The organism is Kitasatospora sp. SC0581, from assembly GCF_048159585.1.
Taxonomy (GTDB): Bacteria; Actinomycetota; Actinomycetes; order Streptomycetales; family Streptomycetaceae; genus Kitasatospora.
This window is the reverse complement of sequence record NZ_JBLRWA010000014.1, coordinates 1-57,671: the sequence shown is the minus strand read 5'-3', so window position 1 is coordinate 57,671 and position 57,671 is coordinate 1. Positions and strand designations below refer to the sequence as shown.

Annotated in this window: 29 protein-coding genes and 1 pseudogene (1 of these 30 running past the window's edge); 14 read left to right on the top strand and 16 right to left on the bottom strand. The window is 73.3% G+C overall.

Annotated features, from left to right (window positions below; genetic code table 11):
* The 3 genes in view from car to ACLWS4_RS21715 are tightly spaced (at most 29 nt apart) and all read right to left on the bottom strand, a layout consistent with a single transcriptional unit that may run on beyond the window.
* On the bottom strand, positions 1 to 2,418 hold the 5' portion of the coding sequence (gene car, locus ACLWS4_RS21725; RefSeq protein WP_416874950.1) for a carboxylic acid reductase. It extends 1,068 nt beyond the left edge of the window; only the first 2,418 of its 3,486 coding nucleotides appear in the window; its start codon is at positions 2,416 to 2,418; its stop codon lies off the left edge, out of view.
* Positions 2,415 to 3,611, bottom strand: coding sequence for a cytochrome P450 (locus ACLWS4_RS21720; RefSeq protein WP_049658615.1), 1,197 nt, complete (start codon positions 3,609 to 3,611; stop codon positions 2,415 to 2,417). The genes car and ACLWS4_RS21720 overlap by 4 nt, the downstream gene beginning before the upstream one ends.
* A gap of 29 nt (positions 3,612 to 3,640) precedes the next feature.
* Entirely contained in the window at positions 3,641 to 4,393 is a 753-nt protein-coding gene (locus ACLWS4_RS21715) for an oxidoreductase (RefSeq protein WP_074002290.1), read from the bottom strand.
* A gap of 382 nt (positions 4,394 to 4,775) precedes the next feature.
* Between ACLWS4_RS21715 and ACLWS4_RS21710 the strand changes: the two genes are divergently transcribed.
* Complete coding sequence (locus ACLWS4_RS21710; RefSeq protein ID WP_074002291.1) at positions 4,776 to 5,864, top strand: NADH:flavin oxidoreductase; 1,089 nt, start codon at positions 4,776 to 4,778, stop codon at positions 5,862 to 5,864.
* Between the two features lie 106 nt (positions 5,865 to 5,970).
* Here ACLWS4_RS21710 and ACLWS4_RS21705 read toward each other — a convergent pair whose 3' ends face one another.
* The 7 genes from ACLWS4_RS21705 to ACLWS4_RS21675 form a co-directional block, all read right to left on the bottom strand.
* A complete protein-coding gene (locus tag ACLWS4_RS21705; protein ID WP_416874949.1) occupies positions 5,971 to 25,386 on the bottom strand; it encodes an SDR family NAD(P)-dependent oxidoreductase in 19,416 nt (6,471 codons plus the stop codon).
* Positions 25,383 to 27,377 carry an asparagine synthase (glutamine-hydrolyzing) gene (gene asnB, locus ACLWS4_RS21700; RefSeq protein WP_416874948.1) on the bottom strand — a complete coding sequence of 665 codons (1,995 nt, stop codon included), beginning with the start codon at positions 27,375 to 27,377 and terminating at the stop codon, positions 25,383 to 25,385. The genes ACLWS4_RS21705 and asnB overlap by 4 nt, the downstream gene beginning before the upstream one ends.
* A 10-nt stretch (positions 27,378 to 27,387) precedes the next feature.
* A complete protein-coding gene (locus ACLWS4_RS21695) occupies positions 27,388 to 27,639 on the bottom strand; it encodes an acyl carrier protein (protein WP_049651481.1) in 252 nt (83 codons plus the stop codon).
* Positions 27,640 to 27,642: 3 nt separating this feature from the next.
* A complete protein-coding gene (locus ACLWS4_RS21690; protein ID WP_416875018.1) occupies positions 27,643 to 28,479 on the bottom strand; it encodes an ACP S-malonyltransferase in 837 nt (278 codons plus the stop codon).
* A gap of 74 nt (positions 28,480 to 28,553) precedes the next feature.
* Positions 28,554 to 29,468: a LysR family transcriptional regulator gene (locus ACLWS4_RS21685; RefSeq protein WP_416874947.1), complete on the bottom strand. Its 915-nt coding sequence runs from the start codon at positions 29,466 to 29,468 to the stop codon at positions 28,554 to 28,556.
* A gap of 599 nt (positions 29,469 to 30,067) precedes the next feature.
* Positions 30,068 to 31,600 (bottom strand): MFS transporter, encoded by a 1,533-nt coding sequence (locus tag ACLWS4_RS21680; RefSeq protein ID WP_049651484.1) that lies wholly within the window; start codon positions 31,598 to 31,600, stop codon positions 30,068 to 30,070.
* 182 nt (positions 31,601 to 31,782) lie between these two features.
* Positions 31,783 to 32,460, bottom strand: coding sequence for a TetR/AcrR family transcriptional regulator (locus ACLWS4_RS21675; RefSeq protein WP_049651485.1), 678 nt, complete (start codon positions 32,458 to 32,460; stop codon positions 31,783 to 31,785).
* Between the two features lie 165 nt (positions 32,461 to 32,625).
* Here ACLWS4_RS21675 and ACLWS4_RS21670 point away from each other — a divergent pair, with 165 nt between their 5' ends.
* A complete protein-coding gene (locus ACLWS4_RS21670; protein WP_416874946.1) occupies positions 32,626 to 33,216 on the top strand; it encodes a Uma2 family endonuclease in 591 nt (196 codons plus the stop codon).
* A 122-nt stretch (positions 33,217 to 33,338) separates the two neighbouring features.
* Positions 33,339 to 34,127 (top strand): VOC family protein, encoded by a 789-nt coding sequence (locus tag ACLWS4_RS21665; protein ID WP_049651487.1) that lies wholly within the window; start codon positions 33,339 to 33,341, stop codon positions 34,125 to 34,127.
* A gap of 35 nt (positions 34,128 to 34,162) precedes the next feature.
* On the opposite strand, the gene ACLWS4_RS21660 is transcribed toward ACLWS4_RS21665, so the two are convergent.
* Both ACLWS4_RS21660 and ACLWS4_RS21655 read right to left on the bottom strand, forming a co-directional pair.
* Positions 34,163 to 34,621 carry a hemerythrin domain-containing protein gene (locus tag ACLWS4_RS21660; RefSeq protein ID WP_074002297.1) on the bottom strand — a complete coding sequence of 153 codons (459 nt, stop codon included), beginning with the start codon at positions 34,619 to 34,621 and terminating at the stop codon, positions 34,163 to 34,165.
* Positions 34,622 to 34,766: 145 nt separating this feature from the next.
* Positions 34,767 to 35,363 (bottom strand): TIGR03086 family metal-binding protein, encoded by a 597-nt coding sequence (locus ACLWS4_RS21655; RefSeq protein WP_387966354.1) that lies wholly within the window; start codon positions 35,361 to 35,363, stop codon positions 34,767 to 34,769.
* Between the two features lie 211 nt (positions 35,364 to 35,574).
* On the opposite strand from ACLWS4_RS21655, the gene ACLWS4_RS21650 reads away from it, so the two are divergent.
* The 3 genes from ACLWS4_RS21650 (at position 35,575) to ACLWS4_RS21640 (ending at position 41,357) form a co-directional block, all read left to right on the top strand.
* A complete protein-coding gene (locus ACLWS4_RS21650) occupies positions 35,575 to 36,144 on the top strand; it encodes a DoxX family protein (protein WP_049651490.1) in 570 nt (189 codons plus the stop codon).
* A 296-nt stretch (positions 36,145 to 36,440) separates the two neighbouring features.
* The gene (locus tag ACLWS4_RS21645) at positions 36,441 to 38,759 is read left to right on the top strand and encodes a M9 family metallopeptidase (RefSeq protein ID WP_416874945.1); all 2,319 of its coding nucleotides are present in this window, start codon (positions 36,441 to 36,443) and stop codon (positions 38,757 to 38,759) included.
* Between the two features lie 291 nt (positions 38,760 to 39,050).
* Positions 39,051 to 41,357: a M9 family metallopeptidase gene (locus ACLWS4_RS21640; RefSeq protein WP_241852860.1), complete on the top strand. Its 2,307-nt coding sequence runs from the start codon at positions 39,051 to 39,053 to the stop codon at positions 41,355 to 41,357.
* Positions 41,358 to 41,443: 86 nt separating this feature from the next.
* Here ACLWS4_RS21640 and ACLWS4_RS21635 read toward each other — a convergent pair whose 3' ends face one another.
* Positions 41,444 to 42,205, bottom strand: a complete 762-nt coding sequence (locus ACLWS4_RS21635; RefSeq protein ID WP_416874944.1) for a PP2C family protein-serine/threonine phosphatase — start codon at positions 42,203 to 42,205, stop codon at positions 41,444 to 41,446.
* 160 nt (positions 42,206 to 42,365) lie between these two features.
* Here ACLWS4_RS21635 and ACLWS4_RS21630 point away from each other — a divergent pair, with 160 nt between their 5' ends.
* From ACLWS4_RS21630 to ACLWS4_RS21605, 6 genes are all read left to right on the top strand, one after another.
* Positions 42,366 to 43,472 (top strand): LLM class flavin-dependent oxidoreductase, encoded by a 1,107-nt coding sequence (locus ACLWS4_RS21630; RefSeq protein WP_049651495.1) that lies wholly within the window; start codon positions 42,366 to 42,368, stop codon positions 43,470 to 43,472.
* Positions 43,469 to 44,092 carry an FMN reductase gene (locus ACLWS4_RS21625; protein ID WP_074002300.1) on the top strand — a complete coding sequence of 208 codons (624 nt, stop codon included), beginning with the start codon at positions 43,469 to 43,471 and terminating at the stop codon, positions 44,090 to 44,092. The genes ACLWS4_RS21630 and ACLWS4_RS21625 overlap by 4 nt, the downstream gene beginning before the upstream one ends.
* 240 nt (positions 44,093 to 44,332) lie before the next feature.
* Positions 44,333 to 46,006, top strand: a complete 1,674-nt coding sequence (gene aspT, locus ACLWS4_RS21620; RefSeq protein ID WP_387966352.1) for an aspartate-alanine antiporter — start codon at positions 44,333 to 44,335, stop codon at positions 46,004 to 46,006.
* A gap of 132 nt (positions 46,007 to 46,138) precedes the next feature.
* Positions 46,139 to 47,794: a bifunctional aspartate transaminase/aspartate 4-decarboxylase gene (locus ACLWS4_RS21615; RefSeq protein ID WP_416874943.1), complete on the top strand. Its 1,656-nt coding sequence runs from the start codon at positions 46,139 to 46,141 to the stop codon at positions 47,792 to 47,794.
* A gap of 32 nt (positions 47,795 to 47,826) precedes the next feature.
* Positions 47,827 to 48,843 carry a Dyp-type peroxidase gene (locus ACLWS4_RS21610; RefSeq protein ID WP_416874942.1) on the top strand — a complete coding sequence of 339 codons (1,017 nt, stop codon included), beginning with the start codon at positions 47,827 to 47,829 and terminating at the stop codon, positions 48,841 to 48,843.
* A 26-nt stretch (positions 48,844 to 48,869) separates the two neighbouring features.
* On the top strand, positions 48,870 to 49,667 hold the full coding sequence (locus ACLWS4_RS21605) for a family 1 encapsulin nanocompartment shell protein (protein ID WP_416874941.1): 798 nt from the start codon (positions 48,870 to 48,872) through the stop codon (positions 49,665 to 49,667).
* Positions 49,668 to 49,863: 196 nt separating this feature from the next.
* Here the strand turns inward: ACLWS4_RS21605 and ACLWS4_RS21600 are convergent, their stop codons facing one another.
* Positions 49,864 to 52,881, bottom strand: a complete 3,018-nt coding sequence (locus tag ACLWS4_RS21600) for a tetratricopeptide repeat protein (RefSeq protein ID WP_416874940.1) — start codon at positions 52,879 to 52,881, stop codon at positions 49,864 to 49,866.
* 258 nt (positions 52,882 to 53,139) lie between these two features.
* On the opposite strand from ACLWS4_RS21600, the gene ACLWS4_RS21595 reads away from it, so the two are divergent.
* Complete coding sequence (locus ACLWS4_RS21595; protein WP_416874939.1) at positions 53,140 to 55,320, top strand: ATP-binding protein; 2,181 nt, start codon at positions 53,140 to 53,142, stop codon at positions 55,318 to 55,320.
* Here ACLWS4_RS21595 and ACLWS4_RS21590 read toward each other — a convergent pair.
* Together ACLWS4_RS21590 and ACLWS4_RS21585 are read right to left on the bottom strand one after the other, a co-directional pair.
* A complete protein-coding gene (locus tag ACLWS4_RS21590; RefSeq protein WP_416874938.1) occupies positions 55,286 to 55,810 on the bottom strand; it encodes a hypothetical protein in 525 nt (174 codons plus the stop codon). The two genes, ACLWS4_RS21595 and ACLWS4_RS21590, sit on opposite strands and share 35 nt — an antisense overlap.
* A gap of 110 nt (positions 55,811 to 55,920) precedes the next feature.
* On the bottom strand, positions 55,921 to 57,189 hold the full coding sequence (locus tag ACLWS4_RS21585; RefSeq protein ID WP_416874937.1) for a hypothetical protein: 1,269 nt from the start codon (positions 57,187 to 57,189) through the stop codon (positions 55,921 to 55,923).
* Between the two features lie 369 nt (positions 57,190 to 57,558).
* On the opposite strand from ACLWS4_RS21585, the pseudogene ACLWS4_RS21580 reads away from it, so the two are divergent.
* Positions 57,559 to 57,671: pseudogene (locus ACLWS4_RS21580) on the top strand (electron transfer flavoprotein subunit beta); the annotation flags it as partial.

Here is a 57,671-nt window from a genome sequence, read left to right as displayed (position 1 = left end):
GTCGGCGGGCGTGCGGCCGCGGACGAGGCAGACCAGCCGGCCGCCGGACGGGGCCAGCCGGCGGAGCCACTCCAGGCAGAGGAAGCGGCCGAGGAACCCGTTGGCGCCGGTCAGCAGGACGGTCCGGGGGGACTCCGCGGGGCCGGGCAGGCCCGGCGCGGCGGCCAGGGTCGGGGCGTCGATGAACCGGTCCGGGGTGAGGTCGCGGGCCCGGACCTCGGTCGCGCCGCCGCCGTGCACGGAGGCGGCCGTGGGCCTGCTCCCCGGGGCGGTGCGCCGGGCCTCGACGTACGCCGCCACCCCGGCCAGGTCGGTGGCCGGGCCGAGGACGACGCCGACCGGCACCTCGACGTCCAGGACCTCCTTCAGGAGGGTGGTGAAGGACAGCGCGGAGAGCGAGTCGCCGCCGAGCTCGGTGAACCGCGCGCCGGTGTCCGCGCCGGCGTCGGCCCGGCCCAGGACGGCGCGCACGGCCCGGTTCACGGTCTCCTGGACCGGCCGGTCGGCACCGGTCCGGCGCAGTTCCCGCAACTGCCGGCCCTGTTCGTCGGCGAGTTCGGCGTAGCGGCGCTCCAGGGCCGCGCCGTAGCGTTCATGGAGCCGGGGGCGCAGCAGCTTGTGGCTGTCGGAGAGCAGGCCGTTGGCCGGGCTGAAGGGCTCGGTCTCGACCAGGAAGTCCCGGGGCACCTCGTACGGGTTGAGTCCGTTCTCCCGGGCGGTGCGCCGCAGTTCCCGGTCGATCAGCAGCTTGAGCGCGGCCGGGTCGCCGTCGGTGCGGGCGATCGCCTTCGGGGTGGGCACCACCACGGCGAGCAGGTGGGAGCGTTCGCTGTTGCCGTACACGAAGACCTGCCGGACCAGCGGGCTGCCGAGGAAGACGCCCTCCAGCCGGGAGACGGTGACGAACTCGCCCTGGGACAGCTTGAGCACGTCCTTGGTGCGGCCGACGTAGACCAGCCGGTCCGGCCCGACCTCGGCCATGATGTCGCCGGTGCGGTAGTAGCCGTCCTCGTCGAAGACGGCGGCGGTGAGCTCGGGCCGGCGGTAGTACCCGGGGATGGCGGCGCTCGTCCTGAGCAGCAGCTCGCCGCGCGGGTGCGGCCGGTCGGTGCGGAAGCAGCCCAGCTCCGGGACGTCGACCAGCTTGTAGTCGAGGACGGGCGGGCGCTGCACCACGGTGTCCAGCAGCACCCCGCCGGCCTCGGTCGAGCCGTAGCCGGTGTACAGGTGCAGTCCCAGGCAGGACTCGACGAACTCCGCGACCTCGGCGGACAGCGGCGCCGTCCCGCAGAAGGCCTTCGCCACCCGCCCGCCCAGGACGGTCTCCCGCAGGTGGGCCTTGACGGCCGCGTCGACGTCGCCGGGCTCGCCGGCCCGCCGGTCGAGTTCGCCGCGGTACCGCTGGAAGAGCATGTCGCAGATCCGGGGGACCATGGTCAGCTCGGTGGGCCGGACCAGCGCGATGTCCTCGAACAGGGAGGATAGGTCGCTCCTGGCGGTGAAGCAGCCCAGGCCGCCCCGGGCGAGCGTGCCCAGCACCGACATCCGGCCCGCCTGGTGGCTCTGCGGCATGTAGTGGACGACGACGGACGGCACGTCGGCGGGCCCGTAGACGAATCCCCACCACGCGTTGCGGGCGAGGCGCTGCGGGTACATCGCCCCCTTCGGGGCGCCGGTGCTGCCGGAAGTGTAGAGGAGCAGGGCCAGCGGGTCCTCGCCCGGGGCGGGGACGTGCAGCGGGGGGTCGGGCAGCAGGGCGCCGCGCCCGACCGCGGCGGTGAGCGTGTCGAGCACGGCGGTGCCGCCGGCCTCGGCCAGCCGCCGGGCGGCGGCCTCGACGGCGGCGCGCTCGGCGGGGACCCCGGGGTGGTGGTCGAACACCAGGAGGCGGCGGACCGACGGCTGCCCGAGCACCGCGGCGACGGCGGTGTCCAGCCGTTCGACGCTGGTGGCGAGGAGCCGCGGCCCGGTCTCCGCGACGATCGGCGCCAGCTGGGAGAGCGGCGCGCTGGCGTGCAGCGGCACGGAGACCAGGCCCAGGTGGACGCCGGCCAGGTCGACGGTGGCGTGGTCGGTGCTGCTGAAGCCGAGGACGCAGATCCGGTCGCCCAGGGCCAGCCGGTACCCGGGCTCGTGCGCCCAGGCCCCGGCGAGCGCCCGGACGCGCGCCCACAGCTCCCCGTAGCTGACGGTGTCGTACCTCGGGAGCAGCCGCCCCGTCGCCTGGTCGCGGGCGCGTTCGCCGAGGGCGGGCCGGTCCCGGTAGGCCGCCATGACGGTCGCCATGATCTCGGCCGGGCTGGTGGCCGGATCGGCGAGCGCCGCCCGTACGGCCTCCGACTGCCCCGTCGGGCTCGGCCCTTCCGACTGCCCCGTCGCGCCCGGACGGTGGCCGGCCCCGGCCGTGGCGGAGCTCACCAGGCGACCGGCAGGGCGTCGGCCCCGCGGATGAGGCGTTCGGTGCGCCAGCTGATCCGCTCGGGCGGGACGGCGAGGTGCAGCCCCGGCAGACGGCGGACCAGGGAGCCGAGCACGGTGCGCAGTTCCATCCGGGCGAGCTGCGCGCCGAGGCAGTGGTGCACGCCGTGCCCGAAGGTGACGTGCGGGGACGCGCTGCGGTGGAAGTCGATGCGGTCGGGCTGCTCGAAGACCTCCGGGTCCCGGTTGGCCAGCCCGAGTTCGGCGACCACGGCGTCGCCGGCGCGGATCTTCTGCCCGCTGAGCTCCAGGTCCTCGACGGCGATCCGGGTGAACCCGGCGGTGGCGCTGATCGGGACGACCCGGGAGAGCTCCTCCACCGCGCCGGGGATCAGGCCGGGATCGGCGACCAGCTCCCGCCACAGCTCGGGGCGGGTCAGCAGGGTGTAGACGAAGTTGCCGATCTGGTTGGCGGTGGCCTCCTGGCCGGCGGAGAGCAGGCTGACCCCGAGGCCGACCAGTTCCTCCTCGGTGAGCGCGTTCTCCTCGCCCTCGACGGAGGCCAGTTCGCCGAGCAGGTCGGCGGTGGGGTGGACCCGGCGTTCGGCGACCAGGCCCGCCAGGTAGTCGTTCAGGTGCCCGCGGTCGCGGGCGGACAGCTCGGGGTCGGAGAGCGTCAGCAGGCCGTCGACCCAGGAGTTGAACCGGTCGCGGTCGGCGAGCGGCACCCCGAGCAGTTCGCAGATCATGGTGACCGGCAGCGGCCAGGTCAGGGCCTTGGTCAGGTCGGCCGGCGAGCCCGACGCGATCATCGCGTCCAGCAGCTCGTCCACGATCTCCTGGGCGCGCGGCCGCAGTGCCTCGACCCGGCGGAGGGTGAACGGGTTGGCCACCCGGCGCCGGAGCCGGGTGTGCTCGGGCGGGTCCATGCTCAGCATCGAGGTGCGGGGGAGGCCGGCCGAGACCGTGCGGGGCACGTGGTCGCCGACCGCCTCGGCGCGGCTGAACCGGGGGTCGGCCAGCACGGCGCGGACGTCGGCGTAGCGGCTGACCAGCCAGGCGTCCCCGCCGAACGGCAGACGGACCCTCAGCACGGGCTGCTCGCCGCAGACCGCGGCCAGCTCCGGGTCGATGTCGAGCCGGTGCGTCGGGCCGAACGGATAGGCGCGGGGCCCGTCGTCCGTCGCGGTCATGTTGTCAGTCCTTCCGGTCCCGGGGGCGGTCACAGTGCCGCGATCCGCCCGCCGTCGATGACGAGGTTGCTGCCGGTGATCCAGGAGGCGCGCGGGGACACCAGGAACCCGACCGCCTCGGCGATGTCCTCGGTGCGCCCGATCCGGCCGAGCGGGATCCCCTCGGCCCAGTCCGCCGTGTCCGTCCCGAGCCCGAGGTAGTCGGCGATCCCGTCCCGGGCCTCGTCCGCGCCCGGCGTCATGACGTTCCCGGGGGAAAGCGCGACGACCCGGATGCCGTCCGGCGCCAGTTCGGTCGCCAGCCCTTTGTGGTAGACCTCCAGGGCGGCTTTCGCGGCGGCGTAGTGCAGGATCACCGGATAGGACGAGACGGTGGCGATCGAGGACATGTGGACGATGACGCCGCCGCCTCCCGAACGCATCGCGGGGACGAGTGCGGAATTGAGCCGGACGGCGGAGAGGAAATTGATGTCGACGGTGTACTGCCAGTCCTTCTCGATGTCCAGCGCGCTCTGGAAGGTCCGACAGCCGCCGGCGTTGTTGACCACGATGTCCACGCCGCCGAGGATTTCCAGCGCGGTGTCGGCGAATTCCCGGACACCGGCCGCCGTGCTGAGGTCGGACGGGACGAAGGCGGATTCGGCCGGGGTGTCCCCGGTCGGTTTGCGCGCGGTGGTGACGACGGTGGCGCCGCTCTCCAGCAGCTTCCGTGCGATGCCGGCGCCGATGCCGCGGCTTCCGCCGGTCACCACCGCCCGCTTTCCCGCCAATTCCCGTTCCATTCCGGTTCCGCCGCCTCTCCCTGGTCGGAAAACCTGTCCGCGACGCCTTTCGGCAGAAGAGACGCTTTTCGGCGTACGGGCGGGTACGGCCCGGTGCCGGTGCGGAAGGGCGGCGCGGAACCACCGCGGACCACTATCCGCGACCCGCTTCGGCAAGGTCAAGAAGATTGTGTCGATGCAGTGCATCGCCTGGCGCGGTGCAGAAAGGCGGTCGGCCGCCGGGCGGGCCGATGCCGCTGGACGCCGGGAACGATAGCCCCGATAATCGTCGAATTGCCGACGCACGGACCTCCGGTATGAGACGGACGGAAACACCGCCGCGGCGCGGCGGGATATCGCCCGGGGCGTCCGGCCCGGAATTCAGACGAACTCGGGAGGAACAATGGCGGGCTTGGGAGAGCCGTTCACCGTGGGCGACCTGACGGTCCCGAACCGGATCGTGATGGCGCCGATGACCAGGATGAAGTCCCCCGGAGGGGTGCCGGGCCCGGACGTCGCGGAGTACTACGCCCGCCGTGCGGCCCACCGGGTGGGGCTGATCGTCACGGAGGGCACCTACATCGGCCGCCCCGCCGCCGCGGCCTACGACGGGGTCCCCCACTTCCACGGCGAGGAGGCGCTGGCGGGCTGGTCCCGGGTGGTGTCGCTGGTCCACGCGGCCGGCGGCCGGATCGTCCCCCAGCTGTGGCACACCGGGGTGCAGCGCCCGGGCACCGAACCGCCCGCCGAGGGGCCCTCCGGGATCGGCCTGGACGGCGGCCCGGCCGGGCGGGCCATGAGCCAGCAGGACATCGACGACGCGGTGGCCGCCTTCGCGCGCGGCGCCGCGGACGCCGAGCGGCTCGGGTTCGACGGGGTCGAACTGCACGGCGCGCACGGCTACCTGATCGACGACTTCCTGTGGCACGGCACCAACCGCCGCACCGACCGCTACGGCGGCGACCCGGCCTCCCGGGCCCGCTTCGCGGCCGAGGTGGTGCAGGCCGTCCGGGCGGCGGTGAGCCCGGGGTTCCCGGTCCTCTTCCGGCTCTCCCAGTGGAAGGTCGGCCGCTACGACGCCCGGATCGCGGAGAGCCCGGAGGAGCTGGAGCAGCTGCTGACCCCGCTGGCCGAGGCGGGGGTCGACGCCTTCCACGCGTCCACCCGCCGCTACTGGCTGCCCGAGTTCGAGGGCAGCGACCTCAACCTGGCGGGCTGGGCGCGCAAGCTCACCGGCAAGGCCGCCGTGACGGTCGGTTCGGTCGGCCTGGACCGCCAGTACGGCGAGGGCGTGTTCACCGACGGCTTCACCCGGCCGGCCGGGCTCACCGGCATCGAGGAGCTGGTCGAGCGGCTGGAACGCGACGAGTTCGACCTGGTCGCGGTCGGCCGGCCGCTGCTGGCCAACCCCGACTGGGCGGAGCGGGCGCTCGGCGGCGGGCTGGCCGGGGCGGTCCCGTACGACCCGTCGGTGCTCGCGACCCTGGTCTGACCACCGGACCGTCTGACCGGCTGACAGAAGGAGGGCCGGGCCCGCGGCGTGTGCCGCGGGCCCGGCCCTCCGGTGTCCCCGCCCGGCGGCGGGGACACCGGCCCCGCTACCGGCCGGCCACGACCTCCCGGAGGGCCGCCAGCCAGTCGTCCGCCAGCCACCGGGCGGTGGCCTCCTCGAACAGTCGGGTGTCGTACTTCAGGAAGGCCTTGTAGCCGTCCTCGTCCCGGTAGACCTCCAGGGCGAGGGGATACTCCCCCGGGTAGGGCAGGTCGTCGAAGGCCCGGAGGTCCAGGTCGCCGGGAGCGGTGGGCGCCCCGTTGGTCAGCAGCTCCGCGCCGTCGAAGTTCTGGAACAGGAAGTTGGTCCGCACCAGCGGTCCGTCCCCGTCGCCCCGGGCCCGGACGATCTCGGCCAGCGGGTAGGCGCCGTGCTCGATCCCGGCCAGCACCCGGCGGTGGAGGGAGCGAAGCAGCCCGGCGACGTCCTCCGTGGCGGTGGACCGGATCGGCAGGCAGTTCGCGAACTGGCCGACGACGTCCTGGAACCGCTCCTCGTAGCGGGCGGCCGTGGTGACCCCCGCGATCAGGTCGTCCTGGCCGGTCACCCGGTGGAGGAAGCGGGTGTAGCCGGCGAGCAGCACGGTCGAGGCGCTGACCCGGTGGCTCCTGGCCGTCGTGGCGACCGCGTCGGCCAGCTCCCGCGGCAGCCGGGTCACGACCACGTCCGCGCGCGGCAGCCGCCCCGGGACCGGCGGGCGGTCGTACGGCAGGTCCAACCGCCCGTCCGCGCCGGCCAGTTCGGCCAGCCAGTGGTCCCGGTGCCGCTGCCCGCGCGGGCCGGCCAGCAGCTCCTCCTCCCAGGCGGTGTAGTCGCCGAACTCGGCGCTCCGCAGCCGTCCCCGGCCCCGGTAGGCGTCCTTGAGGGTGCGGACCAGCAGGGCCGTCGAGGTCCCGTCCAGCAGGATGTGGTGCGCGGTGACCAGCAGCAGCCGGCGGCCGTCGGGCAGGGCGGCCAGGTGCGCCCGGACCAGCGGACCGGCGGCCAGGTCGAAGGGCGCGCCGACCAGTTCGCGCAGCGCGGCCAGCCGGCCGTCCCGCGTGGTGGGCGTGAGGTCGACCCGTTCGAAGGAGGGGCCCCGGGCCGGATCGACGTCCAGGTACGGGACGCCGTCCCGCTCGGCGACCACCGCGCCCAGCAGCGGGTGGATCCGGGCCTGCTCCCGGACCGCGCGTTCCAGCGCGGCCTCGTCCGGGTCGCCGTGGACCTCGAACAGGAGCGGGAGGTGGTAGGCGACGGAGTCCGGGCAGCGCACCTGGTCCCGGTACATGGTCAGTTGGCCGCGGGACAGCGCCCAGCGCCGGCCGGGTTCACCGGTGGTGCCGGTGCTGTCGGGGGCGCCGGTGGTGTCGGGGGTGCCGGCGAGGCGGGCGCAGAGGGCGTCGACGCTCTCGGCCTCGAACAGCAGGGTGGGGGAGACGTCCTCGCCGAAGTCCTCGCGCAGGGCGTTGGTGAGCTGGAGGACCAGGATCGAGTCCAGGCCGTAGTCGGTGAGCGGGGCCGAGGAGTCGATCCGCTCGGCCGGGATGCCGAGCACGGTCGCCGCCTTGGCCAGGACCAGCGCCGCCGGATCGGCCGGCGGCCGGGCGGGCAGGGTGTCCACCGGCCGGGCGGGCCGGGGGTCGACGGGCCGGCTGTCGACGGGCCGGGCGGGCCGGGGGTCGACGGCGGGCGCCTGCGGTCGGGGGTCGACGGAGGGCGCCTGCGGCCGGGTCGGCGGGGTGTCGACGGCCCGGGCCGGCGAGCGCCGGTCGGGCGCCGCGGACGTCTCCCGTCCGCCTCCCGCCGGTGCCGCCGGTGCCGCCGGCACCCGCTGCCGGGCCACCCCGTCGCTCTCCGCCGCGATCACCTGCTGCCCCAGCGGGAGCGCCCGGGACACCGGGAACACGACGGTGCGGAAGCCCTCACCGGCCAGCACGTCCCGCCAGTTCCCGGGCGACAGCGCCGGCGAGCCGGGGATCCGCAGCGACCGGTCGTCGAACAGCCACCAGCCCTCCAGCAGGCCGAAGGTCACGTGGCTGAACAGGTCGAACGCCGAGAGCTCGTTCAGCAGCAGCCAACCGCCGGGCCGCAGCGCGGCCTTGGCATTGCGCAGGGTGTTGCGGGTGTCCTTGGTCGCGTGCAGCACGTTCGCGGCGATGACCAGGTCGAAGGCGCCCTCGGCGACCTCCTGCCCGGCCAGCGGCCGTTCGATGTCGAGCAGTCGGCAGTCCAGGTACGGGACCTCCGGCCCGTACGAGGCCCGGGCGTGGTTCAGGAAGGCCTTGGAGACGTCCGTGTAGACGTAGCGCTCGATGCTGTCCCGGTACGGCTGGAGGGCGGCGAACATCCCCACGCTGGTGCCGCCGGTGCCCGCGCCGACCTCCAGGATCCGCAGCCGGGCGCCCGGGTCGCGGCGCAGCCGGTCGGCGACCAGGCCGGCGGCGGTGGCGGCCATGGCGCGGTTGAACAGGTCGGCGGCGCGGTTGTCGCGGTAGCAGCCCTCCACCAGCTCCATGGAGCCGCGCGGGAACATCACGTCGGTGGGCCGGACGCGGCCGGTCAGGATCCCGGGCAGGGCCCCGAGCATGGCCGCGGCCAGGCGCAGCTCCGCCGCCCGGTCGGGGTCCGCGGACCACCGGGCGCACTGCCGCTCCCACCGGGCCAGCACCTGGTCCGCGGGCTCCGCCGGCACCAGGAGCCGCTGGGCGTGCTCCCACCACTGGGCGTACTGCGGCAGGACCGCCGCGCGGTCGACGTCGGCCAGCTGGGCGGCGAGGACCTTGGCGAGCCACGGGTCCCGCTCGGCCCGCCGCCACCGGACGACCTCGTCCAGGGCGGCGTCCGTCTCGTCGACGCCGGCCGGCAGCGTGCCGGGGCGCGGCAGGACGGCCGGGCCGTGCGCGGAGACCCGGGTGGCGCGGTCGAAGTTGGGCAGGGTGTTGCGCCGGTCGGTGCGGACGTAGGCGAGCTGCCGCTGCGGGCCGCCGAGCAGGGCGGCCAGGGCGGCGAGCCCCTCCGGCGGTTCGATCGACACCAGCCCGACCCGGGTCATCCGCTCCCGGTAGAACTCGGAGGTGACGCTCCCGAGTCCGCCCCACCAGCCCCAGTTCATGACCCGGACCGGGGCGTCCCAGTGCTGCCCGAGGGCGTGCGCGTAGGCGTCGCTGAAGGTGCAGCCGGCCGCGTAGTTGCCCTGGCCGGCGGCGGTCGTGAAGGACTGCATGGAGGACAGCAGGACCGCGAAGTCGAGCGGTTCGCCGTCGAAGGCCTCGGCCATGGCGGTCGTCACGTCGACCTTGGCGGCCAGCGCGGCGCGCAGGTCGGCCTCGTCCATCCGCGCGACGGTGCTGTCCCGCAGCACCAGCGCCGCCTGGACGACGCCGTGCACCCGCGGGTGGCGGCGCCTGACCTCGGCCAGGGCCCGGCGCAGCGCGGCCGGGTCGCCGGCGTCGGCCTGGAGGTAGCGGACGTGCTCCGGGCCTCCGGCGGAGCGGATCCGGTCCGCCACGGTGGCGTCGTGCGCCCGGCGGCCGATCCAGGTGACGTGGGCGCCGTGGTTCCGTACGACGTGCCGGGTCCACGCGGAGCCCAGCCCGCCGGCGCCGCCGATGACGACGTACACGCCGCCCTCCCGGTACACCGGCCGCTCCGGGGCCTCGCACGGGGCCCAGCGGCGAGCCAGCCACTGGCCGGTCCGCCGGACCCAGGCGTCGTCGGGGGACTGGGCGGGCAGGGCGGTGAGGTCCGCGGGCCAGCCGGAGCCGTCCAGGTCGACGCGGCGGACGGTCCAGTTGCCGTACTCCCGGCCCAGCGAGCCGAACAGGCCGTGCAGCCCGGCGTGCGCGGGCTGGACCTCGTCGTCCGCGTGGGTGGCGAGCGCACGGGTCGTCACCAGGGTGATCCCGAGCGGCCTGGCGTCGTAGCCCGCCGCGACCAGCGCCTTCACCAGGCGGAACGCGGCGACCACCCCGTCCTCCTGCGCGGCGGTGTAGCCGGCGGCGTCGGTGGGCGCGAGGTCGGCCTCGGGGGCGGCCCACACCAGGTGGTCGACCGGTCCGAGTCCGCGCAGCGCTGCGGTGGCCTCCTCGACGCTCGCCGAGGCCGGCAGCGGCCAGTGGAGCGCGCCGTCGAGCGGGGCCGGGCCGCCGACGACCAGGACGCGGTCGGCGCCGGAGGGCACCGGGGGGCCGTCCGCGGGGATCGGGTCCCAGACCGGGGCGTAGAGGGCCGGTTCGACGGCGGTTTCGACGGCGGCCTCGATGGCGCCTTCGACGGCGGGCTCGGGCCGGTCCGCGCCGGCCGTTCCGGTAGGGGCCTCCGGGCGGGGTTCGGTGCGGCTCCCGGTCCGGCGGGAGCTGTAGCCGACCAGCCGTACCCGGACCTCGCCGTCCTCGTCCACCAGATCGATGTCGAGCCGGCCGAGCGGCCCGGCCGCCAGGCCCCGCACCACGGCCGTCATGGCCGGGGTGCAGGGGGCGAACAGCTCGAGCCGCTCCAGCGCGAACGGCACGGCGGTGTCCCGCAGTTCGGTCAGGTGCGCCGCGACGGTGGCCTGGATCGCCGAGTCCAGCAGGGCCGGGGTGAGCGCGCCCGGCTCGGCCGCGTCGGGCAGGACCAGGTCGGCGAGCACCGTGTCGGGGCCCACGTGCGCCTGCCGGACGGCCCGCAGGCTCGGGCCGTGCTCGATGCCCATCGACCGCAGGGCCTGGTGGATCCGTTCGCCGGGCACCGTCTCCGGGCACCGCGCGCGCAGCGCGGCGAGGTCCACCCGGGCCGGGCGCGGGGCGTCGGAGGGGGCCAGGGTGCCCTCGCTGCGGACCGTCCCGCCGGTCGACAGCGTGAACCGCCGGCCGCCGCGGGCGTCGGTGCGCAGGTCGACCAGCACCTCGACGGGTTCCGGCCCGACCTCCAGCGGCCGGACCCACGTCACGTTGGTCATCCGGACGCGGGTGCCGCCCAGGGCCCGACGGGCCAGTTCCAGATGGGCGACGGCGGGCAGGATGTGCCGGCCCTGCACGACGTGGTCCCGCAGCAGCCCGTCCGTACGGGACAGCGTGACGCGGTCGTGGTCGCGGTCGTGGTCGCGGTCGCGGCCCGCCGCCGGCCCGTGCCGGTCCGGGGCGAACGGGTAGGTCGGCAGCGGGACGAGGCGTCCCCCGGCCGGGGCCGGCGCGTCCCCGACCGGACGGGCGGGCGCGATGCCGTCGAGCACCGCGACCAGTTCGGCGGTGTCGCCCACCAGGCACTCGAAGCGGTGCTCGAACCGCTTCCGGCCGACCCACAGCGTGTGGGCGAGGTCGCGCAGCTCCACCGAGGGGTGGGCGCGCAGGTGCGCCGCGAGCCGGCGCCGCTGCTCGGCGAGCTGCTGCTCCGTCCGGGCGGACAGGACCACGGGGTGGTCCGCCCTCGGCGCCGGGGGCCGCTCGGCCGACGGCGCCTCCTCGATGACGACGTGGGCGTTGGTGCCGCTGGCCCCGAAGGAGCTCACCACGCCGCAGCGCGGGCCGGCGGCGGGGGCCGCCCAGTCACGGGTCCGGGTGTTGACGTAGAACGGGCTGCCGGCCAGCGGGACCGCCTCGTTGGCGGTCTCGAAGTTCAGCGCGGCGGGGATCCGCCGGTGCCTGAGCGCCAGCAGGACCTTCAGCACGCCCGCGATGCCGGCGGCGAACTGGGCGTGCCCGATCGTGGTCTTCACCGAGCCCAGCGCGCAGTACTCGGCGCGGTCGGTCCGGGCGCGGAAGACCCGGTCCAGGGCCCGGAACTCGATCGGGTCGCCCAGCGGCGTGCCGGTGCCGTGCGCCTCGACCAGGCCGATCCGCTCCACGTCGACGCCGGCCCGCTCGTACAGCCCGCTGATCAGGCTCTCCTGGGAGACCGAACTCGGGGCGGTGATGCCGTTGGTGGCGCCGTCCTGGTTGACCCCGACGGCGGTGATCACGCCGTGGACGTGGTCCCCGTCCGCCAGCGCGTCGGCGAGCCGCTTGAGCACCACCACCCCGACGCCCTCACCGGGGACGAACCCGTCCGCCCGGTGGTCGAAACTGTGGCAGCGCCCGCTCGGGGAGAGCATCCCCGCGCGGCCCGCGAGCCCGTACAGCCGCGGCGTGGACTGGACGAACACCCCGCCGGCCAGGGCCATCGAGGTCTCGCCGGACCAGAGGTCCTTGCACGCCAGGTCGAGCGCCACCAGCGAACTGGAGCAGGAGGTGTCGACGGCGATCGCCGGGCCCTTGAGGTCCAGGGCGTAACTGACCCGGCTCGGGATCACCGAGGCCATGTTGCCCCACAGGGCCTGCGCCGGCGCGTCCCCGTCGAGCAGCTCCAGGTAGTCCCCGGCCCAGGCGCCGACGTACACGCCGCACGGCCGCCGGTCCATCCGGCCGGCGTACCCGGCGTCCTCCAGGGCCTTCCACGACTCCTCCAGCAGCAGCCGCTGCTGGGGGTCCATCGCGGCGGCCTCGGTGCCGGAGATGTTGAAGAACAGCGCGTCGAACTCGTCGATCCGGTCGAGGAACCCGCCCCGGGTGCACGCGCTCAGGCCGTCGAGGCGGAAGCGGGTGGCGTCGGTGACCAGGTCGTCCCCGTTCTCCAGCCGCGTCCACAGCTCGTCCAGCGAGCCGGTGCCCGCGAACCGGCCGCTCATGCCGACGACCGCGATCGGGCCGCGGTCCACCGGGCCGGGGGCGGCTCCGGCGTTCGGTGCGGCGTCAGGCGCGGCGCCCGGTGTGGCGTCGAGCGTGGCCGAGGGCCGGGCCCCGCCGTCGGTCCGGGCGGGCACCATGGCGTCCCGGTGCTCGGCGAGCAGGTGCGCGGCCAGCCGGTCGACCGTGCTGTGGTCGAAGACCACGGTGGTCGAAAGGTCCAGCGAGAGCGCGGTGTTGAGCTCGTGGACCAGCCGGACGGCGAGGATGGAGTCCAGGCCCAGATCGGCGAACGCCGACCCGTCGAGGACCTCGCCGGTGTCCATCGCGAGGGCGGCGGCGACCTTCTCCCGCACCAGCGCGGGCACCAGCCCGTCCAGGTCGGCCAGGTCGTCCGCCGGTTCGGCCGGTTCGTCAAGACCGGCCAGGTCGTCCAGGTCGACCGGTTCGGCGGCCGCGGGGGGAACGGGTGCTGCGGGGGGAACATCCCCGGACCGGGCCAGGTCGCCGATCCAGAACCGTTCCGCGGCGAACGGATAGGTGGGCAGGGCGATGGTCCGCCGCGCCTCCCGGTGCGTGCCGCGCCAGTCGATCGCGACGCCGGACGCCCACAGGGCCGCGACCTTGGACAGCTCCCCGGCGGCGCTCCACCGCCGGACGAGCAGCTCCTGGAGCTCGCCGTCCGCGGTGAGTTCCGCGAGCAGCCCGTCGGGCGCCGTCCCCGCGCTGCCCCGGAGCCCCCGGCCCTCGCGCAGCGCGTCCCGCAGCTCCCCGGTGGAGGAGACCACGACCGCGTACCGCTCGGCCATCGCCTCCCGTCCCACCTGGAGGGTGTACGCGAGGTCGGCCAGCGGGGTGTCCGGGGCCCGGTCGAGGAACGCGGCCAACCGGTCGACGGAGGCGGCGAGTCGGTCGGGGGTCCGGGCGGAGAGGACGACGACGTGTTCGGCGCCGTCCTCGGTGCCGTCTGCGGGTTGCACGGGGTACTCCTCGACGATCACGTGCGCGTTGGAGCCGCCGGCACCGAAGGAGGACACCGCCGCGATCCGCGGGCCCTCGCTGTGCCAGGGCGCCGCTTCGCGCTGGAGCCGGAAGGGGGACGACCCGAAGTCGATGTTCGGGTTGGGCTGTTCGGCGTTCAGGGTGGGGACCAGTTCCCGGTGCCCGAGCTGCAGCAGCACCTTGGTGAGGCCCGCCACGCCGGCGGCGGCCTCCAGGTGCCCGATGCCGGACTTCACCGAACCGAGCGCGCAGTACTGGCGGTCCTCGGTGTCCTGCCGGAACGCCGCGGCCAGGCCGGCGACCTCGATCGGGTCGCCCAGCTCGGTGCCGGTGCCGTGCGCCTCGACGTACCCGACCTGCCGCGCCGAGACGCCGGCCCGGTCGAGCACCTGACGGATCAGCGCGGCCTGGGCGGTCGGGCTCGGCACGGTGTAACCGGTGCTGCGCCCGCCGTGGTTGACGCCGGTGGCGCGGATCAGGCCCAGCACCCGGTCCCCGTCGGCCAGGGCCCGGGACAGCGGCTTGAGCAGCACGCAGCCGACGCCCTCGCCCGGGACGAACCCGTGGCCGCCGGCGCCGAAGCTGCGGCAGTACCGGTCGGGCGAGAGCATGCCGGAGCGGCACAGCTCGACGTAGTCCAGCGGGTGGGTGTAGACGTTCGCGCCGCCGGCCAGGGCGACCTCGCAGGCGCCGCTGCGGAGTTGCTCGCAGGCCTCGTGGATCGCGGTCAGCGAGGCCGAGCACATGGTGTCCACGGTCAGGCTCGGCCCGCGCAGGTCGAGCAGGTAGGAGACCCGGGCGCTCAGCGAGGCGAACGACAGCCCGGGGACGACGAGTTCGCCCGAGGGCAGCCGGCCCGCAGGGTGCCGGGCGTGCCCGACCTTGGTGACGCCGGCGAACACCCCGACCCGGTGGTCGTGCTGCTCGGCGAGGCGGGCGCGGGTGTACCCGGCGTCCTCCAGCACCTCCCAGGCGGCCTGGACGAACAGCCGCTCCTGCGGGTCCATCGCGTAGGCGTCGCGCGGGGCGATGCCGAAGAACCTCGGGTCGAAGTCGGCGAAGCCGTCCAGGAACCCGCCCCACTTGCTGTAGCTGCGCCCGGTGGTCGCGGCGGTGGTGCGGTCCGGTTCGAAGAAGCCGTCCAGCGGCCACCGGTCGATCTCGCGGACGCTGTCGCGGCCGGCCCTGAGGTTCTCCCAGAACTCGCCCAGGTCGGCGGCGCCCGGGTAGCGGCCGCTCAGCCCGATGACGGCGATCGGCTCGTCGGGGCCGGCGGCGTGCCCGGCGGCACGTCCGACGGCGGGTTCCCCGGCGGGGACGGTCCGTCCCGAGGGGGCCGCCGGGGCGGGCCCGGTCGCCCGCTCCGGTACGGGTTGCGGTACGGACTCCGGGCGGTGCGCGCCGCCGAGCCGGGCGGCCACCGCCCGCAGGGTCGGCTGCTCGTAGAACAGGGTCGAGGAGGCCTCGGGGTAGAACGGGGCCAGCGCACGGTTGAGCTGGATCACCATCACCGAGTCGAGACCGATGTCGACGAACGGCCGGTCCGGGTCCACCGCCTGCGGGGGCAGCTTGCTGACCTCCGCGAAGACCTCCCGCAGGTGGTCCAGCACGGCGCGGTCCGCGGTGCGGCCCCCGGACGGTGCGGGCGCGGGCTGAGCGGCAGCGGCAGGAGCAGCGGCCGGGGCGGGCGAGCCGTGGTGCACCCACACCCGGTCCGCCCCGGTGTGCCAGGCGTCGACCAGGGCGGCGAGGCCCGTCGGCGTCGGCATCGGTACCAGCCCCCGGTCCTCCCGCAGGTAGGCCAGGGTGCGGTCGTCGACGGTCATGCCGCCGTCCTGCCACAGCGGCCAGGCCACCGAGAGCGTCCGGCCCCGCCGTTCCCCCCGGGTGACCGCCGCGTTCCGGGAGGCGGCGAACTCGTCGAGGAAGGCGTTGGCGGCCGCGTAGTCGCTCTGCCCGGGGTTGCCGGTGACGGCGGCGCCGGAGGAGTAGGCCAGGACGAACTCCAGCGGGCAGTGCGCGGTGGCCCGGTCGAGGTGGACGAGGCCGTCCGCCTTGGCGCCGAGCACCTCCTCCCACTGCGCCGCGGTCTTCTCCGCGAGCAGGGCGTCGCGGACCACTCCGGCGGCGTGCACCACCCCGGTGACCTCGCCCGCCTCGGCGACGAGGTGGCGGACCTCCTCCCAGCGCGAGAGGTCGGCCCGCACGTAGCGCGCGACCGCGCCGGCCTGCCGCAGGTCGGCCAGCAGCGCCTCCACCCGCTCGTCGGCCGGCGACCGGCCCGCGAGGACGAGGGTGGGCTGTCGGACGTCGGCGGCGATCCGGCGGGCCGTCGCGGCGCCGATGCCGCCGGCGCCGCCGGTGACGAGGTAGACGCCGCCGTCCCGCCACGGCGGGGCGGAGCCGGTGGCCGGGGGAGCGACGGGGGTCCAGCCGAGGGTCTGCCGGACGCCGTGGCGGTAGCGGACGAGGTCGTCCGCGCCGTCGGCGTTCTCCGTGACCGCGGTGGCCGGGTCGACGCCCGCGGCGCCGTCCAGGACGATCACCTGGCCGAGGACCCCGGGGTCCTCCTTGGCCACCGAGCGCAGCAGGCCGGCCAGGGCCGCCGTGTCCGTGACCACCTGGACCAGCACCGTGCCCTCCTCGGCCGCCAGGCCCCGGACGGTCTCCAGCAGCTGCCAGGACAGGTCGCGGAGCCGGCTCTCCGGCCGCTGTTTGGCGGTCTCCAGCCGGATCGCCCCGGGGACGTCGCCGTCGACCCCGCACAGCACGACCGCGCGGCGGTCGTGGCGGCGGCCCGGTGCGGCGGGGGCCGGAGCCCAGGCCGGGACGGACAGGACCGTGACGGCCTCCGGGGCGGCGGCCGCTTCGGTGTCCGGTGCCGCGACGGGCGCCTGGGCGGGCGCCGGGGCGGGCTCGGCCTCCGGGTGCCAGAAGCGGTCCCGGGCGAAGGGGTACCCGGGCAGGTGCACCCGGCCGGGCGTCGCTCCGCCGGTCCAGGCCGACCGGTCGAGGGCCTCGCCCGCGAGCCAGCGCGCCGCCGGACCGGCGGCCTCGCCCCGGTCGCCGGTGGCGACGAACGCCCGCAGACGGTCGGCGAGTTGGGCCACGCTGGACACCGTCCAGGCGATCCGCTCGGCCATCTCCTCCCGGCCGGCCAGGAGGGTCCAGGCGACCGAGCGCAGGGACACCCCCTCCGACCGCTCCAGGAAGGCCAGCAGGTCCCGGGCCCGGTCGGTCAACTGCCCCGGGGTGCGCGCCGAGAGCGGCACCAGGACGTCCCCGGCGGGCTCCGCCCGGTCCGCCCGGACCGGGACGTACTCCTCGACCACGACATGGGCGTTGACGCCGCCGAAGCCGAAGCTGCTCACCCCGGCGCGCCTCGGCCCGTCCCGGCCGTCGCGGTCGCGCGGACGCGGCCAGGGCTCGTTCTCCCGGACCAGGTGGAAGGGCCCGTCGTCGAGTTCGACGAACGGGTTGACCCGCCGCAGGTGCCGGTTCGCGGGCAGCACCCCGTGCCGGAGCGAGAGCAGCACCTTCAGCAGCCCGGCGATGCCGGCGGCGGACTCCAGGTGCCCGATGTTGGTCTTGACCGAGCCCAGGCCGCACGCGCCGTCGTCGCTGCGGCCGAGTCGGCGGAAGGCCGTGCGCAGCGCGCGGACCTCGACCGGGTCGCCGAGGGCCGTGCCGGTGCCGTGGGTCTCGATGTAGCCGATGGTGTCCGGGTCGAGGTCGCCGACGGCCGCGGTGACCAGCTCGGCCTGGGCGTCGGCGTTCGGCGCGGTGAGCGAGTTGGCCCGTCCGCCGTGGTTGTAGGCGCTGCCCCGGAGCACGCCGAGGATCGCGTCGCCGTCCCGCTCGGCCGCCGCCAGCGGCTTGAGGACGACGGCCCCGACGCCCTCGCCGCGCACGTAGCCGTTCGCGTCGGCGTCGAAGGTGCGGCACAGGCCGTCCGGGCTGAGCATCCCCGCGCGGTGGGCGCTGACGAAGGTGCCGGCGTCGAGCAGGACGTTCACCCCGCCCGCGATCGCCAGGTCGCAGGCGCCGGACCGGATGGCCTCCATGGCGCGGTGCACCGCCACCAGCGAGCTGGAGCAGGCGGTGTCGATGGGCTCGCTCGGGCCGCGCACGTCGAGCAGGTAGGAGATGCGGTTGGCCAGGATCGAGTGGTTGGTGCCGGTCGCGGTGAAGGCGTCCGGCCGCACCCCTCGGGTGCTGAGCAGGGTCGCGTAGTCGTTGTTGGTGACGCCGATGAACACCCCGGTGTTGGAGGGGAGTTCGCTCGGGCGGTGGGCGCTGTCCTCCAGTGCCTGCCACACCGTCTCCAGCACCAGCCGGTGCTGCGGGTCCATCAGTTCGGCCTCGCGCGGCAGGATCCGGAAGAACGCCGCGTCGAAGGCGTCGACCTCGTCGAGGGCGCCCATCCGCCGGGGGAAGTCCAGGGCGGTGATGGCCCGGCGCTGCTCCTCGTCGTAGCGGTCCAGCGGGAAGGCGGTGACGGAGTCCCGCCCGGCCAGCAGGTTCGCCCAGAACTCGCCGAGGTCGCGGGCGCCGGGGAAGCGTCCGGCCGCGCCGATCACGGCGATCGGCGTGTCCGGGGCCCTCCCGGGCCGGTCCGGGAGGGGCCGGCGCCCGGTGGCGGGGGCCGTCGCGGAGGCTGTCACGGCGGCGGTCGCGGGGACGGCGGCCGGGACGGTCGCGGGGCGGGCCGCCGGGCGGCGCGGCGCGGCCGAGGCCCCGTGCTCCGCGACCAGGTGGGCGCCCAGCGCCTCCAGGGTGCTGAGGTCGAAGAACACGGCCGGGCTGACCTTGGCGCCGAAGCGCTCCTCGATCTGCTTGGCGAAGTACACCAGCGAGATCGAGTCGAAGCCGAACTCGTCCATGCCGGTCCGGGGGTCGAGCTCCTCCGGCTCGAACTTCAGCAGCCCCGCCGCGATCTCGCGCAGCACCTCCACGACCCCGTCCGCACCCGAAGGTCCGGACGTGCCCTCCGCCGGCGCGGGAGTACCCGGCTCGGGGCGGAGTACGGCGGGCCGGGGGGCCCGCCGGGCCGCCGGTGGCGTCCCCCCGGTGCCGCACAGCACGCCCTCCAGCGCGCCGAGGACCTCGCCCGAAGCGTCGGCCAGGAGGATCCGGTCGGCGCCGAGGAGGACGTGGGCGACCGGCCCGCCGGACCGGACGGTGACCCGGTCGATCCGGTGCGGCGCGACCCGCTGCCAGTCCGGGTGCCCGGCCCGGCGGGCCGTCCACTGCACGCCCAGGGCGATCGCCGCGAGGACGGACGGTTCGACGGTCACGTTCCGCCGGACGTGGTCCTGCTGGACGCCGGGGCGGGACAGGTGCAGGACGGTGCTGCCGTCCGGGGCGGCGGACACCGCGTCGACGGCGCAGGAGGCGGCCCGGGGGACGACGCCGCCCTCGGCCAGTTCGGCCAGGAGGCCCGCCCGGTCCAGCACCTGCCGCAGGCCGGTGAGGTCGATCCGGCCGGTGGGCGCGTCGGCCGCCCGGACGGTGAACTCGACGGCCGGCGGCCCGTCCCCGGCCCGCACCAGGCCGTGGCCGTCGGCGAACTCCGTGACGAGGCGGTCGGTGGCCGACCAGTCGACCGGCCGCAGCACCCGCAGGTCGTGCACGGCCGGCTCGGCCGCGTACCCGCTGACCTTGGCGGTGGCGAGCGCGAGGTCCACGGCGAAGGTGGACACCACCACGGGGAGCCCGTCCTGGCGGTAGGTGTAGTCCTGGAGGTCGTCGAGCCGCAGGTCCGCGGTGTAGCGCAGGCCGTGGACGTCGGACTCGTTGCGCCCCAGGAAGGGGTGCAGCCGCTCGCGGTGGGCCAGCGGGGCGAGCACGGTCGGCGCGTCCTCGTCCACCTCGACCCAGCAGCGCACCCGGTCGAAGGGGTACGGGGGCAGCGGGACCCGCCGGGCCGCGGGCAGCCGGTCCCAGTCGACGCTGCGGCCCGCGAGCCAGGTCCGGGCGATCTCGTGCTCCGGCAGGTCCCGGCGGCCCGCCGCCCAGCCGTCCAGGGCGGCCAGGGCGGCCGCCCTGTCGGCGGCCACGAAGGCCCAGCGGTGCGGCAGTTCGTTCCTGCCGACCCGCAGGGTGAAGGCGATGTCGGGGAGGTCGGCCTCGCGGGCCCCGGCGAGGTGGTCGCGGAAGACGGCCAGGTGGCGTCCGAGGGCGTCCTCGTTCATGGCGGAGAACACGAACAGCTGCTCGCCGAAGGGCTCCTGGCGCACCGGCCGCGGCGGGTACTCCTCCAGGATGATGTGGGAGTTCATGCCGCCGGCGCCGATCGAGGTGAGGCCGGCCCGGCGCGGGTGGACGACCTCCCGGCCGTCGACCGTGGTGACGACCGGCTGCCAGTCGGCGAGGGTCTGCTGCACCCGGAACGGGGTGTCCGCGAAGTCGATGTCCGGGTTGAGCTCCGTGCTGTGCAGCGACGGCACCAGCTTGCCGTGCCGCAGCTGGAGCAGCACCTTCGCCAGGCCCACCATCCCGGCGGCGGCGAGCAGGTGGCCCATGGTGGCCTTGACCGAGCCGAGCGCGCAGAACTGCCGGTCCTCGGTGTACTTCCGGAACGCCGAGGTGAGGGCGCGGACCTCGATCGGGTCGCCCAGGGCGGTGCCCGAGCCGTGGCCCTCGACGTAGCCGATCGTCCTCGGGTCGATCCCGGCGTCCTCGACGGCCTTCTCGATCGCGCGGGCCTGCATGCCGGGGCTCGGCACGGTGAAGCCGTTGCGCACACCGGCGTTGGACAGGGCGGTGCCCTTGATCACGGCGTACACGTGGTCGCCGTCGCGCTCCGCGTCGACCAGCGGCTTGAGCACCACCGCGCCGACGCCCTCGCCGAGGATGGTGCCGTCCACGCCGACGCCGAAGCTGCGGATCACGTCGGAGGTGCCGGTGGTGAAGTGCTCCTGCGAGGAGGTGATCAGGTTGTACGGGTGCAGCAGCAGGTTGATGCCGCCCGCGACCACCATCCGGCACTCGCCGGCCCGCAGCATCTGCACGGCCTGGTGGACGCAGGTCGAGGAGGCCGAGCACATGGTGTCCACGAAGATCGACGGCCCGGTCAGGCCGTAGAAGTAGGACAGCATGTTCGGGATCGTCCCGGTGTAGCTGCCGCTCTGCGGGGCGCCGCGGGTGAGGCTGTTCTGGAAGCCGTACAGGTTGTAGTGGTTGCTCATCGTCCCGACGAGCACGCCGACGTCGCCCTGGTAGCGGCGCCGGATGGTCTCCCGGGAGTAGCCCGCGTCCTCCAGCGCCTGCACGCCGGCCTGGAGGAACAGCCGCACCTCCGGGGACATCTGCTCGGCCTCGCGCTTGGAGATCCGGAAGTACCGGGGGTCGAAGGCGTCGATGTCGCGCAGGAAGGTCCCGGTCCGGATCACGCTCTTGCCGGGCACGGCCCGGTCGCTGTCGTGGACGACGCGGTGGTCCCAGCGGTCGGCGGGGACCTCGGTGAAGCTGTGCCGGCCGTTCTCCAGCAGCTCCCACAGCTCGTCGAGGGTGTCGGCGCCGGGGTAGCGCCCGGAGACCCCGATGATCGCGATGTCGTGCCGGTCGTCGCGGTCCCGGTGCGGCCCGGACGGCTCCGCGCGGGCCTCGGGGGCCTCGACGGCAGAGGCGGCGCTGACGGCGGCAGGGGTCCGGGCGGGTACCTCGACGGGCTCCGGCTCGGGTTCGGCCTGCGGCACCGCCCCGCCGAGGACGGCCTCCAACTGCTCCCGCCGGGACTCCACGAAGTGGGCGGCGACGTCGGCGATGTTGAGGTACTCGAAGAAGATGGTCTTGGACAGCGGCCCGAACAGCTTCTCCAGCTCGGCGGTCACGCCCATGATGCTCAGCGAGTCGATGCCGTACGCGACGAGGTCGGTGGCCGGGTCGAGGTCCTCCGGCCGGTGCCGGAGGACCTCGGCGACGATCCGCCGCAGCAGTTCCTCGGTCCGCTCGGTCAGGTCCCCGCCGTCGCCGCCGGGTACCGGGCCGGCGGGTGCGGCGTTCCGAACCGGTGTGCCCGGTACGGCGGTTCGGGCCGGTACGGCGGTTCGGGCCGCGAGCGTGGCGCCCGCGCCGTAGCCGACCACGACGTGCGCCGGGGCGTCGGCGCGCAGCGCCCCGCCGAGCGCGCGCAGCCCGTCCTCGGTGGGCAGCGGCTCCCAGCCCCGCTCGCGGCGCATCGCCTCCCGGCCGGCCGCGTCCATCGTCATGCCGCCGTCGGCCCACAGCGGCCAACTGACCGCGACGGTACGGCCGGTGCGCTCGCCGGCGTCGACCAGGGACTGCCGGTGCGCGGCGAACGCGTCCAGGAAGGCGTTGGCCGCGGCGTAGTCGGACTGGCCGGGGTTGCCGTACACCCCGGCGACCGACGAGAAGAGCACGAAGTGGTCCAGATCGAGGTGGCGGGTGGCGGCGTCGAGGTTGAGCGCGCCGCGGATCTTCGGCGCGCCCACGGTGCGGACGTCGGCCAGGTCCTTGCGCACCAGGTACTGGTCGCGCAGGACGCCGGCCGCGTGGACGACGCCGTCGAGCGAGCCGTGGTCGCGCAGGATCGTCTCGACCGCGGCCCGGACCTCCTCGGCGTCGGCCACGTCCACCGGGAGGTGGTGGGCGTCGACGCCGTCGGCGCGCAGCTCGGCGAGCGAGCCGGTGGCGGACCGTCCGCTGAGCACCACCGTGGCCCCGGCGCGGCCGAAGTAGCGGGCCAGGTGCGGACCGAGGCCGCCCAGGCCGCCGGTGATCCAGTACACCCCGCCGGTCCGCAGCTCCGGGACGGCCGGGCCGGCCGCGAGCGGGGCGTCGACGGGCTCCAGCACCTGCCGGACCCCGTCGGCCCGGCGGCGGACCTCACTGTCGGCGCCCTCGTCCGCGCACTCCTCGGCGACGATCCGCTCGATCGTCGCCGGGTCCGCGCCCTCCAGGCCGTCGACGCGCACCACCCGGCCGGTGACCAGCGGGTTCTCCAGGGCCACCGTGCGGAACAGCCCCGCCAGCGGCCGGTGGAAGTGCGCCGGGACCCGCCCGTCGACCAGCACCACGAACCGGTGCTCGGTGGTGGGCCGGGTGAGCAGCAGCTCCCGGACGGCGGCGAACACCGTGTCCGTCACGGCCTCGACGCCGTCGGCCGGGGCCGAGGGGGCGACGCCCGGCAGCTCCGGGGTGTGCGGGGTGCGGGCCGGGCCGCCGGGTACGGCAGGCCGGTCCGTCCACCGGGTGGTGGCGGTGACGACCCGCGGGCCGGTGCCGGTGCCGGTAGCGCGCTGGGCGAGCCCCCGGATCGTGGCGTGCACGGTGCCCTCGTGGTCGCACAGGTCGATGTCGAAGGTGGCCACTGCGCCGGAGCCGCCGGAGGCCCCGGAACCCCCGGAACCGCCGGTCCGCCGGATCCAGGCCCAGCTCTCGGCCGGGCACGGCCCGTGGACCAGGACCTCGTCCAGGGCCAGCGGCAGGGTCGGCCCGGCGGTGTCCGGCATCAGCGTGACGGAGACCTGGAAGGCCGCGTCCAGCAGGCTCGGCGGCAGCAGGTGTCCGGCTCCCTCGGGCTCGGTCGGCCGGATGCGGGCGAGTGCCCCGTCCGGGCCGGTGCGCAGCTCCCGCAGCGCGCGCATGGCCGGGCCGTACTCCAGGCCCTGGGCGTGCAGCCGCCGGTGGACGGCGTCGGGCTCGGCCGGGTCCGGGCAGGAGGCGCGCAGCGCGGCCAGGTCGAGCGGGGCCGGCGGCGCGGCCGGGACGAGTGCGGCGCGGCCGGTGCCGTGCTCCGTGCCGTCGCGTACGAACGCGACGGCGATGCCGTGGTCCCCGGGCGTCAGTTCGACCTGGACGTCGACGGGTTCCTCGTCGACGGTGATCGGCCGCACCCAGGCCAGGTCGTGCAGCCGGACGGTCCCCGTCCCGGTGGCCGAGAGCGCCACGGCGGCCCGGGCCATCTCGACGTAGGCGGCGGCGGGCAGCACCCGCCGGCCGCCGACCCGGTGGTCGTCGAGGAAGGGTTCGGCGCCGGTGAACGTCGAGGTGTAGCGCTGCTGCGCCAGGTCGGAGGTGTTGCGGTGGACGAGGGGGTGCAGCTGCCCGGTGGCGGCGGGGGCGACGGGCTCCGGCACGCGGTACCAGTGCCGGTCCCGCGCGAACGGGTAGGTGGGCAGCCGCACCCGCTGGGCGCCGGGGTGGTGCGGCCAGCTCGCGTCGCCGCCCGCCAGCCAGTCGGCGACCGCGGTCATCAGCTCGGGGTCGGCGCCGGCGGGGTTGGCGGCCTCGCCCGCCGGGAGCTCGCCGGACACCAGCGTCCCCAGCGCGGCCACGAGCTGGTCCCGGTCGGCGACGACGAGCGCGGCCCGGACGGCCAGCGGTTCGCGGCCCACCCGCAGGGTGTGGGCGATGTCGGCCGGCGACTGCTGCGGCAGCAGCGCGGACTCCGGCGCGAGCAGGTGCTCGCGCAGCAGTCCGGCGAGCACCCGCAGCCGCTCGGGGCTGCGCGCCGACAGCGGGACGACGTACGGGCCCGGAGCGCCGGCCGAGGAGGTGCGGCGGTGCGGTTCCTCCATCAGCACGTGGGCGTTGGTCCCGCCGAAGCCGAAGGAGCTGACGCCGGCCCGGCGGGGCGCGCCGTCCACGGCCGGCCAGGGCCGGGTCCCGTCGACGATGTAGAAGGGGCTGCCGGCCAGGTTGATCAGCGGGTTCAGGCTCCGGAAGTTGACGGTCGCGGGCAGTACCCCGGCCGTCATGGCGGCGACGACCTTCACCATGCCCGCCACCCCGGCGGCGGATTCCAGGTGCCCGATGTTGGTCTTGACCGAGCCGATGCCGGTGGTGTCCGGGTCGGGTTCGGTCCCGGCGGCCTCGTGCAGGTTGCGGAAGGCGCGCTTGAGGCCGACGATCTCGATCGGGTCGCCGACCGGGGTGCCCGGCCCGTGCGCCTCGATGTAGCCGACGGTGCCGGGCGCGACGCCCGCCCGGGTGTAGACGTCCTCGATCAGCGCGGCCTGGGCGGTCGGGCTGGTCACGGTCAGCGAGTTGGTCCGGCCGCCGTGGTTGGTGCCGACGCCCTTGATCACCCCGTGGACCGGGTCGCCGTCCGCGATCGCCCGGGCGAGCGGCTTGAGCAGCAGGACCGCCCCGCCCTCGCCCCGGACGAACCCGTCGGCGCCCTCGTCGAAGGCCTGCGCCCGGCCGGTGGGCGAGAGCATCCCGGCCTTGCTGAAGGCCACGAAGTGCTTCGGGGACCAGCACAGGTTGACGCCGCCGGCCAGCGCCAGGTCGCAGTCCCCGTTGTTGAGCGCGGTCACGGCCTCGTAGACGGACACCAGGGAGCTGGAGCAGGCGGTGTCGTTGGTGATGCTCGGGCCGTGGAGGTCGAAGTGGTAGGAGAGCCGGTTGGCGACGATCGAGTACGCCGTTCCGGTCGGGAAGTAGGCGTCGGTCGCCACGTCGTCGCGTTCGATGAGTTCGGCGTAGTCGGCGTGGCAGACGCCCATGAAGACCCCGGTGCGGCTGCCCGCGAGCTCGCTCGCGCGGTAGCCCGCGTCCTCGACGGCCTTCCAGGCGAGTTCGAGGGCGAACCGCTGCTGCGGGTCCATCGTCTCGGCCTCGCGCGGGGAGATGGCGAAGAAGGCGGCGTCGAAGCGGTCCGCGTCCTCGATGAACCCGGCCCAGATGCTGTTGGTCCGTTCGCCGCCGTTGCGCGGGTCCCCGAAGTAGCGTTCCTTGGACCACCGTTCGGCCGGGACCTCGGTGATCAGGGAGCGTCCGGCGGCGAGGTGGTCGAAGAGCGTGGCGAGGGTGTCGGCCCCGGGGAAGCGCAGGGCGAGTCCGATGATGGCGATGCCGTCGGTGGTCACCGGGCCTCCTTTCCGGTCCGGACGGCGTGGCGCCGGTCCACGGTCACTTTCAGGTCGAGCGCCGGGGCGGCCGATCCGCCGTTCCGGCCGGCGCCGTCGAGCACGAACTGCCGGTGGAGCACGGCGGTGGTGAGCAGGTAGACGAAGGCCTGGTCCTCCTTGGTGCTCACGTCCTCGGCGGGCGAGGCCATGACGCGGTCCGTCAGGCGGCGGGCGAACCGCTGGTCCAGGAAGTCGAGCTTGCCCAACTCGGCGTCGGACAGGAGGAGTTCCAGGTAATCCGGGCGGTGCTCCTTGAACACCTCGCTGCCCGGGGCGCGGTAGGGCTGCTTGGGGCGGTCCGTGGTCCACTGCGGCAGCTCGGCGCGGAACGCCTTCTTCAGGACGGCCTTCTCGTTCCACCCGTCGTCGAAGCGGAGGTTGACCGCGGAGGCGGCCCGGACCACCGCCGGGTCGAGGAACGGGCAGCGGTTCTCCACGCTGTGCGCCAGGGCGACGCGCTCGCCCTGGGTCGAGAGCAGGAAGCCGGGCAGCAGGGTCTTGTACTCCAGCCACTGGGCCTTCTGCACCGCGGACATGGCCTGGTAGCCCGGCGCCCGGGCGACCAGGTCGAGCAGGTCGGCGAACGGGTCCTCCCGGGAGGCGAGCAGCCGGGCCGCGAACCTGCCGTTCTGGTAGCGCAGTTCGTGGGAGAACAGGCCGGGCAGCCGCTCGGTGGCGAACTGCTGGTACAGGCCGAGCAGGTGGCCCTGGTGGGCCGGGCCGAAGTGCGCCAGCTCCGGGTGCAGGGTGGCGAGTCCGGCGCGCCGCTCGGTGTCGGTGAGCCCGTGCCAGCGTTCGCGCAGCATGGTCTCGCGGAACAGGGAGTAGCCGAGGAAGGCCTCGTCGGAGCCCTCGCCGCTGAGCACGGTCTTGATGCCGGCGTCGCGGACGTGGCGGGAGAGCAGGAACATCGGGACGAAGGAGGTCCGGAAGGCGGGCACCTCGGCGTGGTACACCGCCGACGGGAGGTTGTCGGCGATGTCCGCGCCGGTGACCGGGAGGGCGGAGTGCAGGGTGCCCAGGTGCTCGGCGACCAGCAGCTGGCTGTCGGACTCGTCGAAGTTCTTGTCCCGGAAGGCCACCGAGAAGGTGCGGACCTGGTGCCGGGACAGCTGCGTGGCGAGGCTGGTGACCACGGAGGAGTCGAGGCCGCCGCTCAGGTAGACGCCGACCTCCACGTCGGAGCGCAGGCGCAGCTCCACCGCGGTGCGCAGGCTCTCCCGGACGAACGCGACCGCCTCCGGCCCGGTGCCGTCGAAGCCCGGTACGTCGAAGGAGAGTTCCTCGTACGCGCGCGGCGAGCGCAGGCCGCCGCCGGCCTCCAGGTAGCAGCCCATGGGCAGTTGGCGGACGCCGGCGAACGGCGTGCGGTCGGGCAGCGGCGTCCACACCGCGTAGATCGACGCGAGGTCCGGCGGGGAGAGCTCGAAGCGGAAGCCGGGGAAGGCGCCGAAGGCCTTCGCCTCGGAGGCGAACAGGAGGGCGCCGCCGTGCTCGGCGTAGTACAGCGGGCGCTTGCCGTACCGGTCGCGGGCCAGGACGAGCCCGCCGGTGGCGGTGTCCCTGATCGCGAGCGCGAACGGGCCGTTGAAGCGGGCGAAGCAGGCCGGGCCCCACTGGATCCAGGCCTGGAGGGCGACTTCGGTGTCGGAGTGGTCGGTGCGGAACGGGCGGCCCAGGCCCTCCAGTTCCGCGCGCAGTTCGACGTGGTTGTAGATCTCGCCGTTGAAGCAGATCCAGTAGCGCTCCGTCGGGTCCGACATCGGCTGGGCGCCGTCGGCGGGATCGACGATCGCCAGCCGTACGGTGCCCATCGCGAGCCCGTCGTCCAGGTAGTAGCCGGCCTGGTCCGGTCCGCGGTGGCGGATGGTCGAGAGCATCGAGGTGATGACCTCGTCGGGTGCTCCGGTCAGTGGTGGGTCCGCGAGGAACCCGGCGATTCCGCACATGGCAGTCCCCCTATTCCCCGGCGAGCTTCTTCTGGACGAACTCATCGATCGCGTTGAGCGATACGAGGACGTTCATGAGGATCTCGTCGCCGTCGAGGGCCAGCGAGAACTCGGACTCCAGGAAGCGCATCATCCTGACGTAGCCGAAGGAGTCGATGACCCCGGCCTTGAACAGGTCGGTGTCCGGGGTGGTCTCATCGTCGAACTCGAAGAGGAAGCGCTCCTCCAGGTACGTCCGGATCGTGTCCGTCGTCGATTCCATCGTTCAGGCTCCAGACGTGATTTTGTCGACCATGCGGGTGAGGGAGGTGCCCCCGATCTCGGTGAACTCCACGTCGTCGTCCCGGTCGAGGAGACTTCGTACGCAGTCGGTCCAGCGCACCGGGGCGACGAGCTGTTCGGCCAGCAGCCGGGCGGTCTCCTCCGGCCGGTGCGGCCGGGCGGTGACATTGGAGACGACCGGGGTGCGGGGTGCGGCGAATGCGAAGCCGGTGAGGAATTCCGCGAAGCGCACGCGGGCCGGCTCCATGTAGCGGGAGTGGAACGGCGCGCTCACCCTCAGGCGGGCGACTCGGATCCCGTTCTCCTCCAGGCATTCGACCGCGGCGGCCAGCACGGGGGGAGTGGCCGCGATGACGAGTTGTGACGGGGTGTTCAGGCCGGCGATGTCGACGCCGTCGATCCCGTGGTCGGTGAGGAGCTCCAGCAGCCGTTCCTCGGGGGTGTCCAGGACGGCGGCCATGCCCCCGTCGGAGGCCGCGGCCATGAGCTCGCCGCGCTTGGCGACCAGCCGGAGCCCGGTCTCGAAGTCGAACACCCCGGCGGCCAGCAGGGCGTTGTACTCGCCGAGGCTGTGCCCCAGGTAGACGTCCGCCGGGCGGTCCTCCCGGTGGGTGCGCTCGAAACCGTGCAGGGCGTTGACGACGAAGATCGCCGGCTGGGTGTACTCGGTCCGGCCGAGCAGGCCGTCCGGGTCCTTGGTGCACAGGGTGGCGAGGTCGTACCCCAGCAGGTCGGAGGCGAATCCGACCAGTCCTGGGTAGCGTTCGAGGACCTCGGCGCCCATTCCCTTGTGCTGGCTGCCCTGGCCGGCGAAGAGCATGGCGAACACGGCATTCCTCCGACGGGTGTCGCGGGGATGAGGGGGTGTGGCGAGAAGGGGGCGCGCGCCCGGTCTCACAGACGGCAGGTCGGGACGACCGACCTGAGCACGTTCAGGACCGCGCGGCCGCGCCGGTCGAGGGCGAGGCCGGGGGCGGCGGCCACGCCGAGTGACGCGGTCGGCGCGTCCCCGGCGAGTTCGACCGAGCGGATCCGGCCGCCGTCCAGCGTCGTGGCCCGGTGGGCGCGCTGGTGGACGAGGGCGAACCCGCACCCGGCGGCCACCAGGCCGCGGACGGTCTCCGGCCCGGTGGCGGTGACCACCGGTGGCAGCGGGACGCCGACGTCGGCGAAGAACTTCTCGAAGTGGAGCAGCAGCGGCGGGTCGTCGAGGGCGACGAACGGCCGCTCGGCGAGCTCGGCCAGGCGGACGGGGTCGGCCCGGCCGCACGGGTCCTCGTCCGCGACGAGCGCCCGCATGGGCAGCTCGGCCAGCGGGACGAACCGGGAGCCGCCGCTCAGGAAGTCGTAGGTGACGGCCAGTTCGCACTGCCCGTCCCGGAGCAGGGCCAGCAGCCGGTCGGCCGGTTCCTCCCGGGTGGTCAGCCGCAGGCCCGCGTGGCGTTCCGCGGTGATCCGGTGGGTCTGGGGGAGCAGGAACGGGGCGACCGGGGTGAGGAACCCGACGCCGAGCCGGCCTTCGATGCCGCCGGCCAGCGCGTCCCCCTGCTCCTGGAGGCTCCTGGCCTGTCCCAGCAGCGCGCGGGCGCCGAGGAGCAGGTCCCGCCCGTTCGGGGTGAGGGTGACCCCGCGGGCGTGGTGGCGCAGCAGCAGCTGCACGCCGAGTTGGCGTTCCAGCCGCATGATGGCCGAGGAGACGGTCGATTGCGAGGCTCTGAGCTTCTCGGCCGCTTCCGAGATGTTTCCGAGTTCGGCCGATTCCACGAAATAGCGCAACTGCGTGAGGCTGAAGTCCAGGCGGTCGGTCATTCTTCACGTCCGGAGTGATTTCTCGGTCGGTCGGATCGTGTGGGCGCCGTTCGCGCGCGTTCCGGCCGCTTCAGGTCCGGTGCGCGTTCCGGGGCGATCGTCTGGGCGTACGCGGCGCGGTTCCGGCGCCGGGACAGTGGAACCGTGGCAGGCGGTACCGGTCGTACGTGTGCGATGGCGACATGGCGGGGCTCTTCTCTGGCTTCGGGAGCGAGGAGAACACTGTCGAGCGGGTATCGCGAAACACTGTGTGTCATGCGCGTGTCAAGAAAGTAAAAAGCGCAGGCCGGAGGGTCGTGGCCAGGAGTGTGCAGGAAGGTTCAAGGGTGCACACGGAACGAAGCGCTTCGCTCACCTTAGGCGACAGGTTGACCGTGGAACAAGGTCGCCCTGGGGCCGGGATGTGAGGAACTCGCGGGCGTATCCGGTGGGCCGGATTCCGCGGGCCGGACCGTACGGGGGCGTCCGAGGCCGGACCGTCCGGGACCGTCCGGGGTCGGATCGTCCCGGGGTGTCCCGGGCGGAAACGGCGAGCGGCCCGCCCGGTGTCCTGGAGGACACCGGACGGGCCGCGTACGCACCCGAGCAACCCCTGCGCGTCAGTGCACCAGCACCGGCACGTCGTTCTCGGCCGCCGAGCCCGCGTCCGAGCCCGTCGAGGCACCCGGCCGGCCGGCGTTGATGAAGGTGAAGGCGACCACGCCGGCCGCCACCAGGATCCCGAAGGACACCCAGATCGCGGTCGAGAAGCCGTGCACCATGCCCTGGAACTGCAGCACCTTGGCGGCCTCCGGCGAGGCGGCGGCCGCGGCGGTGGCGTGCGAGGCCAGCCAGCCGGTGGTCGCGCTGGCCGCGATGGTGTTCAGCAGCGCGGTGCCGATGGCGCCGCCGACCTGCTGCGAGGTGTTGACCATCGCCGAGGCCACACCCGCGTCGCGCGGCTGGACGCCGTGCGTGGCGAGGCTCATGGCCGGCATGAACGCGGTGCCCATGCCGAGGCCCATCAGGACCAGGCCCGGCAGGATCAGCGCCGGGTAGGAGGTGTCCAGGCTGATGTGGGTCAGCAGGAACATGCCGGCCGAGGCGACCAGGAAGCCGGGCGCCATCAGGTAGCGGGCCGGGACCCGGGTCATCAGCCGGGCGCCGATCTGGGTCGAGCCGGTGATCATGCCCGCCACCATCGGCAGGAAGGCCACGCCGGTCAGCACCGGGCTGTAGCCGAGCACGATCTGCAGGTAGTAGGTCAGGAAGAGGAACAGACCGAACATGCCGATCACGGCCATGCCCAGCGACAGGTACACCCCGCCGCGGTTGCGGTCGAGCACCACGCGCAGCGGCAGCAGCGGGGCCTTGACCCGGAGCTCCACCAGCACGAAGGCGGCCAGCAGCACGGCGGCCGCGACGAACAGGCCGATGGTGGTGCCGGACGACCAGCCGTCCGACTCGGCGCGGGTGAAGCCGTAGACCAGCGAGACCAGGCCGGTGGTCACCAGCAGAACGCCGGGGACGTCCAGCCGGTTGCGGTTGCGGCCCTCGGCGGGCTCGCGGATCACCATCACGGCGCCGACGGCGGCCACGATGGCGAACGGGATGTTGACGAAGAAGGTCCAGCGCCAGTTCATGTACTCGGTGAGCAGGCCGCCGAGGATCAGACCGATGGCGCCACCGCCACCGGCGATCGCACCGTAGATGCCGAAGGCCTTGGCGCGCTCCTTGGCCTCGGTGAAGGTCACCGCGAGCAGCGACAGCGCGGCCGGCGCGAGCAGCGCGCCGAACACGCCCTGGAGTGCGCGGGCGCCCAGCAGCATCGCGGTGTTGGCCGCGGCGCCGCCGAGCGCGGAGGCCAGGGCGAAGCCGGTCAGGCCGACGATGAAGGTCCGCTTGCGGCCCCAGAGGTCCGCGATCCGGCCGCCGAACAGCAGCAGCCCGCCGAAGGCCAGCGCGTAGGCAGTGATCACCCACTGGCGGTTGCCGTCGGAGATGCCCAGGTCCCGCTGTGCGGACGGCAGGGCGATGTTCACGATGGTCGCGTCGAGGACGACCATCAGCTGGGCGAGGCCGATGAATATCAGCGCCTTCCAGCGCCGGGGATCGGGCAGCGTCGCCGGTCGGGCGGCGTCGGTTCGAGACATGGGGGTACTCACTTCACGGTGCGTGTGGTGTGCGTGAACGGTCGGGTGCCGTGCGGCGGGCACGGCGGGTCGCCGCACCGGGAGGGTGCGGTGGCAGGGCGCGCCGGGGCACGGCGGCGCGCGCCCGGACGGCTGGTACTGGTCGGGCCCCTACTGGCAGGGGGTCGGTACTGGTGGGTCGGTCAGTTCTGGGGCTGGAAGTCCTCGAAGGTCGCGGCCCGGCCGGGCAGCACCGAAGGAGCCGGTGCGCGCAGGCCGTCCAGGAAGATCTGCAGGTGCCGGTGGACGAAGTCGTCGAGCAGTCGGCAGGCGGTGTTCGGCAGTGGCCGGGTCAGCTGGCTCATCGCGATGAACAGGTCACCGTGGTCGACGTCCGACCGCAGCTCGCCCGCGGCCCGGGCGCGCTCCATCAGCCCGCCCACGGCGGCCTGCAGGCGCTCCCGGATCTCGGTCAACTCCGGGTCGTACAGGTCGACATGGTTGCTGAACAGGGTGCACAGACCGCCGACCTTCTCCCCGACGGACGCGTGCGCGAACCGCTGGAGGGCGTCGAACGGCCCGCTGCCGTCAGGGGCGTCCGCCTCCGCCGTCGCCGTCTCGGCGAGGGCCAGGATGCGGTTCTTGACGAGCACCGCCACCTCGCGGATCAGCGCCACCCGGTCCGGGAAGTTCCGGTACAGCGTGGCATTGCCGACCCCCGCCCGCTTCGCGATCTCGTCCAGCGGCGCGTCCGCACCGTACTCGACGAACGCCTCCCGGGCCGCCAGCACGATCCGCTCCCGGTTCCGGCTCGCGTCCGCACGCAACTTCGGCGTACGTGCGCTCCCCGCGGGACGGACCGACTCGGCGGTGGTGGTCACGACGACTGCTCCTCATCAGGATACCGGGGAAAATCTCCCCGCTTCTTCCAACGTACTCGGAAACGGGGAATCCGTCCCCGGAATTTCCCCTCACCATGTGACCTGCGTCACATAACCCCCCTGCTCGCGGATAGGGATGTCACACCCCGGCCCTACGGTCGCGGTATGTGCACGACTCCTGACGCACCGCGCCGATCGCAGATGCGGCCCGAGGAGTTCGAGGAACTCGCGCGCCTGGCTTTCCGGGCGCTCGAGGGTCTCCAGTTGGAGTTCCTCGGCGGGCGACTGGGAGTGAAACCGAGGTCGGGCGGCAACCACGGCTGTGTGATCGAGTGGCTGGTGCGGAGCTGCCTCCAGGCGCGGCCGGAGCTGTGGCTGCACAGCCATGGCCTGAGGATGCGGGGAACCGACGGCGGACGGGTCCATCCCGATGGCACTCTGGCCCCCGCCGAGGCCTTTGTCGGGCAGGGGGAGTGGGTCGATGCGGATCGCGTGCTGATGGTGGTCGAAGTGACCGATGCGGACGTCGACGCCGATCGGCGCGCCCGGGTCGAGAAGCCCCGCGCCTACGCCGAGGCCGGCATCCCCGTCTACCTGCTGATCGACCGGGACTCCGCGGAGATCATCGTCCACAGTCAGCCCGACGGCGTCCGCTACGAGACTGTCCACACCCTGCCGTTCGGCAAGGCCGTCCGCCTCCCCGACCCGGTGGGCATCTCCCTGGACACCGAGCCCCTCAAGAACTGGGTGCGCTGATCCCGGGCATGGCTTCCCCGGGGCGGTGAGGGTGGCGCCCTAGGCTGTGGGCGTCCCGGGCGGCCGGTGGGCCGTGGGAGTCGGGAGGGGCCCGGCGGCCGGGTGGGCGGAGGAGGTTCGCGATGGGCAGCGGTGAGACGGTCGCCCGGGTGCGCTGTGTGGCGGCCGTGCCGTGCTGGGTGAGCCTGATGGCCCCGGACCTGGAGGACGCGAAGACGTTCTACGGCCCGCTGCTCGGCTGGGAGTTCGAGCCCGGGCCGGACCGCTTCGGCCCGTACGTGCACGCGGTGACCGGCGGGGAGGCGGTGGCCGGGCTGGGCGTCGCCGGTGTCGGGGCGGTTCCGCTCGCGTGGACCAGTTACTTCGGGACGGAGAGCGCCGACGCCGCCGCCGACGCGGTGCGGGAGCGCGGCGCGACCCTGGCGGTCGGCCCGCTGGCCTTCGACGCCGGACGGGTGGCCTTCGCGGCGGACCCGGCGGGCGCGGTGTTCGGCATCTGGGAGGGCCCGCTGGGCCGGGCCCGGAAGCTGGACCTGCCCGGGGCGCCGGTCTGGATCGAGCTGCGCACCCCGGACCCGTTCGCGGCGGCGCTGTTCTACGGCGAGGTGTTCCGCTGGGACGGCCGCGACCCGGAGCGCTTCGACGTCCGCTGGGAGCACGACCGGGTGGTGCTGCGCGCCGAGGGGCACAGTGTCGCGGCGCTGGCCAAGGAGCAGGCCGGCGGCCCGGCCGGGATGCCGCCGCACTGGGAGGTGTCCTTTGCCGTCCCGGACACGGACCGGGCGGTGGCCCGGGCCGCGGAGCTGGGCGGCGGGGCGCTCGGGCCGGCCTTCGACTCCCCGTACGGGCGGGTGGCCCGGCTGCGGGACCGCGAGGGCGCCCGGTTCGCGGTGATCAGCCCGAAGCATTGATCCGGCCCGGAGGGACGGGCCGGCGGGAACGCTGATCAGTCCGGGGCGTCCAGTTCGGCCCGCTCCGCCCGCAGCCGGTCGCCCAGCGCGGTGCGGGCGGCCGCGGGCAGGGCCTTGCGGGCGGCCGGGAACAGCTGCTCCTCTTCCCCCCGCAGGTGCCGCCGCAGGGTTTCGGCGAGGCCGCGCAGTAGGGTGTCGAAGGCCGGTTCGGCCGGTCCGAGCCCCTGGAGGTCGGCGAGGTACTGCCCGATCGCCAGGTGGTCGTGGATGCTGCGGAAGACCAGGGCCCCGCCGTCGGGCACGTCGTGCTGGACCACCGGGAAGAGGTGTTCCTCCTCGGCGGCGCAGTGGGTGAAGAGGAGGTCGGTCAGCCGGGCCACCAGCTCGCCGCGTCCGGGGTCGCCGGCCGGTGCGGCCTCGATCCGGTCGAGCAGTTCGGTGACCGCCCGGTGGTCGGCGGTGAACTCGCCGAGGATGTCAGGCCTGCGGCTCATGGCCCGCCCGCCTCTCGCACGGAAGACTTCCCCCGCTGTCTTCCAGTATCCGGCGCCGGGCCGCCCGCCCGGAGGCACGCGCCGCTCACCCTCCGTCGGTCCCGCTCACCCTCCGTCGGTCCCGCTCACCCTCCGTGGGTCCCGGTCACCCCCCGTCCCGCCGCCCGGTGAGGGCGAGCAGCCGGGTCTGCGGGTCGGCGTCCTCGGGCACCGGCAGCGGCGGGTCGAAGAGCCCGCTGCCGGAGAGGTCCCCGTACCCGGCGAACTCGCCGAGCGCGAACCCGACGAGCCCGTCGGGGAGCCGGGTGTGCCGTCCGATGCCCTCGGCGAGGTCCCAGGAGTGGATCACCAGGTCGGTGGTGAGCTGGTCCAGGTAGTACTGCCCCGAGGTGTCCCCGAAGGAGAGGTGGACGGTCAGCTCGGTGGCGCCGGGGACGGCCCAGGCCTCCCGGGCGGCCGCGGCGGCGTCGGTCCAGGCGGTGACGGGGTCGTCGCCGAGCACGTCGCCGTCGAAGCGCTCGCCGACCTCGCCGACGGTGGCGCCCATCAGCAGCTCGGGCACCCAGAGCTGTTCGCCGGTGAGGTGGTTGACGAGGTCGCGGACGGACCAGTCGCTGCACGGGGTGGGGGAGTCCCACTGTTCGGGGGTGATCAGTCGGACGCGCTCGCCGAAGGCGTCCAGCGCCTCGGGGTACGGGGTGCCGGTCCGGGTCTCCCGTCGGTGCTGTCTGTGGTGGGCCATGTCTCCACCCTCTCCGGCCGGGGCGGGGCCCGCGAGTCGCCGACGGCCCGTCAGTTGTTCAAATTCGAACTTCGGGGTACGGTCGGTGAAGCGGCGGTTCAAATTTGAACAATGGCGCCGGGTGACGATCCCTGCCTGCCGCACCACCACAACCCTTGACCGTGTCCGGCCGCGCCGGACGACGACCGAACCCCGATCGATGGAGACGCGCATGCCGAGCAGCAGCCCGAGCACGACCGCCGCCACCACCACCGTCAGCCCGACCCGGGACACCGCCGGGTCCGCGACGACCTCCCCGCACGCCTATGACGCCGGACTCCTGCTCCTGCGCCTGGCCCTCGGCCTGACCATGGCCGCGCACGGCAGCCAGAAGCTGTTCGGCTGGTTCGGCGGCGGCGGGATCGACGGCACCGGTCAGTTCTTCACCATGAGCGGCTACCCGGCCGGCAACGCCATGGCCGTGGTGGCCGGCCTCACCGAGACGCTGGGCGGACTCGCCCTCGCCGTCGGCCTGCTGACCCCGCTGGCGGGCGCCGCGATCGTCGGCACGATGGTCAACGCGATAGCCGTCACCTGGGGCGGCGGCTTCTTCGCCCCGAAGGGCAGCGAGTACGAGCTGCTGCTGACCGCCGGTGCCGCCGCGCTCGCCCTGACCGGCCCCGGCCGCTACGCCGTGGACCGCTTCCTGCCGGTGCTGCGGGCGCACCGCCTGGCGTACGGCGCGGCCGCCGTCGTGGTCGGCCTGGTGACGGCGGGCGTGATCCTGCTGCTCCGCAAGTAGCCGGAATCCGGCGGTAGTCGGTTCCACCGATCCGCGGGCCCGAAGGGCATGGCGACGACGACGTCGCCATGCCCTTCCGCTTTTCCGGATGGGTAGGGCTTGGGTAAAGGCCTTCACAATGATGTGTGATGTGTGCAATATTACATGGCACATCCCCACTGTTTCCACGACGGACCCGCCCCACGGGTCCCGTCGCGGACGGTCCTCGCTCCCCCGTAGGCCGCGCCCCAAATCGCGGCCGATGACGGCCCGGAGGCCCCCACGTGAATGGCCAACGCTTACTGCGAGTCCCGCGGTTGGCACGACTGTTGACGCTCGTCCTGTCCCTGTTCCTGACGGTCGGCCTGTTCGCCCCGCTCAGCCAGGCCGCCCCCGCCGGCCCCACCCCCGGCGGAACCACCCCCGGCGGCACCCCCGCCGGTACGCCCGCCGGCACGGCGCCCGCCCACCTGGCGCCGCCGCCCGCGATCGGCGAGAGCCGCGCCGACACCACCCCGGCGAAGCCGGACGGCCGCAAGCGCCTCAGCCCCGAGGACCTGGTGCCCCAGGCGCCGACGGCCCCGCTCACCGGCCTGCCGACGGCCGGGCAGCCGCAGGCCAAGGCCTTCGGCCTGGACGCGGCCGCCGCCCGGCCCTGCAACGTCGGCGACTTCACCAGCCGGACCGGCAGCGCGCTGGTCCAGCAGATCAAGTCCGTCGACCTCCAGTGCGTCAACTCGCTGTTCAAGATCGGCCGCGGCGACGCCGCCAACGCCTTCCGCGAGTCGCAGATGGTCACCGTGGCGAACGCGGTGCGCGACGCCGCCAACGGCTACCAGGGCAACGACAGCGGCTCGATCGCGGAGCTGATGCTCTACCTGCAGGCCGGCTACTTCACGCAGTTCTACAACCCCGACGTGGTGGGCCCCTACGGCAGCGGCCTGAAGGACGCCTCCCGCGCCGCGCTGGACGCGTTCTTCGCCAACCCCCGCTCGCGGGACGTCACCGCGGACAACGCGAGCCCGCTGGCCCGCGCGGCCACGCTGATCGACAGCATCAAGGACAGCGCCCGCTACCTGCCCGTCGTCAAGCGCCTGCTGTCCGACTACGACAGCGCCACCTGGAACCCGAACGGCATGGTCTACGCGGTGACCCCGGCGCTCACCGCGCTGTTCGCCGGCCACTGGGAGGCCGACTTCCTCCCCGCCGTCAAGGCCGACCCGAGCGTGCTGGACGCCCTGTTCACCTTCATCTCCCGCAACCAGGGCCTGCACGGCGGCACCTACGGGCGGACGGTCTACGAGGCGACCAACGAGCTGACCCGCTTCATGCAGTACCCGGACCTGCTGCCCCGGCTGCGCCCCTACGCGCGGGCCCTGGCCCAGCAGTCCGCCCCGACCGGCCCCACGATGTACCAGCGCGGCTCGGTGACGCTCGCGGTGAACTGGTGGGACAAGGGCAACTGCTCGTACTACGGCACCTGTGACGACCCGGCGAAGTTCAAGGCCGCCAACCTGACGGTGAAGCACAGCTGCAGCCCGAGCATCGTCATCCTGGCCCAGGCGCTGGACGCCGCCCAGCTGAACACCGCCTGCACCAGCCTGAACGGCCAGGACGCGTTCTTCCACGCGGTGGCCAAGGACAACGGCCCGGTCAAGGACGACAACAACAAGACGATCGAGGTCGTGGCCTTCCACTCCTCGCTCGACTACCAGGTGCTCGCCGCGGTCATCTACGACATCAACACCAACAACGGCGGCATGTACCTGGAGGGCGACCCGGCGGCGGTCGGCAACCAGCCGCGCTTCCTCTGCTACGAGGCCGAGTGGGCCCGCCCGTCCTTCGAGATCTGGAACCTCAACCACGAGTACACCCACTACCTCGACGGCCGGTTCAACGTGTACGGCGACTACGACGCCGGCCAGGTCCAGCCGATCGACTGGTGGGTCGAGGGCTTCGCGGAGTACGTCTCCTACTCGTACCGCAAGGTCGTCAACGACGGTGCCATCGCGGTCGCTTCGCAGCACGCCTACCGGCTGAGCGAGCTGTTCGACACCGTCTACGCCACCAGCAGCCAGGACCGGGTCTACCGCTGGGGCTACCTGGCCGTGCGCTACATGCTGGAGCAGCACCGCTCCGACCTGGACGCGGTCCTCGCCAAGTACCGCACCGGTGACTGGAACGGCGCCCGCGCCATCCTGAAGACCACCATCGGCACCCGCTACGACGCCGACTTCGACAGCTGGCTGACCAAGTGCGCCGCCGGCGCCTGCGCCACCGACACGCCGGGCCAGCCGCAGCTGCCGGAGTGCGCGGGCACCGACGTCCGGCTGCTTTCGGCCAACTGCGTGCGCGGCAACGTCGCGGCGACCACCGGCAACTACGCGCACTTCTACCTCCTGGTGCCGGCCGGCACCAAGCAGATCAAGGTCACCAGCAAGGGCGGCACCGGCAACGGCGACCTCTACTACAACCCGACGAGCTGGGCCTACACCAACGCGTACGTCACGCGCTCGGCGGGTCCGGACAACGCGGAGACGCTGACCGTCACCAACCCGCCGGTCGGTGGCTACGTCTTCTTCAGCCTCTACGCCCAGCAGGGCTTCAGTGGGGTGAGTGTCACGAGCGAGATGTGAGCCGACCCCGGCTGACCCCAGACAGGTGACCGCCCCGGGCGGAGCGCTACGGCGCCCCGTCCGGGGCAGGTCTGTTGACGGACCGTCACCACGATCCCTCCGTGAATTCCCCGCAAACTGCGCACAACGCCCCGGGTTCCCAAGGCCATGTGAGATGTGCCATGGTACATGTCACACCCCCCACCGTGCCCGACGGAACCGCTCCCCACGCGGCGCCGTCACCAGCGGTCCTCGACACCCCCCACCGGCCGCGCCCCAAATCGCGGCCGACGACGGCCCGGAGGCCCCCACGTGAGTCCTTCACGTCTGCTGCGACTCCCGCAGCTGGCACGATTGCTGACGCTCGTCCTGTCCCTGTTCCTGGCGGTCGGCCTGTTCGCCCCGCAGTCCCAGGCCGCCCCCGCCACCCCCGCCCCCGGCGGCTCGCCCGCGCCCGTCCCCACCGGGCCGGCCCCGCAGCCCGCCACCGGCGCAGCCGAACGAGCCGACAGCGGGCAGCAGTTGGCCTCGGTCGACCAGCGCGCCCCGCTCTCGGTCGACACCCGGCCGGCCGAGGTCCGGCCGACCGCCAAGGCCCTCAGCCTCGGCGCGGCGGCCGAACAGGCCTGTACCGTCGGCGACTTCAGCGGCCGGACCGGCAGCGACCTGGTCCAGCACATCAAGAGCGCGGACATCAACTGCATCAACAGCCTGTTCCAGCTCACCGGCGGCGACGCGCGCGGCGCGTTCCGCGAGGAGCAGATGAACACGGTGGCCTACGCGCTGCGCGACGCTTCGGCCAACTACCCCGGTGACAACAGCACTTCGGTCGAGCAGCTGGTGCTCTACCTGCGCGCCGGCTACTTCGTGCAGTGGTACCACAAGGAGGACGTCGGCGAGTACGGCGCCGGCCTCAAGACCGCGATCCAGTCCGGGCTGGACGCCTTCTTCAACAGCGCCCACTCGCGCGACGTCGCCTCGGGCAACGCGCCCATCCTGGGCGAGGCCGTCACCCTGATCGACAGCGCGCAGGAGAACGTCCGCTTCCTGCCGGTGGTCAAGCGGCTGCTCGGCGACTACAAGGCCGACACCTGGAACCCGGCCGGCATGGCCTGGGCGGTCAACCCGGTGTTCACCGTGCTGTTCCGCGGCCACCAGGTGCCCGGCTTCGACGCGGCCGTCGAGGCGGACCCGAGCGTGCTGGACGCGCTGTCCGACTTCGCGACCCGCAACAACGCCCTGCTCGGCGACAGCTTCGGCGTGCTGGTCTACAACGCGACCAAGGAGCTGACCCGCTTCCTGAAGGACACCGCCCTCCAGGCCAAGGTCCGTCCGCTGGCCAAGACGCTGGTCGAGAAGTCGGAGCCGAAGGGCCGCACCGTCTACCAGTGGGCCGCGGTCGCGGAGGCGGTCGACTACTACGACCAGGGCAACTGCTCCTTCTACGGCACCTGTGACAAGTCCGCCCAGCTCAAGGCCGGCGTGCTGACCGTGAAGCACACCTGCAGCCCGAGCATCACGCTGCTCGCCCAGGCGCTGGACGCCACCCAGCTGAACACCGCCTGCACCAGCCTCAACGGCCAGGACGAGTACTTCCACTCGGTGGCCAAGGACAGCGGCCCGGTCAAGGACGACAACAACAAGACGATCGAGGTCGTGGCCTTCCACTCCTCGCTCGACTACCAGGTGCTCGCCGCCGCGATCTACGGCATCGACACCAACAACGGCGGCATGTACCTGGAGGGCGACCCGACCAAGGCCGACAACCAGCCGCGCTTCCTCTGCTACGAGGCCGAGTGGGCCCGTCCGTCCTTCGAGATCTGGAACCTCAACCACGAGTACACCCACTACCTCGACGGCCGGTTCGACATGTACGGCGACTTCGAGGCCGGCATGAAGACCCCGACCGTCTGGTGGGTCGAGGGCTTCGCGGAGTACGTCTCCTACTCGTACCGCAAGGTGAACAACGACGGCGCCATCGCGGCGGCCGCCCGCCACACCTACAAGCTGAGCGACCTCTTCGACACCGGCTACGGCGACCAGGACCGGGTCTACCGCTGGGGCTACCTGGCCGTCCGCTACATGCTGGAGCAGCACCGCTCCGACCTGGACGCGGTCCTCGCCAAGTACCGCACCGGTGACTGGGACGGTGCCCGCACCATCCTGAAGACCACCATCGGCACCCGCTACGACGCCGACTTCGACAGCTGGCTGACCAAGTGCGCGTCCGGCGGCTGCGCCACCGACGGCAGCGGCAACCCGCCCACCACGCCGGGCACCCCGCTGCCCGAGTGCACCGGCACCGACACCCGGCTGCTGGCGGCCAACTGCACCCGCAGCAACGTCGCGGCCACCACGGGCAACTACGCGCACTTCTACCTCCTGGTGCCGGCCGGCACCAAGCAGGTGAAGATCACCACCAGCGGCGGCACCGGCAACGGCGACCTCTACTACAACCCGACGAGCTGGGCCTACACCGACACGAACACCGCGCGGTCGACCGGCCCGGACAACTCCGAGACGCTGACCGTCACGGACCCGCCGGCCGGCGGCTACATCTTCTTCAGCCTCTACGCCCAGCAGGGCTTCAGCGGGGTGAGCGTCACGAGCGAAATGTGAGCCGAGTACGGCGAACGGACAGGTGACCGCCCCGGGCGGAGCGCTACGGCGCCCCGCCCGGGGCGGGTCCGTTCCGTACGGGCGCCCTACGCGCCGACCCGCACCAGCGCCAGGGTGATGTTGTCCGGCCCGCCGGCCTCGATCGCCGCCTTCCACAGCTCGAACGCCGCCCTGCCGTCCGAGCGGTCCGCCCCCTCGAACGACCGCTCCAGCAGCCCGGCCAGCTCCTCCTCGGGCACCGGGTCGGTCAGGCCGTCGCTGCACACCAGGTACCGGTCCCCGGTGGTCAGCGGTACGGCCCGGACGTGCGGCTCGACGAAGGTGAGCCCGAGCGAGCCGCCCAGGGTCTGGGTGACCACCGAGGTGGTGCGCCGTCCGGGTGGCAGCGGCGGGCTGTCGTCCACGCTCACCCGGCGCAGCCCGTCCCCGGTGATCCGGTAGACCCGGCTGTCGCCGACGTTGAAGGCCAGCGCCCACTCGGGCAGCAGCACCAGCCCGGCGACGGTGGTGCCCATCGCGGCGAGCTCCGGCTCCTCGGCGGCGGCCGCGTAGACGGCCCGGTTGCAGGCCAGGAGCTCCTCGCGGACGGCCTCCTCGCCGTCCAGCGCGCCCCCGTCGGCGGCGAGCCGGCGGGCGACCAGGGCACTGGCCACCTCGCCGCCGGGGTGGCCGCCCAGGCCGTCGGCGACCGCGATCACGCAGGGCGGGCCGAGCGGGAAGAGCAGGGTCTGCGGGTTGGTGGTCACGGTGGCGCAGAGCGTCCACGGCCCGACCGTGAGGCTGTCCTCGTTGTGCTCCCGCACCAGGCCCTCGTGGCTCAGCGCGCTCACCGCGATGTACGGACCCATCGTCCGCCGCCCTTCCGGAGCCTTCCCTGGCCGCCCGCGCCTTCCATTGTCGTCGCTGGGGAGGGGGGACGACGAGGGGGAGCGGGGGAGGGGGAATAACGGGCCCCACCCGGATGCTAAGGTGGTTGAAAGTTGGACTACCTGGGATGTGGTGATCAGCATGCAGTTCGGAATCTTCTCCGTCGGCGACGTGACGACCGACCCGACCACCGGCCGCACCCCGACCGAGCACGAGCGGATCAAGGCGATGGTCGCCATCGCCCGCAAGGCCGAGGAGGTCGGCCTGGACGTCTTCGCGACCGGCGAGCACCACAACCCGCCGTTCGTCCCCTCCTCGCCGACGACCATGCTCGGCTACATCGCCGCGCAGACCGACCGCATCATCCTCTCCACCTCGACCACGCTGATCACCACCAACGACCCGGTGAAGATCGCCGAGGACTTCGCGATGCTCCAGCACCTGGCCGAGGGCCGGGTGGACGTCATGATGGGCCGCGGCAACACCGGCCCGGTCTACCCCTGGTTCGGCCAGGACATCCGCCAGGGCATCCCGCTCGCGATCGAGAACTACGCGCTGCTGCACCAGCTGTGGCGCGAGGAGGTCGTCGACTGGCAGGGCCGCTTCCGCACCCCGCTCCAGGGCTTCACCTCCACCCCGCGCCCGCTGGACGACGTCCCGCCGTTCGTCTGGCACGGCTCGATCCGCAGCCCCGAGATCGCCGAGCAGGCCGCCTACTACGGTGACGGCTTCTTCGCGAACAACATCTTCTGGCCCAAGGAGCACTTCAAGAAGCTGATCAACCTCTACCGCGAGCGCTTCGCCCACTACGGCCACGGCACGCCCGAGCAGGCGGTCGTCGGCCTCGGCGGACAGGCGTTCATGCGGAAGAACTCCCAGGACGCGGTGCGCGAGTTCCGTCCGTACTTCGACAACGCGCCGGTGTACGGGCACGGGCCCTCGCTGGAGGAGTTCACCGAGCAGACCCCGCTGACCGTGGGCAGCCCGCAGGAGGTCATCGAGAAGACCCTGACCTTCCGCGAGTCCTTCGGCGACTACCAGCGCCAGCTGTTCCTGATGGACCACGCCGGCCTGCCGCTGAAGACGGTGCTGGAGCAGCTGGACCTGCTCGGCGAGGAGGTCGTGCCGGTGCTGCGCGAGGAGTTCGCCAAGGGCCGCCCGGCCGGGGTGCCGGACGGGCCGACCCACGCCGCGCTGGTCGCGGCCAAGGACGAGAAGGACGAGAACGCCGTGGAGGTGGCCAAGTGACCGCGTTCAAGCTGGTGGTGGTGAGTGCCGGGCTGAGCAAGCCGTCCTCGACCCGGCTGCTGGCCGACCGGCTCGCCGACTCGACGGTGCGCCGACTCGCCCTGGAGGGGCGGGAGGCGGAGGTCACCGTGGTCGAACTGCGGGACCTGGCGGTGGAGATCGCCAACAACCTCGTCACCGGCTTCCCCGGCGCCGGGCTGCGCGCCGCGATCGAGGCGGTCACGGAGGCGGACGCCCTGATCGCGGTGACGCCGATCTTCACGGCCTCGTACAGCGGCCTGTTCAAGTCCTTCTTCGACGTGGTCGACAACGACGCGCTCACCGGCAAGCCGGTGCTGATCGCCGCCACCGGCGGCACGCCCCGGCACTCGCTCGCCCTGGAGCACGCCGTCCGCCCGCTGTTCAGCTACCTGCGCGCGGTGGTGCTGCCGACGGCCGTCTACGCGGCCACCGACGACTGGGGCGCGGCGGGGGACGGGCTCACCGACGGCCTGCCGCGCCGGATCGACCGGGCGGCGGGCGAGCTGGCGGCCCTGCTGGCCGGGCGGGCCCCGGCGGCGCCGGCGCTGCCCGACCAGGTGGTGCCGTTCGCCGAGCAGCTGGCGGCCCTGCGGGTCTGAGCCGGCCTCGGCCCCCGGTCGAACGGCCCCGTCGGGACAGCCTCCCGGCGGGGCCGTTCGGCGCGTCCGCTCGGCGGGCCCGTCCGGTGAGCCCGTCCGGCGGGGTCGTCCGCCGATGCCGTTCGGATGCGCGTCGGCCGTGCCGGATTGTTCGCTTTGCGGTGTAATCATTCCCATGATCAGATTAGTGCTGGTCCGTCCCCCGTTCGGCGTCCCCGCACCGCGGCGGGGGCGGCTGCCGTGAGCCTGCTGCGGGAGAACCCCGTCCTCGCGCTGTTCGTCTGCCTGGCGCTCGGCTACCTGCTCGGCAAACTGCGCGTCGGGCCGATCCAACTAGGCGGAATCTGCGGCACGTTGATCGTCGCCATGCTGATCGGCAGTCGGCACGTCAGCGTCAACGCCGACGTCAAGAACGTCGCCTTCGCCCTGTTCATCTTCTCGCTCGGCTACATCGCGGGCCCCCAGTTCTTCGCCAACCTCAACGCCAAGGGCCTGCGCTTCGCGGTGCTCTGCGTCATGGAGGCGGTGCTGGTCGTCGGAATGGCCTACGGCATCGGCAAGGCCTTCGACCTGGACGTCGGCACCGCGGCCGGCATCCTGGCCGGGGCGGCCACCGAGTCGGCCGTGGTCGGCACCGCCCAGGAGGCGATCGCCAACCTCTCCGGCATCAGCGCCGACCAGTCCGCCCAGCTGCAGAACCACGTGGCCGCCGCCTACTCGGTCTGCTACCTCTTCGGCCTGGTCTCCATCGTGCTGCTGACCAGCCAGATCTTCCCGCTGGTCATGCGGATCAAGCTGCCCGAAGCCTCCCGGGAACTGTGGGAGGGGCTGCGCGGCGGCAAGGGCGCGCCGGCCGCCGACGAGCAGCCCGCACTGCCCCCGCTGGTCGGCCGTACCTACCTGGTCTCCCAGGGCGAGGGCTCGGCCATCGCCCGGGTCGAGGAGGTCCAGCCCGGCCTGGTCACCGTCGAGGGCGTCCGGCGGGACGGCCGCACCCTCCACCCCGACCGGGACTTCCGGCTGCGCCGCGGCGACCTCGTGCTGCTGGTCGGCCGCCGCGAGGCGGTCATCGACACCGGCCACGAACTGGGCCCGGAGACCTCCGGCGTGCCCGGCCTGGACAGCCCGCTGGTGGTCCGCGACATCGTCCTCACCAACCGGGACTTCGTCGGCCGGACGGCGGGGGAGCTGGCCGAGGAGCAGCCGTCCACGACCTCCGGGATCTACCTGACCGACATCCAGCGGGTCGACCAGCACCTGCCCGCGATCGCCGACACCGAGCTGCACCGCGGCGACACCGTGACCGTCACCGGCGCCCGTTCGGCCGTCGACCGGTTCGCCGCCAAGGCCGGCGTCGGCATCCGCAAGGATGCCATCGACTACATCTACATCAGCCTCGGCATCTGCGTCGGCGTGCTGATCGGCCTGGTCACCGTGCACGCCGGGAACGCCGCGCTCTCGCTCGGCACCGGCGGCGGCTGCCTGGTCTCCGGTCTGGTCTTCGGCTGGCTCCGGGCCCAGCGGCCCACCTTCGGGGCCTATCCGCCGGTCGCCGCGCAGACCGCCAAGGACCTCGGGCTCTCCGTCTTCATTGCGGTCACCGGCCTGGCCGCGGGCCCGGACGCGGCGGCGCTGCTCAAGGACCACCCGGTGCTGCTGCCGCTGTCCGGCATCCTCATGGTCACCGTCCCGGCCGTGCTCTCGCTGTTCGTCGGCCGCAAGCTGCTGAGGATCGAGCCGCCGATCCTGGTCGGCGCCATCGCCGGCCAGCAGTGCAGCACCCCGGCGATCACCGCCGTCACCAACGTCGCGCAGAGCAGCATCCCGATGCTGGGCTACACGATCACCTACACCATCTCCAACTTCCTGCTCCCGCTCACCGGACCGATCCTGGTCGGCATGCTGGGTAGCTGACATGACGGACCGTCACATCATCGCGTCGAGCGCCGGCGCCGCCGCCGTGCGGCGAGGAGGGCCGTCCGGGGCGCCGCCGCCGTCGCCCTGCCGGGCCGAACGCCCGTCTTCCCGAGGAGAGTCGAGAACGCCATGACGAAGCCCACGACCGGCCGCGAGGAGATCCGCCGACTGGCCCGGCTCAGCCCCTTCGAGCTCAAGGCCGAGTTCGTCCGGCTCGCCGAGGCCTACCAGCGCGACGAGCCCGGGCAGAAGGGCAAGTCCACCGCCCACATGCTCAACGCCGGTCGCGGCAACCCGAACTGGGTCTGCACCGGCCCCCGCGAGGCCTGCCTCGCGCTCGGCCACTTCGCGCTGGCGGAGAGCCGCCGGGTCTGGACCGCCGACGACCTCGGCGGCATGCCGGAGCGGTCCGGCATCGCCGGCCGCTTCGACGCCTTCGTCCGCAGCCACCCCGGGCTTCCCGGCATCGAGCTGCTCCGGCGCAGCGTCGAACTCGCCGTCGACCGCTTCGGGTTCGAGCGCGAGGCCTTCCTCCACGAGCTCGCCGACGCGAGCATCGGCGACAACTACCCCGTCCCCGACCGGATGCTGGTGCACGCCGAGCAGATCGTCCGCGGCTACCTCCAGGAGGAGCTGATGGACCGGCGGCCCCCGTCGCCGCAGCAGCCCGAGCTGTTCGCCACCGAGGGCGGCACCGCCGCGATGTGCTACGTCTTCGACTCGCTGACGAAGAACGGCCTGCTGCACAAGGGCGACCGGATCGCCCTGATGGTGCCGGTGTTCACCCCGTACATCGAGATCCCCGAACTGGACACCTACGGCTTCGAGGTGGTCCGGATCCAGGCCGACAAGCTGGTCGAGACCGGGGTGCGGGAGTGGCGCTACCCGGCGGACGAGGTCGCCAAGCTGGCCGACCCCGGGATCAGGCTGGTCTGCCTGGTCAACCCGAGCAACCCGCCCTCCCTGGCGCTGTCCCGGCAGGTCACCGACCAGATCAAGCAGATCGTGGCCACCACCAACCCCGACCTGATGATCGTCACCGACGACGTGTACGGCACCTTCGTGGACGGCTTCCGCACCCTGGCCGCCGAACTGCCCCGCAACACCCTGCTCGTCTACTCGTACTCCAAGCACTACGGCGCCACCGGCCACCGCCTCGGGGTGATCGGCCTGGACCGGGACAACGTGATCGACGACCTGATCGCCGCCCTCCCCGCGGAGTGGAAGGAGCGCCTCGCGCGCCGGTACGGCACGCTGAGCCTGGAACCCGGGAAGCTCCGCTTCATCGACCGGCTGGTCGCCGACTCCCGGCAGGTCGCGCTCAACCACACCGCCGGGCTCAGCCTGCCGCAGCAGGCCCAGATGGTGCTCTTCTCGCTGTTCGCGCTGCTGCCCGAGGGCAAGGCGTACAAGGCGCGGGTGCAGGGCATCGTCCGCCGGCGGCTCGACCTGCTGATGGAGGGCTCCGGAATGAAGATCGCGGACGACCCCGGGCGGGCCGGCTACTACGTCGAGCTCGACCTGCTGGCCGAGGCCGAACGGGTCGCGGGCAAGGACTTCGCGACCTTCCTGGAGAAGAACTACGAGCCCACCGAACCGCTGTTCCGGCTCGCCGAGCAGACCGGCGTGGTGCTGCTCAACGGCGGCGGCTTCGACGGGCCCGAATGGTCCGTCCGGGTCTCGCTGGCGAACCTCGACGACCTCGACTACCTGAAGATCGGGCACCACCTCAAGCAGATCTTCGCGGACTACCGCGCCGAGTGGGACGCCTCCCGGGCGTCCTGAGAAAAGCCACGACGACGAGGAGATCCACCACCATGCAGGCCGAATCGCAAGCCGTCCTCTCCCCGCTGACCAGCGCGGCCGTCTTCCTGGTCCTCACCGTCGAACCCGGCCGCGAGGCCGCCGTCCGCGACCTGCTGCCCGAACTCGCCGGACTGCGCCGCGCGGTCGGCTTCCGGGCCCCCGAGGGCGGCCTCACCTGCGTCACCGGCATCGGCTCCGAGCTCTGGGACCGCCTCTTCACCGGCCCCCGCCCGGCCTCCCTGCACCCCTTCCAGGAGGTCGCCGGCCCCCGCCACCGCGCCCCGGCCACCCCCGGCGACCTGCTGCTGCACCTGCGGGCCGAGCGGATGGACCTCTGCTTCGAACTGGCCGCGCAGCTCACCGGCCGGCTCGCCGGGGCCGCCACCGTCGTCGACTCCGTCCAGGGCTTCAAGTACTTCGAGGACCGCGACCTGCTCGGCTTCGTCGACGGCACCGAGAACCCGGAGGGCCGGGCCGCCGAACGCGCGGCCCTGGTCGGCGCCGAGGACCCGGGGTTCACCGGCGGCAGCTACGTCCTCGTCCAGCGGTACGTGCACGCCATGGACAAGTGGAACGCGCTGAGCGTCGAGCAGCAGGAGGGGGCGGTCGGCCGCACCAAACTCGACGACATCGAACTGTCCGACGACGCCAAACCCGCCGACTCGCACGTGGCACTCACCGTCATCACCGGCCCGGACGGCGAGGAACGGAAGATCGTCCGCTTCAACATGCCGTACGGCACCTTCGGCTCCGCGGACCGCGGCGGCGAGTCCGGCACCTACTTCATCGGCTACGCGGCCGACCCCGGGGTGACCGAGCAGATGCTGCGCAACATGGTCGTCGGCAACCCGCCCGGCACCACCGACCGGCTGCTCGACTTCTCCACCGCCGTCACCGGCGGGCTGTTCTTCGTCCCGACCGCCGACTTCCTCGACTCCCCGCCCCCGGCGCCCGGCTCCGCCCCCGCGTCCGCCGCCCGCTCCGGGGACGGCTCGCTCGGCATCGGCAGCCTCAAGCAGACCCCCTGACAGACCCCCTGAACAGGACCCCGCCCATGGACAACCTCCACCGCGACCTCGCCCCGATCTCCGCCGCCGCCTGGGAGGAGATCGAGGAGGAGGCCCGCCAGACCTTCAAGCTCCACATCGCCGGCCGCCGCGTCGTCGACCTCAACGGCCCCGAGGGCGCCACCCTCGCCGCCGTCGGCACCGGCCACCTGACCGCCATCGACCCCCCGACGGACGGCATCCAGGCCCGCGCCCGCACCGCCCAGCCGGTGGTCGAGCTACGCGTCCCCTTCACCGTCCGCCGCGACGCCGTGGACGACGTCGAACGCGGCTCCCGGGACTCCGACTGGCAACCCGTGAAGGACGCGGGCCGCAAGCTCGCCCTGGCCGAGGACCGCGCCGTCTTCGAGGGCTACCGCGCGGCCTCCATCGACGGCATCCGCGCCGCCTCCACCAACCCGCCGGTCCAACTCCCCGAGGACGTCCGCGAATACCCGGAGGCCGTCAGCCGCGCCCTCACCGCCCTCCGCCTGGCCGGAGTCGGCGGCCCCTACTCACTCCTGCTCGGCGCCGCCGCCTTCACCGCCGTCAACGAGACCAGCGATAACGGCTATCCGGTCCACAACCACCTCACCCGCCTCCTGGACGGCGAGATCATCTGGGCCCCGGCCATCGAAGGCGCCTACCTGCTCTCCACCCGAGGCGGCGACTTCGAACTCCACCTCGGCCAGGACGCCTCCGTGGGCTACCTCTCCCACGATGCCGAAACGATTCAGCTCTACCTTCAGGAGACGCTGACGTTCCGCGTGTACACGGGAGAGGCGGCCGTCGTCCTACGCGGCTAGCACCAGATCGCGATCGATTCGAGGAACTGGCAATCCGTGTGGGTGGTGTGCATGAACATGTTCATTTGGTTCGTACTTTCTAGGTTTGCTCGATCATTTTGGATCCCCGGGTGAATGAAGTCAATCAGATGACTGCGCGATGATCAAACCGGAATCCGAAAGGCACACCTGTGTTCGGTAGTGTGCGATTATCGGACTATTCTGATCCAAGTTCGGCGATCGCCGATCGAGCTCGCTCGGCCTCGTCCTCGATGTCGACCTGCTCGGCTAGGGCGAGGGCCGCTGTCAGGTGCGTGAGGGCGGCAGGCGGGTTTCCGGCTGCCGTCTCGTAGTGGCCCAGACCGCGCAGTGCGGCCGCCTCCTCGCGGGCGGCACCGATGGAACGCGCCAGCTCAAGGGCGAGCGTGTGCTGCTCCAGCGCCTCCTCGATCCGGCCGGCGGCGAGCAGGCACTGGCCGAGACCGTTGCGGCCGGCGGCCTCGTGGCGGACGGTGCCGGTTTCACGGAAAGTCGTCAGGGCCGACCGGTACAGCGCGAGTGCGCTATCGAGCTCTTCGGGAACTTCCATTGTCTCGGCGAGATTTGTGCGGGCGATGGACAGTTCCAACTGAGGGACGATGCCATCGCCGAAATTCAGAATGCGTTCGAATATGCCCCGGGCCAAATAATCCCGCCCGGCACTGAGGTGTACCTCTCCGATGTTGTTCAGCGTCCGGAATTCGAGGAGCCGGTCACCGAAGGTTCGGGCCAGCGATAATGCGTTTTCGTAGACTGTGAGTGCTGATGCCTCGTCCCCTAGTGACCGGTGCAGAATCCCGATGTTGACCAGGCAGCGGGCGATGTTCCACTGGTCATTCTGCTCCTCTCGAATGGCCAGTACTTCTTGTAGGATCGCCAGGGCTTCGTGGAGCCGGGTCCGGTCCCAGTGCAGTCGGCCGAGCAGGTTGAGGGCGTTCGCCGCCGCGTCCAGGTCGCCCTCCGCCCGGGCGAGGCCGAGTCCGCGTTCGAGGGCCTCGGTCGCGGGCTCGTATCGGGAGGCGTTGGCGAGCGTTGCGCCCAGATCGATCAGGGCCCGGGCTTCCTGTCGATCGTTCGCCTGCGACCGCCAGTGGGCCACGGCTGCCCGGTGCAGGTCCTGGGCCTCGCTCCAGTACGCCTCGGCGTCCAGGTGGCCGGCCAGGACGTGGGTGAGCCAGGCGCCGCGCTCGGCGAGTCCGACCCGGGGTGCGTGCGCAATCAGGGCTATCAGTCCGGCGTGTTCGGCATCCATCCAAGTCCGGGCGGATTCAGGTGACTTCAGATCGATATGGCACAACAGGTCTGCCATGTAGCCGAGTTGTTGATCGTCGGGAAGTCTGGTTCTCGATCTGTGCGGGTAGAGCAGGAGGTCCGCGCGGTCGGCGGCGTGCAAGGAGAAGCGGAGAAGTCGCTCGGCCGCCGCCTCCCGTTGATTCTCTTCCAGTCCCAAGACTTCCGCGAACTCGCGTAGAAGATCGTGCAGTTCATAGCGGTCGGGCGAAATCTCGATGATCAGGTGGCTGTTCAACAACGCCTCCAGGATCTCGTCCGTTTCGTCGATCTTCCAGCCGAACAGGGCCGCAGCCGCAGGTACGCCGAAGTCCGGTCCCGGATAGAGCGCGAGCAGGCGGAAGGCCAGTCGCTGCCTGCCGGAGAGATAGCGGTACGACAGCTCGAAGACCTGGGCGATGCTGGCCGAGTTGGCGCGGATCTCCGCGAGCCGACCGTGCTTGCGGGAGAGCCGCCGGGCGAGGTGGCCCAAGGTCCAGGACGGGCGTGCCTTGAAGCGGCTCGCGGCCAGTTCGATCGCGAGGGGCAGATGGCCGCAGCGCTCGACGATGTCGATGATGCGTTCGGTGTCCGTCGAACGCTCGGGGCCGACCACGTTGGTGAACAGGGCCACGGCGTCGTCCACTGTCAGCACGTCCAGGAACACCGGCCGGGCGTCCGGGAGCTCCGTCAGCCGCTGGCGACTGGTGACGAGTACCAGGGCGGACGGGGCGGGCGGCAGCAGCGGGCGGACCTGAGCGGCGTTCGAGGCGTCGTCGAGGATGACGACGGCGCGGCGCGAGGACAGCGCCTCGGCGCACAGCGCGAAGACCTCGTCGGCGTCGAGCGGGATGGTGCTGGCGGGCACTCCCAGGCGTCTGAGCAGCAGGGCGCCTGCGGCCTCCGGGGTGAGCGGCGGCTGGTTGCCGACGTGGGCGCGCAGGTTGAGGTAGACGTAGCCGTCCGGGAAGTGCTCGCGCATCAGGTCGGCGGCGTGCAGGGCGAGGGTGGTCTTGCCGACCCCGGGCATGCCGAGGATCGCCGAGACGGTGACGACGCCGCCGCGGGCGAGCCGGGTGTCAGGGCCGGGCAGGACGTGGCGGAGGTCGTCCTCCCGGCCGATCAGCCGGTGCCGCCCGGGGATGTCGGCGGGCGGTACGGCCTGGGGGGCGGGGGTCAGTGCGGCCTCGTTCCGTACCGGCGGCCCAGGGAGCGGGTCGCCGTGCAGGATGAGCTGGTGGAGGCGGGTGAGCGGTTCGCCGGGCTCGGTGGCGAAGTGGGCTCGGAGCAGTCGGGCGACGGCGGGGTAGACGGCCAGCGCGTCGGTCTGTCGGCCGACGGCGTAGAGCGCGGTCATCAGGTGGCCGGCGAGGCGTTCGTCGGTGGGGCGGTGCTCGCGCAGGGCGGTGAGTTCGGGGATCAGTTCGGCGAAGTGGCCGATGCGCAGGTCGATCTCGATCCGGCGCAGCGTGGTGGTGAAGTGCTGGTCGGCCATGGCGGCGCGGGTGTTCTGGGCCCAGGTGCCGGGCAGGCCGGCCAGGGGTTCGCCGCACCACAGGTTGGTGGCGCGGCTGAGCACGGTTCTGGCCTGGTGGTCCTGTCCGTTCTCGGCGAGTAGTCCGGCTTGGTCGGAGAGGTCCAGATATCGGTGCCAGTCAATCAGCAGTGGGTCCGCCCGCAGAATGTACGTGTGCGATTGGGTGTCGATCGTGGGCACGTCCCCGGTGGCATTCGCCCCCGAGGCCTGCGCCGCCCGCCGCAGTAGTGCGCGCAGGTGGGAGACGTGACTGTAGAGGCTGGTCAGTGCGCTGGGCGGAGGTTCCTCGCCCCACAGTCGGTATGCGAGCGAGTCGTGGGAGAGCGGCCTTCCGACCTCCAGGGCCAGGGCGGCCAGCAGTTGCCGTCGCTTGTCGGACGGAATCGCCAATGGCTCTCCGTTCACCGACAGTTCAACTGAACCGAGGAGATGAACCTTCATCGTGACGTCCCCCGCCGGTTGGCTACCAGCTTGCTGTGTCGCGGGTGAGCATCGCATGCGTCCGGGGCAACCGGCTATACCACTGTGGGGTTCCAGGGCCGTACTTTTGGGAATAATCTCGACTTGACGATACGTCATGTGATAGCGCCGCACCGATAATTCGTCCGAGGCTGGGGGGCCAGTGACAGGATCGACCGTGCTCGGCGGGTGCCCGTGAACGACGTCAACCTGCCGTACGGAGTGGTACGGAACTCGCTGGCCGGTGCCGCGACGGTCTCCGGCCCGGTGGTGCAGGCCGGCGCGATCCACGGCGGGTTGCACCTGCACGGGTCGTCGGCGTTGCCGACGCCGCGGCAACTCCCGCCCTGCCCTCGCAGGTTGGTGGGGCGGGAAGCCGATCTGGAGGCGCTGGACGATTCCTTGGCCGTCGAGGCGGCGTCGGCCGACGTCACCGTGGTGGTGACCGGTCCGGCCGGGGTCGGGAAGACGGCGCTGGCCGCGCAGTGGCTTCGTGGCCTGGCCGGCCGTTTCCCGGACGGCCAGCTCTACGCGGACCTGCGCGGTTACGCACCCGGAGGCCCCGCCGACCCCGCCGAGGCCCTGGGCGGCTTCCTGCGGGCCTTCGGGGTCTCCCCGGTGCCCGGGAGCATGGCGGAGGGTGCCGCGCTGTGGCGCTCGCTGGCGGCGGGGCGCCGGATCGCGGTGCTGTTGGACAACGCCTCGACGGCCGCCCAGGTGCGGCCGCTGCTGCCCGGTTCGGACCACACGGTGGTCGTGGTGACCAGCCGCCGCCGGCTCACCGGGCTCGGCATCGACGGCGCGGTGTTCCGGTCCTTGGGCCCGCTCGCCACGGAGGCCTCCGCCGAGATCCTTGCCGAGCGGGTCGGCCGGAGCCGGGTGGTGGACGAGAGCGATGCCGCCGCCGAGGTGGTGGACGCCTGTGGCGGGCTGCCGTTGGCGATCTGCCTGGCGGCCGCGCGGATCGCGGCCCGCCCGGTGCAGTCGCTCGCCGCGACGGCCGAGATCCTGGGGCGCGGCGCCGACCGCCTCGGGGCGTTGCACGCGGACGGCGAGGCGGTGCGGGACCTGCTGGACGCCTCCTACGACGTGCTGCAGCCGGATGCGGCCCGGTTGTACGGACTGCTCGGACTGCTGCCGTTCGCCGAGTTCACCGTGGAGGCGGCCGCCGTGGTGGCGGACGTGGACCGGGTGGCGGCGGACCGGCTGCTGGACGAACTGATGGACGTCCACCTGCTGGAGGAGGTGCTGCCCGGCCGGTTCCGCTTCCACGACCTGGTCCGGCTGCACGCCCAAGGGCACGGCGCCGGACTTCGCGACTCCCAGGTCGGCCGCGCCGCCACCGACAGGATCGTCGACTGGTACCTCGCCTCGACGACCGCCGCCGAGGCGGTCGTCTCCCCGAGCCACCGCACGCTGCCGCGCGAGTACCGGACCCTGCCGGTGCACCCGGCCCGGGAGTTCGCCGACGACACGCAGGCGCTCGGCTGGCTCGACGAGGAGCGCGACCGCCTCGCCGACCTGCTGCGCTGGGCGCCCGCCTGCGGCCGGAACGCCGCCACCTGGCAACTCGCCGACGCCATGTGGCCGTTGTTCCTCCGGCTGCGTCCGGCCAGGCTCTGGGTCGAGGCCCACCGGATCGGCCTGCGTGCGGCCCGGGCGGACGGCGACCGCCGTGGCGAGCTGCGCATGCTCACCTCCGGCGGGAACGGTCTGCGGAACGCCGGCGAGGCGGCCGAGGCGGCTCGTTGGTTCAATGAAGCACTCGACCTCGCGGGGGAGTTGGCGCAGCCGCTGGCACAGGCCGACGCGCTGTACGGGCTCAGCCAGACTCACCGGATGACCGGGCGTCTGGACGAGGCCGCCGACTGTCTGCGCGAGGTGGTCCGGATCCGGGAGGCCCAGGACTACCTGCGGGGCTCGGCACTGGCCCGGCTGGCGCACGGAGAGGTGCTGTTGCTCGCGGACCGGGCGGCGGAGGCCGTCACCTCCATCGAGCGGGCGCACCGCGAGTTGGCCTCGATCGGGGACGACTACGAGGCGGCCCGGGCGATCGCCTTCCTCGGGGTGGCCCATACGACGCTGGGCGGGTACGACCGTGCCGACCGCTGCCTCCAGGAGGCGCTGGCCGGCTTCCGGGCCCGGCTGTCGGGGCATTGGGAGGCCCGGACGCTGGAGTTCGCCGGAGAGCTGGAGGAGCGGCGCGGCCGCCCCGCCGCCGCGCGCGCCCGGTTCGAGGAGTCGCTGGCCCGCTACCGGGAACTCGCCGCGACGGCGGAGGCGGCCCGACTGGCCGACCGCCTCGCCGCCTACGACACGGACTCCGGCCCCCCGGCTACACCCGGCCGCCCGGCCGGTCCACGGCCCTGAAACAGGACCGCGGGAACACGGGGGAATGCCATCCGAGCACGTCGACCCGGGCCAGTTCGGCCAGCCGGCGGCCGAGCGTGAGCCAGGCGTGGGCCATCGAGCCGACGGCCAGCGGCGGGACCGCTTCGCCGGCCGCCCGGGCCGGCTGCAGGACCAGCGGCGCCCCGTCCCGGGCCAGGAGCAGCAGTGCTCCGGCGCGGTGCTCGGCGGTGGCCAGCGCACAGCCCGGGTAGGTGGCCAGGACCACCTTGAGCCGGGCGAGGACGCCGTCTGTCGTCAGCCGTCCGGCGTGCAGCACGTCCGCCTGGTGGCGCCAGCGTGCCGCCGAGGTCCGGGTGAGGTCGAGCGCGAGGTGCTCGTCCACGTATCCGGGACCGGCCGCTGCGGGCCCGGCTCCGGCGGGCAGTTCCGCCGCCAGCAGCCCGTGCACGGTGCCGACGGCCGAACTCACCTGTGCCTCGAACAGCACCGCGGTCCGTCGGACGTCCATCGGCCCGGCCCCCGGAGCGGCCCCGGTCTCCGCCCGAGCGGGCCGTTCCACCCCGGTGGGCCCGGTCGCCCCCGCGACCGGCGCCAGCCGCACCCTGTGCACCGCCGCGCTCATCCGTCCCGCCGCGACCCGGCCGCCGCGATCGCGTCCAGCGGGTCGGGCAGGTGCAGCGGCTCCGGGCCCGGGATGTGGGCGGGCTGGCCCAGCCTGAGGACGCGGTACAGCAACCGACGGGCGTTGCGGTCGAAGCGGCCGGGCTCGGAACTGATCCGGGCGGCGATGGCGGCGTACTCCTCCGGGCGGTACTGCTCGGCGGCGTAGCCGAGCTGGTCGACGAGGGGGTGTCCGGGGGCGAGTGCCGGAGCGGTGGCGGCCAGCTGGGCGGCCGGCGACCGCGGGTTGACGTGGCGGTGGGGGTACTCGGCGAGCAGGACGGGAGCGCCGGTCATCGCTCCGTACAGGGTGACCGAGCCGTGGTCCCCGATGATGAAGTCGGCGGCGACGAGCAGCGGCCGCCAGTCCGTCTCGGGCGGGATGACCGTGACGGCCCCGCGTGCGGTGGCCCTCGCCCAGGAGTGCACGGCGTAGGAGCCGTGCGCGGCCGCGATGTTGGGGTGCGTCAGCAGGACGGTCCGGTAGCCGTGCTGGGGCAACTCGGAGGTCAGCCGGGGCAGCACGGCGTCGAGCCGGGTGAAGAGCGAGCCGTTGCCCCAGGTGGAGGAGACCAGCACCAGCTTCTCCTCCGGCCGCAGTCCCAGTGCTGCCCGGTAGCGCTCCCGGTACGGCACCGCGGCGGCGATCCGGTCGTAGCAGGGGTCGCCCACCACTTCGGCGATCGGGACGGCCTCCGGGCAGGTGCGCCGGAGTTCGAGCAGTTCCTCCTCGTGGGCGAGCGCGAAGGAGGCGGGGACGAGCCGCCCCTCCCAGCACAGGTAGTCCGGGCCGAGGCCGATGGCCGCCCGCTCGCCGTCCGGCGTGCTGCGCCGGGACAGTTTGATGTTGCCGGCGCCGTGAGGCAGCCGGACGACCGGGCCGTGCAACTGCTCCATCCCCTGGGAGCCGGCGGCCAGGATCAGGTCGAACTCCTGCCGGACGGCCTGCTCCCACGGCAGGACCGTGCCGCCCAGTGCCCGGAGGACCTCCGTGGCGCCCCTGTTGAACACGTGCGGTGCCACCGTGAACTGCACGTGGACCCGCAGGTCCGAGGCGAGCAGCGAGTAGAAGTCGTGGAGCCGTTTCGCGTACACCATGGTCTGGGCGACCACCAGCACCTCCTTGCGGTCCTGCAGCGTCTCCCACGGCCCGTTGTTGCTCCAGGCCGTGCTGCCGCGTTTCCCGCGGGGTGGCGTGGTGTCCTGTTCCCCGTGTACCAAGGTCATCCTTCTCCCCCTCCTTGATCCCAGGTCCGGCCCTCGACGGGCCCCGTGGCCGATGGTCCCCGGACGCCCTGGCGGAATCCATGAGGGGATCTGGCGGGTGCTTGCGGAAACCTTGTGTCCGCTTTCCGCGCCCGTTCGTCCGGCCCCGGGAGCGGGAAGGGTACTGAGTTCCTTTACGAGGGGTACTGAGTGCCGTATTCTCTCCGTGGAGCCTCTGACGCCAGTCGACGGGAGTCGACACGGTCTGCCGGTCCAGGTGGCGCTTGCGGTGCGCGGGTCGTGCCCGGGCCGGACTTGGCACTCAGTACCCTCGGCATGCCTGAGGCCATGGATCAGTGCACCCGTGCACCCGTGACAGGAGAACCGCTCATGAGCTTGAGGATCGTCGTCTGTGTGAAGCACGTCCCGGACGCGACGGGTGACCGTCGTTTCGCGGACGACCACACCACCGACCGGGAGGGTGTGGACGGCCTCCTGTCGGA

What these genes read in the sequence shown, in the direction of transcription:
- ACLWS4_RS21720 (WP_049658615.1), bottom strand. Translation starts at nt 3,611, where the DNA reads ATGACCGCGACGGACGACGGGCCCCGCGCCTATCCGTTCGGCCCGACG.
- ACLWS4_RS21715 (WP_074002290.1), bottom strand. Translation starts at nt 4,393, where the DNA reads ATGGAACGGGAATTGGCGGGAAAGCGGGCGGTGGTGACCGGCGGAAGC.
- ACLWS4_RS21710 (WP_074002291.1), top strand. Translation starts at nt 4,776, where the DNA reads ATGGCGGGCTTGGGAGAGCCGTTCACCGTGGGCGACCTGACGGTCCCG.
- asnB (WP_416874948.1), bottom strand. Translation starts at nt 27,377, where the DNA reads ATGTGCGGAATCGCCGGGTTCCTCGCGGACCCACCACTGACCGGAGCA.
- ACLWS4_RS21695 (WP_049651481.1), bottom strand. Translation starts at nt 27,639, where the DNA reads ATGGAATCGACGACGGACACGATCCGGACGTACCTGGAGGAGCGCTTC.
- ACLWS4_RS21690 (WP_416875018.1), bottom strand. Translation starts at nt 28,479, where the DNA reads ATGCTCTTCGCCGGCCAGGGCAGCCAGCACAAGGGAATGGGCGCCGAG.
- ACLWS4_RS21685 (WP_416874947.1), bottom strand. Translation starts at nt 29,468, where the DNA reads ATGACCGACCGCCTGGACTTCAGCCTCACGCAGTTGCGCTATTTCGTG.
- ACLWS4_RS21680 (WP_049651484.1), bottom strand. Translation starts at nt 31,600, where the DNA reads ATGTCTCGAACCGACGCCGCCCGACCGGCGACGCTGCCCGATCCCCGG.
- ACLWS4_RS21670 (WP_416874946.1), top strand. Translation starts at nt 32,626, where the DNA reads ATGTGCACGACTCCTGACGCACCGCGCCGATCGCAGATGCGGCCCGAG.
- ACLWS4_RS21665 (WP_049651487.1), top strand. Translation starts at nt 33,339, where the DNA reads ATGGGCAGCGGTGAGACGGTCGCCCGGGTGCGCTGTGTGGCGGCCGTG.
- ACLWS4_RS21660 (WP_074002297.1), bottom strand. Translation starts at nt 34,621, where the DNA reads ATGAGCCGCAGGCCTGACATCCTCGGCGAGTTCACCGCCGACCACCGG.
- ACLWS4_RS21655 (WP_387966354.1), bottom strand. Translation starts at nt 35,363, where the DNA reads ATGGCCCACCACAGACAGCACCGACGGGAGACCCGGACCGGCACCCCG.
- ACLWS4_RS21650 (WP_049651490.1), top strand. Translation starts at nt 35,575, where the DNA reads ATGCCGAGCAGCAGCCCGAGCACGACCGCCGCCACCACCACCGTCAGC.
- ACLWS4_RS21635 (WP_416874944.1), bottom strand. Translation starts at nt 42,205, where the DNA reads ATGGGTCCGTACATCGCGGTGAGCGCGCTGAGCCACGAGGGCCTGGTG.
- ACLWS4_RS21630 (WP_049651495.1), top strand. Translation starts at nt 42,366, where the DNA reads ATGCAGTTCGGAATCTTCTCCGTCGGCGACGTGACGACCGACCCGACC.
- ACLWS4_RS21615 (WP_416874943.1), top strand. Translation starts at nt 46,139, where the DNA reads ATGACGAAGCCCACGACCGGCCGCGAGGAGATCCGCCGACTGGCCCGG.
- ACLWS4_RS21610 (WP_416874942.1), top strand. Translation starts at nt 47,827, where the DNA reads ATGCAGGCCGAATCGCAAGCCGTCCTCTCCCCGCTGACCAGCGCGGCC.
- ACLWS4_RS21605 (WP_416874941.1), top strand. Translation starts at nt 48,870, where the DNA reads ATGGACAACCTCCACCGCGACCTCGCCCCGATCTCCGCCGCCGCCTGG.
- ACLWS4_RS21590 (WP_416874938.1), bottom strand. Translation starts at nt 55,810, where the DNA reads ATGGACGTCCGACGGACCGCGGTGCTGTTCGAGGCACAGGTGAGTTCG.
- ACLWS4_RS21585 (WP_416874937.1), bottom strand. Translation starts at nt 57,189, where the DNA reads ATGACCTTGGTACACGGGGAACAGGACACCACGCCACCCCGCGGGAAA.